The organism is Salipiger sp. ABN3_019, assembly GCF_056158605.1.
Map to the genome: position 1 here is coordinate 339,781 of NZ_JBSWTP010000004.1, position 56,028 is coordinate 395,808.

The 56,028-nt window shown below is 65.1% G+C and carries 54 protein-coding genes (2 of these 54 cut by a window edge); 37 read left to right on the plus strand and 17 right to left on the minus strand.

Annotated elements, in window-relative coordinates:
* The 16 genes from ACXAD2_RS05450 to ACXAD2_RS05525 all read left to right on the plus strand — a co-directional run.
* Window positions 1-511 carry the end of an SLC13 family permease gene (locus ACXAD2_RS05450; RefSeq protein WP_475167877.1) on the plus strand. 1,313 nt of this gene lie to the left of the window's left edge, so 511 of the gene's 1,824 nt are visible here — the last part of the coding sequence; its start codon lies off the left edge, out of view; the stop codon is at window positions 509-511.
* A 97-nt stretch (window positions 512-608) separates the two neighbouring features.
* Window positions 609-2,006: a dihydrolipoyl dehydrogenase gene (locus tag ACXAD2_RS05455; protein WP_475167879.1), complete on the plus strand. Its 1,398-nt coding sequence runs from the start codon at window positions 609-611 to the stop codon at window positions 2,004-2,006.
* A gap of 94 nt (window positions 2,007-2,100) precedes the next feature.
* Window positions 2,101-3,285 carry a LysR family transcriptional regulator gene (locus ACXAD2_RS05460; RefSeq protein ID WP_066111458.1) on the plus strand — a complete coding sequence of 395 codons (1,185 nt, stop codon included), beginning with the start codon at window positions 2,101-2,103 and terminating at the stop codon, window positions 3,283-3,285.
* A gap of 114 nt (window positions 3,286-3,399) precedes the next feature.
* Window positions 3,400-4,368, plus strand: coding sequence for a TRAP transporter substrate-binding protein (locus tag ACXAD2_RS05465; protein ID WP_475167880.1), 969 nt, complete (start codon window positions 3,400-3,402; stop codon window positions 4,366-4,368).
* Between the two features lie 5 nt (window positions 4,369-4,373).
* Window positions 4,374-4,877: a TRAP transporter small permease gene (locus ACXAD2_RS05470; RefSeq protein WP_475167883.1), complete on the plus strand. Its 504-nt coding sequence runs from the start codon at window positions 4,374-4,376 to the stop codon at window positions 4,875-4,877.
* Window positions 4,874-6,181, plus strand: coding sequence for a TRAP transporter large permease (locus ACXAD2_RS05475; RefSeq protein WP_224900924.1), 1,308 nt, complete (start codon window positions 4,874-4,876; stop codon window positions 6,179-6,181). Before ACXAD2_RS05470 ends, ACXAD2_RS05475 begins: the two co-directional genes overlap by 4 nt.
* Before the next feature lie 494 nt (window positions 6,182-6,675).
* Entirely contained in the window at window positions 6,676-7,767 is a 1,092-nt protein-coding gene (locus tag ACXAD2_RS05480; RefSeq protein ID WP_475167887.1) for an NAD-dependent epimerase/dehydratase family protein, read from the plus strand.
* A 186-nt stretch (window positions 7,768-7,953) separates the two neighbouring features.
* Window positions 7,954-8,301 (plus strand): hypothetical protein, encoded by a 348-nt coding sequence (locus ACXAD2_RS05485; protein WP_475167888.1) that lies wholly within the window; start codon window positions 7,954-7,956, stop codon window positions 8,299-8,301.
* A 99-nt stretch (window positions 8,302-8,400) separates the two neighbouring features.
* A complete protein-coding gene (locus tag ACXAD2_RS05490; protein WP_475167891.1) occupies window positions 8,401-9,750 on the plus strand; it encodes a PepSY-associated TM helix domain-containing protein in 1,350 nt (449 codons plus the stop codon).
* Window positions 9,751-9,839: 89 nt separating this feature from the next.
* Entirely contained in the window at window positions 9,840-10,730 is an 891-nt protein-coding gene (locus ACXAD2_RS05495) for a LysR family transcriptional regulator (protein WP_066111475.1), read from the plus strand.
* A gap of 168 nt (window positions 10,731-10,898) precedes the next feature.
* Window positions 10,899-12,452, plus strand: coding sequence for an ABC transporter substrate-binding protein (locus ACXAD2_RS05500; protein ID WP_475167893.1), 1,554 nt, complete (start codon window positions 10,899-10,901; stop codon window positions 12,450-12,452).
* A complete protein-coding gene (locus ACXAD2_RS05505; RefSeq protein WP_475167895.1) occupies window positions 12,452-13,411 on the plus strand; it encodes an ABC transporter permease in 960 nt (319 codons plus the stop codon). Before ACXAD2_RS05500 ends, ACXAD2_RS05505 begins: the two co-directional genes overlap by 1 nt.
* Window position 13,412: 1 nt before the next feature.
* Entirely contained in the window at window positions 13,413-14,237 is an 825-nt protein-coding gene (locus ACXAD2_RS05510; protein ID WP_475167896.1) for an ABC transporter permease, read from the plus strand.
* Window positions 14,234-15,835: an ABC transporter ATP-binding protein gene (locus ACXAD2_RS05515; RefSeq protein ID WP_475167898.1), complete on the plus strand. Its 1,602-nt coding sequence runs from the start codon at window positions 14,234-14,236 to the stop codon at window positions 15,833-15,835. The genes ACXAD2_RS05510 and ACXAD2_RS05515 overlap by 4 nt, the downstream gene beginning before the upstream one ends.
* Before the next feature lie 42 nt (window positions 15,836-15,877).
* Window positions 15,878-17,872: a CocE/NonD family hydrolase gene (locus tag ACXAD2_RS05520; RefSeq protein WP_475167900.1), complete on the plus strand. Its 1,995-nt coding sequence runs from the start codon at window positions 15,878-15,880 to the stop codon at window positions 17,870-17,872.
* A gap of 223 nt (window positions 17,873-18,095) precedes the next feature.
* On the plus strand, window positions 18,096-21,488 hold the full coding sequence (locus ACXAD2_RS05525) for a calcium-binding protein (RefSeq protein WP_475167901.1): 3,393 nt from the start codon (window positions 18,096-18,098) through the stop codon (window positions 21,486-21,488).
* Between the two features lie 57 nt (window positions 21,489-21,545).
* On the opposite strand, the gene ACXAD2_RS05530 is transcribed toward ACXAD2_RS05525, so the two are convergent.
* The 7 genes from ACXAD2_RS05530 to motA form a co-directional block, all read right to left on the minus strand.
* Complete coding sequence (locus ACXAD2_RS05530; protein ID WP_475167903.1) at window positions 21,546-22,730, minus strand: carbohydrate porin; 1,185 nt, start codon at window positions 22,728-22,730, stop codon at window positions 21,546-21,548.
* A gap of 237 nt (window positions 22,731-22,967) precedes the next feature.
* A complete protein-coding gene (locus ACXAD2_RS05535; RefSeq protein ID WP_475167906.1) occupies window positions 22,968-24,440 on the minus strand; it encodes an FAD/NAD(P)-dependent oxidoreductase in 1,473 nt (490 codons plus the stop codon).
* Entirely contained in the window at window positions 24,437-24,769 is a 333-nt protein-coding gene (locus ACXAD2_RS05540) for a (2Fe-2S)-binding protein (RefSeq protein ID WP_475167909.1), read from the minus strand. Before ACXAD2_RS05540 ends, ACXAD2_RS05535 begins: the two co-directional genes overlap by 4 nt.
* Window positions 24,756-25,865 carry an NAD(P)/FAD-dependent oxidoreductase gene (locus ACXAD2_RS05545; protein WP_475167910.1) on the minus strand — a complete coding sequence of 370 codons (1,110 nt, stop codon included), beginning with the start codon at window positions 25,863-25,865 and terminating at the stop codon, window positions 24,756-24,758. Before ACXAD2_RS05545 ends, ACXAD2_RS05540 begins: the two co-directional genes overlap by 14 nt.
* Window positions 25,866-25,932: 67 nt before the next feature.
* Window positions 25,933-26,361, minus strand: a complete 429-nt coding sequence (locus tag ACXAD2_RS05550; protein ID WP_475167913.1) for a flagellar FliJ family protein — start codon at window positions 26,359-26,361, stop codon at window positions 25,933-25,935.
* Complete coding sequence (locus ACXAD2_RS05555; protein ID WP_475167916.1) at window positions 26,351-26,620, minus strand: hypothetical protein; 270 nt, start codon at window positions 26,618-26,620, stop codon at window positions 26,351-26,353. The genes ACXAD2_RS05550 and ACXAD2_RS05555 overlap by 11 nt, the downstream gene beginning before the upstream one ends.
* A complete protein-coding gene (gene motA / locus ACXAD2_RS05560; RefSeq protein ID WP_066111107.1) occupies window positions 26,617-27,483 on the minus strand; it encodes a flagellar motor stator protein MotA in 867 nt (288 codons plus the stop codon). Before motA ends, ACXAD2_RS05555 begins: the two co-directional genes overlap by 4 nt.
* A gap of 134 nt (window positions 27,484-27,617) precedes the next feature.
* Here motA and ACXAD2_RS05565 point away from each other — a divergent pair, with 134 nt between their 5' ends.
* Genes ACXAD2_RS05565 through ACXAD2_RS05575 form a run of 3 tightly spaced genes read left to right on the plus strand, consistent with a single transcriptional unit; the run spans window position 27,618 to window position 31,890 of the window.
* A complete protein-coding gene (locus ACXAD2_RS05565; protein ID WP_475167919.1) occupies window positions 27,618-28,688 on the plus strand; it encodes a hypothetical protein in 1,071 nt (356 codons plus the stop codon).
* The gene (locus ACXAD2_RS05570; protein WP_475167921.1) at window positions 28,685-30,037 is read left to right on the plus strand and encodes an FkbM family methyltransferase; all 1,353 of its coding nucleotides are present in this window, start codon (window positions 28,685-28,687) and stop codon (window positions 30,035-30,037) included. Before ACXAD2_RS05565 ends, ACXAD2_RS05570 begins: the two co-directional genes overlap by 4 nt.
* A complete protein-coding gene (locus tag ACXAD2_RS05575) occupies window positions 30,034-31,890 on the plus strand; it encodes a hypothetical protein (protein WP_475167923.1) in 1,857 nt (618 codons plus the stop codon). The genes ACXAD2_RS05570 and ACXAD2_RS05575 overlap by 4 nt, the downstream gene beginning before the upstream one ends.
* Here the strand turns inward: ACXAD2_RS05575 and ACXAD2_RS05580 are convergent.
* Window positions 31,887-32,552 (minus strand): response regulator transcription factor, encoded by a 666-nt coding sequence (locus ACXAD2_RS05580; RefSeq protein WP_475167926.1) that lies wholly within the window; start codon window positions 32,550-32,552, stop codon window positions 31,887-31,889. The two genes, ACXAD2_RS05575 and ACXAD2_RS05580, sit on opposite strands and share 4 nt — an antisense overlap.
* A gap of 129 nt (window positions 32,553-32,681) precedes the next feature.
* Here ACXAD2_RS05580 and ACXAD2_RS05585 point away from each other — a divergent pair, with 129 nt between their 5' ends.
* The 7 genes from ACXAD2_RS05585 (at window position 32,682) to ACXAD2_RS05615 (ending at window position 38,518) form a co-directional block, all read left to right on the plus strand.
* Entirely contained in the window at window positions 32,682-32,951 is a 270-nt protein-coding gene (locus ACXAD2_RS05585) for a MucR family transcriptional regulator (protein ID WP_475167929.1), read from the plus strand.
* A gap of 173 nt (window positions 32,952-33,124) precedes the next feature.
* Entirely contained in the window at window positions 33,125-33,547 is a 423-nt protein-coding gene (locus ACXAD2_RS05590; protein ID WP_475167932.1) for a Ros/MucR family transcriptional regulator, read from the plus strand.
* A gap of 9 nt (window positions 33,548-33,556) precedes the next feature.
* Complete coding sequence (locus tag ACXAD2_RS05595; protein ID WP_475167935.1) at window positions 33,557-34,552, plus strand: flagellar motor protein MotB; 996 nt, start codon at window positions 33,557-33,559, stop codon at window positions 34,550-34,552.
* A gap of 378 nt (window positions 34,553-34,930) precedes the next feature.
* Complete coding sequence (locus tag ACXAD2_RS05600; protein ID WP_475167938.1) at window positions 34,931-35,656, plus strand: hypothetical protein; 726 nt, start codon at window positions 34,931-34,933, stop codon at window positions 35,654-35,656.
* 76 nt (window positions 35,657-35,732) lie between these two features.
* The gene (locus ACXAD2_RS05605; RefSeq protein WP_475167941.1) at window positions 35,733-36,482 is read left to right on the plus strand and encodes a sigma-70 family RNA polymerase sigma factor; all 750 of its coding nucleotides are present in this window, start codon (window positions 35,733-35,735) and stop codon (window positions 36,480-36,482) included.
* Window positions 36,479-37,828: a flagellar hook-length control protein FliK gene (locus ACXAD2_RS05610; RefSeq protein ID WP_475167943.1), complete on the plus strand. Its 1,350-nt coding sequence runs from the start codon at window positions 36,479-36,481 to the stop codon at window positions 37,826-37,828. The genes ACXAD2_RS05605 and ACXAD2_RS05610 overlap by 4 nt, the downstream gene beginning before the upstream one ends.
* Window positions 37,829-37,843: 15 nt before the next feature.
* Entirely contained in the window at window positions 37,844-38,518 is a 675-nt protein-coding gene (locus ACXAD2_RS05615; RefSeq protein ID WP_475167945.1) for a flagellar hook assembly protein FlgD, read from the plus strand.
* Between the two features lie 21 nt (window positions 38,519-38,539).
* Here ACXAD2_RS05615 and ACXAD2_RS05620 read toward each other — a convergent pair whose 3' ends face one another.
* The 5 genes from ACXAD2_RS05620 to flgF all read right to left on the minus strand — a co-directional run bounded on the left by ACXAD2_RS05620 (window position 38,540) and on the right by flgF (window position 42,260).
* On the minus strand, window positions 38,540-39,181 hold the full coding sequence (locus ACXAD2_RS05620; RefSeq protein ID WP_066111127.1) for a hypothetical protein: 642 nt from the start codon (window positions 39,179-39,181) through the stop codon (window positions 38,540-38,542).
* A gap of 97 nt (window positions 39,182-39,278) precedes the next feature.
* The gene (locus ACXAD2_RS05625; RefSeq protein WP_475167947.1) at window positions 39,279-40,043 is read right to left on the minus strand and encodes a flagellar basal body L-ring protein FlgH; all 765 of its coding nucleotides are present in this window, start codon (window positions 40,041-40,043) and stop codon (window positions 39,279-39,281) included.
* Window positions 40,040-40,711: a flagellar basal body P-ring formation chaperone FlgA gene (gene flgA / locus ACXAD2_RS05630; protein WP_475167950.1), complete on the minus strand. Its 672-nt coding sequence runs from the start codon at window positions 40,709-40,711 to the stop codon at window positions 40,040-40,042. The genes ACXAD2_RS05625 and flgA overlap by 4 nt, the downstream gene beginning before the upstream one ends.
* A gap of 3 nt (window positions 40,712-40,714) precedes the next feature.
* Window positions 40,715-41,500: a flagellar basal-body rod protein FlgG gene (gene flgG, locus ACXAD2_RS05635; RefSeq protein WP_066111133.1), complete on the minus strand. Its 786-nt coding sequence runs from the start codon at window positions 41,498-41,500 to the stop codon at window positions 40,715-40,717.
* Between the two features lie 13 nt (window positions 41,501-41,513).
* Window positions 41,514-42,260, minus strand: coding sequence for a flagellar basal-body rod protein FlgF (flgF, locus tag ACXAD2_RS05640; RefSeq protein ID WP_475167955.1), 747 nt, complete (start codon window positions 42,258-42,260; stop codon window positions 41,514-41,516).
* 144 nt (window positions 42,261-42,404) lie between these two features.
* On the opposite strand from flgF, the gene ACXAD2_RS05645 reads away from it, so the two are divergent.
* From ACXAD2_RS05645 to ACXAD2_RS05660, 4 genes are all read left to right on the plus strand, one after another.
* The gene (locus ACXAD2_RS05645) at window positions 42,405-44,210 is read left to right on the plus strand and encodes a hypothetical protein (protein WP_475167958.1); all 1,806 of its coding nucleotides are present in this window, start codon (window positions 42,405-42,407) and stop codon (window positions 44,208-44,210) included.
* 144 nt (window positions 44,211-44,354) lie between these two features.
* Window positions 44,355-45,656: a flagellar hook protein FlgE gene (locus tag ACXAD2_RS05650; RefSeq protein ID WP_475167960.1), complete on the plus strand. Its 1,302-nt coding sequence runs from the start codon at window positions 44,355-44,357 to the stop codon at window positions 45,654-45,656.
* Window positions 45,657-45,679: 23 nt separating this feature from the next.
* Entirely contained in the window at window positions 45,680-47,092 is a 1,413-nt protein-coding gene (gene flgK, locus ACXAD2_RS05655; RefSeq protein ID WP_475167963.1) for a flagellar hook-associated protein FlgK, read from the plus strand.
* A gap of 14 nt (window positions 47,093-47,106) precedes the next feature.
* Window positions 47,107-48,168, plus strand: coding sequence for a flagellin (locus ACXAD2_RS05660; RefSeq protein ID WP_475167964.1), 1,062 nt, complete (start codon window positions 47,107-47,109; stop codon window positions 48,166-48,168).
* On the opposite strand, the gene ACXAD2_RS05665 is transcribed toward ACXAD2_RS05660, so the two are convergent.
* Window positions 48,133-48,897, minus strand: coding sequence for a response regulator transcription factor (locus tag ACXAD2_RS05665; RefSeq protein WP_475167968.1), 765 nt, complete (start codon window positions 48,895-48,897; stop codon window positions 48,133-48,135). The two genes, ACXAD2_RS05660 and ACXAD2_RS05665, sit on opposite strands and share 36 nt — an antisense overlap.
* A 199-nt stretch (window positions 48,898-49,096) precedes the next feature.
* On the opposite strand from ACXAD2_RS05665, the gene ACXAD2_RS05670 reads away from it, so the two are divergent.
* The 7 genes from ACXAD2_RS05670 to ACXAD2_RS05700 all read left to right on the plus strand — a co-directional run bounded on the left by ACXAD2_RS05670 (window position 49,097) and on the right by ACXAD2_RS05700 (window position 53,802).
* Complete coding sequence (locus tag ACXAD2_RS05670) at window positions 49,097-50,209, plus strand: flagellar basal body P-ring protein FlgI (RefSeq protein WP_475167970.1); 1,113 nt, start codon at window positions 49,097-49,099, stop codon at window positions 50,207-50,209.
* Between the two features lie 12 nt (window positions 50,210-50,221).
* Window positions 50,222-50,542, plus strand: a complete 321-nt coding sequence (locus tag ACXAD2_RS05675; RefSeq protein WP_235952984.1) for a rod-binding protein — start codon at window positions 50,222-50,224, stop codon at window positions 50,540-50,542.
* Window positions 50,539-50,949 (plus strand): hypothetical protein, encoded by a 411-nt coding sequence (locus tag ACXAD2_RS05680; protein WP_475167972.1) that lies wholly within the window; start codon window positions 50,539-50,541, stop codon window positions 50,947-50,949. The genes ACXAD2_RS05675 and ACXAD2_RS05680 overlap by 4 nt, the downstream gene beginning before the upstream one ends.
* Window positions 50,950-51,061: 112 nt before the next feature.
* Entirely contained in the window at window positions 51,062-52,003 is a 942-nt protein-coding gene (locus ACXAD2_RS05685; protein ID WP_475167974.1) for a flagellin N-terminal helical domain-containing protein, read from the plus strand.
* Window positions 52,004-52,143: 140 nt separating this feature from the next.
* Entirely contained in the window at window positions 52,144-52,581 is a 438-nt protein-coding gene (locus ACXAD2_RS05690; protein ID WP_475167976.1) for a flagellar biosynthesis regulator FlaF, read from the plus strand.
* A gap of 22 nt (window positions 52,582-52,603) precedes the next feature.
* A complete protein-coding gene (locus ACXAD2_RS05695; RefSeq protein ID WP_475167977.1) occupies window positions 52,604-52,984 on the plus strand; it encodes a flagellar biosynthesis repressor FlbT in 381 nt (126 codons plus the stop codon).
* A complete protein-coding gene (locus ACXAD2_RS05700; RefSeq protein ID WP_475167979.1) occupies window positions 52,981-53,802 on the plus strand; it encodes a DUF1217 domain-containing protein in 822 nt (273 codons plus the stop codon). The genes ACXAD2_RS05695 and ACXAD2_RS05700 overlap by 4 nt, the downstream gene beginning before the upstream one ends.
* A 54-nt stretch (window positions 53,803-53,856) precedes the next feature.
* Here the strand turns inward: ACXAD2_RS05700 and ACXAD2_RS05705 are convergent, their stop codons facing one another.
* The 3 genes in view from ACXAD2_RS05705 to ACXAD2_RS05715 are tightly spaced (at most 21 nt apart) and all read right to left on the minus strand, a layout consistent with a single transcriptional unit that may run on beyond the window.
* Window positions 53,857-54,906 (minus strand): flagellar motor switch protein FliG, encoded by a 1,050-nt coding sequence (locus tag ACXAD2_RS05705; RefSeq protein ID WP_475167981.1) that lies wholly within the window; start codon window positions 54,904-54,906, stop codon window positions 53,857-53,859.
* Window positions 54,907-54,927: 21 nt separating this feature from the next.
* Window positions 54,928-55,779 carry a flagellar type III secretion system pore protein FliP gene (fliP, locus tag ACXAD2_RS05710; RefSeq protein ID WP_475167983.1) on the minus strand — a complete coding sequence of 284 codons (852 nt, stop codon included), beginning with the start codon at window positions 55,777-55,779 and terminating at the stop codon, window positions 54,928-54,930.
* Window positions 55,776-56,028, minus strand: partial view of a FliM/FliN family flagellar motor switch protein gene (locus ACXAD2_RS05715; RefSeq protein WP_066111163.1) — the 3' portion only. The gene runs 80 nt beyond the window's last position; 253 of the gene's 333 nt are visible here — the last part of the coding sequence; the start codon falls outside the window, past its right edge — the gene reads right to left on this strand; the stop codon is at window positions 55,776-55,778. The genes fliP and ACXAD2_RS05715 overlap by 4 nt, the downstream gene beginning before the upstream one ends.

The following is a 56,028-nucleotide window of genomic DNA, read 5'->3' on the forward strand; positions in this document are numbered from 1 at the left end:
GGCCGCGCTTCTGGGCTGTCTTGCCATGGGGGCCTTTCGCATCATCGGCATGGATGGCGCCTACCGCGCGATCAACTGGCAGACGCTGGTGCTGATCGCCGGCATGATGCCCTTTGCCACCGCGCTCGAACGGGCAGGGGGCGTCGATCTGGCGGCGCAGGCGGTGCTCGGGCTGATGGGCGAGATGCCGCCGCGCGCGATCCTCTCGGCGCTATTTCTTGCGACCACGCTGCTCAGCCTCTTCATCTCGAACACCGCGACGGCGGTGCTGATGGGGCCGGTGGCCATGGCGGTGGCCGACGGGCTTGGCGCCTCGCCCTATCCTTTCGCCATGTGCGTCGCGCTTGCTGCGTCGACCGCCTTCATGACGCCGGTTTCGTCGCCGGTGAACCTTCTGGTGATGGTGCCCGGTGGCTATAAGTTCACCGACTTCCTGCGCATCGGCGCGCCCTTCACGCTGGTCACCATGGCGGTCTGCATCACGCTTCTGCCCATTCTGTTGCCGCTCTGACCGGGGGCGCGGGAACAAGCACCGCGCTTCCCCGTTGATCCAGAGTTTCCCAAACGGCAGCCTCCTCTCGCCCCGAGATGTGGCGGAAAGGATCCCCATGCCCGAAACCCTGACCTGCGATGTTGCCGTGATCGGCGCTGGCACCGCTGGCATCGCCGCCGAGCGCAATGCCCGCCAGCATGGTGCCAAGACGCTGCTGATCGACCCCGAGTTTTCCGGCACGCTCTGCGCCAATACCGGCTGCATGCCCTCGAAACTGCTTATCGCGGCGGGGCGCAGCGCACAGCGGGCGCGGGGATCGGGGCTCTTTGGCATCCGCACCGGCAAGGTGAGCGTCGACGGGCCTGCCGTGCTGTCGCGGCTGCGCGACGAGCGCGACCGTTTCGCCGCGGCCACACGGCAGAGCTTTGACGATCTGCCCGCAGGCACCTGCATGCGCGGGCGGGCGCGTTTCACCGGTGAAAGCGCGCTGGTGCTGGACGATGGCACGCGGATCGAGGCGAAGGCGGTGATCATCGCCACCGGCGCGCAGCCCATGGTGCCGCCGCCGTTTCGCGACCTCGGCGACCGGCTGCTGACCAATGAGACGATCTTTGAGCTGCCGGATCTGCCGCGCAGCCTTGCGGTCATCGGCGCGGGGGTGATCGGTGTCGAACTGGCGCAGGCGATGGCGCGGCTGGGGGTGCGGGTGACGATCTTTGACCTTGGCGACCGGCTGGCCGGGGCGCGCAGCGATGCGGTGCACGCCGCATTGAAATCCGCGCTTGAGGCAGAGCTGGATCTGCAACTGGGCGTCGAGCCGACCCCGGAGGTGACCGAGAGCGGCGTGACCATTCGCTGGGACGGCGGCGTGGAGAGTTTCGACAAGGTGCTGGTGGCCTCGGGCCGGCCGCCGTCGCTGGAGGGGCTCGACCTTGAAGCGACGGGGCTGGACCTTGACGACAAAGGGATGCCGGAGGTGGATCCCGCAACGCTGCAATGCGGGAAGGCTCCGATCTTCATGGCCGGTGATGCCAATGCGGAGCGGCCCGTGCTGCACGAAGCCTCCGCCGAAGGGGCCATCGCGGGGCGCAATGCGGCGGCCTATCCGGCGGTGGTCCGCTCCGAGCGCAGCTTACCTTTCACGATCACATTCACCGACCCGCCGCTGGTTAGTCTCGGCGCGGGGCCAGAGGAGGCAGCGGCCATCGGCACCGCCAGCTATGCCGATCAGGGGCGGGCACGGGTCGAGGGCGAGAACCATGGTGTGGCGCAGATCTATGCCGCCGAACCCGATGGTCGTCTGCTTGGGGCCGATCTGTGCTGTCCGGGCGCGGATCACATGGGGCATATGCTGGCGCTGGCGGTGCAACAAAAGCTGACGGTCGGCGATCTGCTGGCGCTGCCGGTCTATCACCCGACGCTCGAGGAGGGGCTGCGCGGGGCGCTGCGTGAGATTTGCGAGGCGCTTTCCCTGCCCGGCGGCAGCGATCGCGGCGGTCCCTCGGGCGGCTGACCGGCATGGACCCCGCCGCCGCCGCGGCGCTATAACCGGCGGGGCAGGTGGCAGGGCAGGGGTGCGTGATGGACAGAGCAAGAGGCGCGGTACGATGATTTCGCGCAACCTGCGGCACCTGAGGGTTTTTCTGGCGGTGGCCGAAGAGGCCCAGATCACCGCCGCCGCCGAACGGTTCAATGTCTCGCAACCGGCGGTCACCCAGATGCTGGGCAAGCTCGAGACACAGGCGGGCGGGGCGCTTTTCGACAGGACCAGCCGCGGCTTCATTCTCAACGAGCGGGGCACCGCGCTGGCCGCGCGACTGTGCCGGGCGTTCCGCCAGCTTGATGCGGCGCTTGGTGCGATCTCGCCTCGGCTGCCCGCATTGGCCACCAGCGGTCAGTTGCAGGGCATGATCGCGGTGCATGATACCGGCAGTTTCACCCTCGCGGCCAAGGCGCTCGATCTGGCGCAGCCCACCGTGCACCGCGCCGTCAGCCAGCTTGAAGAGGAAGCGGGCGAGCGGCTGTTCGAGCGCACGCCGCAGGGGCTGGTCCCGAGCCGCACCTGCAGCGCGCTTGTGCCGCGCGCCCGGCTTGCGCTGAGCGAGCTGGATCAGGCGGACATGGACCTCGGCGAGATTGACGGGCGCGAGACCGGGCGGATCGCGATCGGTACGCTGCCGCTTTCACGCTCGGTGCTGTTGCCGCGCGCGCTTGCAGCTTTCCGGCAGGCGCGCCCCAACATGCGGGTCTCGGTGATCGACGGCACTTATGAGATGCTGCTGGCGGCGCTGCGCCGGGGCGATGTGGATCTGATGCTTGGCGCGTTGCGCAGCACCCAGCCCGCGCCCGACGTGGTGCAGGAACCGCTGTTTCATGACCGTTTCGCCATTGTCGCCCGGCCCGGGCATCCGCTGGCCGGTCGCGGGCCGCTGCACCCCTCCGAACTGGCCCGCTTCCCTTGGGTCGTGCCCGGCCCGGGCACTCAGCTAAGGCACCAGTTCGAAGCGATTTTTGCGGCGCACGACCTGCCGCTTCCGGCCAGCCTCATCGAGGCGGGTTTCATTTTGCTTATACGCGAATATCTCGATCTGAGCGACGCGCTGGCGTTTACCTCGGGGCGGCAGGCAGCGCCGGAGCTGAGCCGCCGCAACCTCGTGCAGCTGCGGGTCACGGAAAATCTGCCGCTGCGGCAGATCGGGCTGACCATGCGCGTGGGCTGGCTGGCGTCGCGCCCGCAGCAGCTGATGCTCGATTGCCTGCGGGCCGCGGCAAAGGGCCTTCCCGACCTATAGCAAGAAATTATGCAAAAATGCATCGAATGTATTGGTGCCTCCGGAAAGATGCCTGCACAACCTGTGCCGCACACGGCCTGTCACGCAGGCAGGCGTGATCTTGGGAGGATTACCATGCGTTCTGTTATTCTTGCCGCGGCCCTTGGCCTTGCCTCCACCACTGCGGCCTTTGCAGAAGATTTCAAATTCGCCAGCTTCTTCGCCCCGACCCACCCCTATGTGGAAGGCGCCTTCGAGCCCTTCGCCAAGGCGGTCGAAGAAAAGTCGGGCGGCGATCTGTCGGTGACCATCTACAACGGCGGCGAACTGGGCCCGGGCCCGGCCGAGCAATACAGCCGCGTGCTGGACGGGGTTGCCGAGCTTGCCGTGTCGCTGCCGGGCTACACCGCCTCGACCTTCCCGCTGACGCTCACCGCTGAACTACCGGGCGTGCTGGACACCGAGACCGGCACCGCCGACATCTGGAACAACATCGAGCTGTTCCAGCCTGAGTACCGCCGCGCCATTCTGGTCAGCCTGTGGTCCTCGGCGCCGAACCAGCTTTACACCCGCGACAAAGCCGTGCGCAGCCCGGCCGACATCGAGGGTCTGAAGATCCGCGTGCCCTCGCGCAACACCGGCCTGCTGGTCGAGGCATGGGGCGCGACGCCGGTCTCGATGCCGGTCAGCGAGATCTACAACGCCATGCAGACCGGGGTGATCGACGGCGCGATGATCGACACCACCGCGACCCGTGCGTTCCGTCTGGGCGAAGTGGCGACCTATCTGACCATCGGCATGGACACCACCAACTCGCCGTTCTTCATCCTCGCCAATCGCGATGCCTTTGGCAGCCTCAGCGATGACCAGCAGGCCGCGCTGCTCGAAGCGGGCAAGGAAGCGTCGGTCAAGGCAAACGAGGTGCAGCTGGCGGTCGCCGCTGGCGGTGTCGAAGCCTTCGCCGAGATGGACGGTCACGAGGTGATCGAGCTCAGCGCCGAGGAAGCCGCCGCCTTCAACGAGCTGGCCGCCCCCGTGGTGGAAAGCGTCGTCGCCGAGACCGGCGGCAGCGCACAAGCCATCGTCGACGCGCTGTCGAAGTAAGCGCCATGACGCGCTCTGAAACCCGGGTCCTGTCGGTCATCTCCGACAGGGCCACCTCGATCCTCGCGGTGATCGGCGGGCTGGCCCTGCTGCTGCTGGTGGTCCTGATCTTTGCCGGTGTGGTGCTGCGCTATGTTTTTGGCCAGCCGATCCTCGGCTCCAACGAGATCATCCAGCTGACCGCCGTGGCGCTGGTGATGTCCGCGCTGCCCTATTGCACCCATCTCAACGGCCATGTGACCGTCGACGTCTTTGATCGGGTGCTGGGCCGCTTTGGCCGCATGGCCGGGGACGTTCTGGCGCGGCTGCTGTCGGGCTATGTGCTGGGCGTGCTGTGCCACCGTGCTGTCTATAAGGCGCTGGATGCCGCCGAGTTCGGCGACACCACCAATATGCTGGGCCTGCCGCTCTGGCCCTTCTACGGAATTCTCGCCCTCGGCTGTGCCTTCTGCGTGCTGGTCTTTGCGCTGCAGATCCTGAATGTGATCATCTACAGAGAGGAACAATGACGGATGTTTCCGCAGGCCTTGTCGGTATCGCCTGCCTCTTCCTGCTGATGATCCTGCGCACGCCGGTGGCCTTCGCCATGCTGCTGGTGGGCTTTTTCGGCTACTGGGCGCTGTCGGGATTCCGCAGCGCCAGCGCCATGCTGCTGACCGAAAGCTATTCGGCGATCTCGTCCTACTCGCTGATCGTCGTGCCGATGTTCGTGCTGCTGGGCAATATCGCCTCGGCGGCGGGCTATTCGCGCGGGCTTTATGATGCCGCCTATGCTTGGGTTGGCCGCTTCAAGGGCGGGCTGGCCTCGGCCTCGGTGATCGGCTGCGCGGCCTTCTCGGCGGTCTCGGGCTCTTCGGTGGCCACGGCGGTCACGCTGGGCAAAGTGGCGCTGCCGCAGATGAAGCGCCTTGGCTACAGCGACGGTCTGGCGACCGGATCGGTTGCCGCGGGCGGCACGCTGGGCTTTCTGATCCCGCCGTCGACCGGCTTCGTGCTCTACGCGATCCTCACCGAGGAAAGCATCGGGCGGCTGTTCATGGCAGGGATTCTGCCGGGCATCCTGCTGAGCGTGCTGTTCATCGGGGTGATCTGGCTGCAGGCCACGCTGAACCCCGCGATCGGTCCGAAGGGCGAAAAGCTGACCTGGGCCGAGCGCATCCGCATCTCGTCCGAGGCATGGCCGCTCTTCGGGGTGATCATCGTGTCGATCGGCGGCATCTACCTTGGGGTCTTCACCCCGGTCGAGGCCTCGGGCATCGGCGCGGGTCTGGTGATCCTGTTGGCGCTGGTGCAGCGCAAGCTCGACTGGACGGGGTTCAAAGCCGCGGTGCTCGACACGCTCAAGACCTCCGCCATGCTCTATATGGTGGTGATCGGGGCCAACGTCCTGAACCCGTTCCTTGCCATCACCCATATTCCGGCAACGCTCGGCGCGCAGCTGGAAACGCTGGGTCTGGGTGCCTATGGCACGCTGATCGTGATCCTGCTGGCCTATGTGGTGCTGGGCATGTTCATGGACGGGCTGTCGATGCTGGTCATCACGATCCCGATCGTCTTTCCGGTGATCACCGGCTTCGGCTTTGATCCGATCTGGTTCGGCGTGGTCGCGGTGATCGTCATCGAGATGGGGATGATCACCCCGCCGGTGGGCATGAACGTCTTTGTGGTGCGCGGCGTGGCCGGGCCTTCGGTGCCGCTGACCACCGTGTTCAGCGGTGTGACGCCCTTCCTGCTGGCTATGGTGGTGGGGCTGGTGCTGATCATTGCAATTCCGCAGATCGCCACCTTCATCCCGGACACGATGTTTAACTAAAGCCGAAAATGGCTTTTGCACGAGGGACCGTGCGAGGGGGCCCCGCCGAGCGATCGGCGGGGCTTTGCCTGTCTGAGCGCGGAAGCGCAGCACGAGCCCGTGCAATCGGCAAAGCCTCTGGGTTTGAAGGCCGAATCATGCAAGGATCACCTGTCGGCCAGCGAATTTCTGCTTCTTCGGGCTTTTGTGCTCGGGTCATGTGGGCAGGTTTCAAGGCTGATCGGAGCGTGAAACGGTCTGGCTGAGGGGCCGAAACATACGGATGCTGACAAGCTTCCCGACGTTTCGCCCAACAATGGGGCAGCCACCTTGAACGGGCCGCTGGTTGGGTGCGCGAGTCATAGCCATCTGACTGAACATCGTGTAAAGGATTCAGGTGGGTTAATACCTATTAACTTGGATACTAAAGACTTTACGTAATTTCCTTTAAGGGCCCGATTTTTCAGGGGTCTGCCAGAGGTGTTTTTAATATGCGAATTGGAACGGAGAATCCGATGAATATTGTTATCCTGGGATGCGGGGGCTTTATTGGCAGCCATCTGCTTGATCGACTGCTCACCACCACCGATCACAAGATCATTGGGTGGGATCCGTCGAGCGAGAAGATCCACAAGCATCTGGATCACCCGAACTTCACGCTCCACCAGAAGTACGTTGACGACGCGGACACGCAGAAAGACCTGCGCGACGCGGTCGCAGGCAGCGACGTCGTGATCAACCTCGCGGCGATTTGCAACCCGTCAGAGTACAACACCAACCCGATCAGCGTGATCAAGTCGAACCTCTTCGACGTCTACCCGATCGTCGAGCTTTGCGTCGAATACAAGCGCTGGCTCATCAGCTTCTCGACCAGCGAATGCTATGGCCGCACGTTGTCGAGCTATGTCGGCGATACCGAATACGCCAACCCCGATCTCTACGAGCTGAAGGAAGACGAAACGCCGCTTATTATGGGGCCGATCGTCAACCAGCGTTGGACCTACGCCTGCGCCAAGCAGATGGTCGAGCGCCTCGTCTACGCCCACCACAAGGAAGACGGCCTGCCGTTCACCGTGGTGCGTCCGCTGAACTTCTTCGGCCCGCGCATGGACTATATTCCGCAGCGCGACGGCGACGGTGTGCCGCGGGTTCTGGCCTGCTTCATGGGCGCGCTGCTCAATGGCGATCCGATGAAGCTGGTGGACGGTGGCAAGGCGCGCCGCACCATCGTGTCGATCTACGAGGCCGTGGATGCGATCTGCCGCATGCTCGACAACCCCGAGAAGGCCAATGGCCACGCGTTCAACATCGGCAACCGCAACAACGAGGTCACCATGGCCGAGCTGGCGGATATGATGCGCAAGACCTACGCCAAGATCACCGGTGATCCCTCCTACGAGAACTACCCGATCATTGAGGTCAGCTCGGAAGAGTTCTACGGCGAAGGCTATGAAGATTGCGACCGCCGGATGCCCGACATCTCGAAGGCCAAGGAACTGCTCGGCTGGGAGCCGAAGATCGCGCTCGAGGATGTGCTGCTCGACACGATGACCTACTTCCACGAGCAATACGCCGGCACCATGGCGCGTGCGCATGTAGCCGAATAAAAGCCTCCCCTCGCCAATTCGATTGCCGCGCCCCCTCCCGGGCGCGGCAATTTTCGTTTTGGCCCCTTTGTGCACTGCCAGACCGAACCGCAGTCCGCCGCGCCGTTGCGTCACAGGGCGCGCAACGAGGCGGTACGTGACAAGCTGTCGCTTCCCAAGCTGGCAGTCCCGTGCGACATCACGCGGGTGCGGAGCCTTCTGACATATCCCCTTGCGCTGATCCTCGCCGGACTTCTGGCCCTGACCAGCGCGACCTCGGCAGCCATGATGGCGCCCGACCGCGGCTCTGCCGCGCTCGAAGTGCTTGAGCTGACGGTTGGCATGCTGCACCGCGATGGCTGCGGCTCGGGCGGAGCGCACGAGCATCACTGCCCTTTCTGTCACGGCCTGCCCAACCCGCCCGCGCTCAGCCCCCACGATTGCAGCCAGATGCTGGTGCCGCATGAAAGCTGGCGGCAGGGCGCGGATCTGCTGCGTGAGGCGCAGGCCCGCAATATCAACCATTCCCCAAGAGCGCCGCCCGTCGCCCTCTGACGGCACCCGGCCGTCACGTTCGACACCGGTCCGCGCGGAGAGCCCGCCGGATCGCTCTTGCAAAGGCCCCGCTACCGGCGGGCCAATCGGAATGGATTCATGACAGAACAAACACACCGCGCGGCCTCTGCCGCGCTCTACCGCGCCGTCTGGCGCTGGCATTTCATCGCGGGGCTGGTGATCCTGCCCTTCGTCCTCATCCTCGCGCTCACCGGCGGCATCTATCTCTTCAAGGATGAGATCAACGACGCCGCCTATCAAAACCTGCGCTTCGTGCAGGAGGGCAGCGCGCCGCTCGCCCCCTCGCAGATCACCGCAGCGGCGCTTGCCGCCCATCCCGGCGAGATGAAAGCCTACACGCCCGCCATGGCCGCGGACCGCAGCGCTGAGGTCGACATCCTCGGCGAGGACGGGCTGAAGGATACCGTCTATGTCGATCCCTACACCGGCGACGTTCTCGGCACGCTTTGGGATGGCGGCGCGGCGGGCAGCCCGGCGATGTATGTGGTGCGCAAGCTGCATTCGCTGGAATATGTGGGCTGGTTCGGCAACCGGCTGATCGAGGCCGCGGCGGGCTGGATGGTGCTGCTGGTGGGCACCGGGATCTTTCTGTGGCTGCCGCGCGGACGCAAGCTTGGCACGGTCAGTATCAAGGCCAAGCGCGGCCGCCCGTGGTGGCGCGATCTGCACGCGGTCACGGGGATCTACACCGGCGTCTTCATCGTCTTTCTGGCGATGACCGGGCTGCCGTGGTCCTCGGTCTGGGGCGGCAAGTTCTACGATTATGCCTATGCCTTGGGGATGGGCATGCCGGATGGCTATTGGTCCGGCAAACCGGTCTCGACGGTGCCGGTCGCTGACGCTGTCGACCGCGCGCCTTGGATCATGGAAAAACAGCCCCTGCCGCTGTCGGCTGAGAGCGCGGGCGTGCCGCAGGCGCTTGATTCAGTGGTGGCCAAGGTCGAGGATCTGGGCATCGTGCCGGGCTATTCGGTCTCGATGCCCGGCGGGCCGGAAGGCGTGTTCACCGCCTCGGTCTATCCCGACGACATCACCTATGAGCGGGTGATCCACCTCGATCAATACAGCGGCGAGGTGCTCTATGACGCCGGGCTTGAAGACCTCGGCACGCTGGGCCGCTGGGCCGAATGGGGCATCAGCGTGCACATGGGGCAAGAATGGGGGCTGGTGAACCAGATCGTGCTCCTGCTGGCCTGCCTCGCGATGGTCGGGCTCTGCGCGTCGGGTGCGGCGATGTGGTGGAAGCGTCGCCCTTCGGGTGCGCTCGGCGTGCCGCAGGTGCCCGCCGACTGGCGCATTCCGCGCGCGCTGCTGCTGATAGCGGTGGCGGCGGGCATCTTCTTCCCGCTGGTTGGCCTGTCGATGCTGGTGCTGGCGGCGGTCGAGATCGCGGTGCATCTGATCGGGCGCCGTCGGCAACTCGCCTGATCCCGCGCGGATCCTTGTGCTGGCCCCGTCTGACGCGGGGCCAGTGCATCCCCCTTCGCAGCCCGGCAGTGGCGCACTATAAGCGGCGCATGGATATTGGTCGTCTCCCGCCGCTGCGCAGCCTGCTCGCCTTTCAGACCGTGGCGCGCTGCGGCAGCTTCACCCGCGCCGCCGAGCTTTTGGCGCTCACCCAAAGCGGCATTAGTCGGCAGATCGCGCAGCTTGAGGATCACGTCGGCGCGGCGCTCTTCGAACGCCAGCCCTCGGGGGTGGTGCTGACGCGCATCGGCGAGGAATACGCCAAGGAGGTGGGGCGCGCGCTCGACGCGCTGCAATCGCTTGAGGCCGGGCAGCTGACCCGGCGCGGGCAGGATCAGGTGACCATCGCCTGTTCGCGCGCCGTCGCCGACCTGTGGATGCTGCCGCGTCTGACCCGGCTGCGCGACGCCTTTCCGGGGCTGGAACTGAAGCTGATCGTCAACGACTTCTTTCAGCAGCTGCGCCACGACGAGTATGACCTCGCGATCTACTACCGCCCGAACCGCCCGGCCGATCATGTGGTCGATGTGCTGGGACCCGAAGAGATGATGCCGGTGATGGCGCCGGGCGCGACGCCGCTGACCGAGGCCGAGGCGCCGCTGCTGCTGACCGTCGAAGAGACCCACAAGGAGTGGACGGACTGGGGCAATTGGCTCGCCGCGATGGACGTGCAACTGCCCGAGGCGGCGACGCGCTGGAAGCTCGGCGATTACCACCTCTCGGTCGAGGCGGCGCGGCGCGGCGTGGGCATCGCCATGGGCTGGACGTGGTTCATCGTCGATTATCTCGACAGCGGCGAGTTGGTGCCCGCCGACGCGCGGCCCTTCCGCGGCCACGGCCAGTATTACCTCATGCGCCCCACCACCCGGCACCAACGGCAGGTCGCGCGGCAGGTTGGTGATTGGTTGGTCGAAAGCAATCGCCGCTGGCGCGGGGCTTAACACGCACCCTTGCGCAAGCTGCTGATATAGCGCCGGAAAAACCGAGCCCTGAGAGGCGCTCAGAGGGGTATGACAAAAAATCATTTGTGCCTCTAAGCAATCCCCCGGATGTTCTGCGCCAAGCCGGCCAAGAGCCGCGTATAACGAAAAATCCACAGGAGAGACGACATGACGATCGTTCATGACATGTCCGGTATCAGCCGCCGCGGACTTCTTGCCGGGGCCGCAGGCATGGGCCTCGTGGGCCTCAGCGGCCTGCCGCTGCGCGCGCAGGATGCGCCGCGCAAGGGTGGCACGCTGAAGCTCGGGATCAGCGGCGGCTCGACCACCGATGATTTTGACATCCGCAAGCTGGCGGACTGGGTGCCGGTGAACCAAGCCTATATGGTCATGAACGGTCTGGTCGAGATCGACAGCGACAACATCGCCCAGCCCGAGCTGTTTTCGGCATGGGACGCGGAAGAGGGCGCCGCCGCATGGGTGTTCGACATCCGGCAGGGCGTGACCTTCCACAACGGCAAGAGCCTCACCGCCGATGACGTGATCTACTCGCTCAACCTGCACCGCGGCGAAAGCTCCTCGGCGGCGCGCTCGATCCTCGCGCCGATCACCGAGATCGAGAAGCTGTCGGATCATCAGATCCGCATCACGCTGGAGAGCGGCAACGCCGATCTGCCCTACCTGCTGTCGGACTATCACCTGCTGGTGGTGCCCGAAGGTTTCGACGACTGGTCCAACCCCGTCGGCACCGGCCCCTTCATCCCCGAGCGTGTCGAGCCCGGCGTGCGTGGCCGCTTTGTCCGCAACGAGAGCTACTGGAAGCCCGGCTGCGCCAATGTAGATGCCGTCGAAGTGGTGGTGATCAACGATGTGACCGCCCGCACCAACGCGCTGATGTCGGGGCAGGTGCATGCGATCAACGCGGTGGACTTCAAGACCGTCACCCTGCTGGGCCGCAACCCCAAGGTCGAGATCGTCCGTTCCGCCGGTGGCCAGCATTTCACCTTCCTGATGGATTGCACCAAGGCGCCCTTCACCGACGTGAACGCGCGCCTCGCGATCAAATACGCCGTCGACCGCGAGCAGCTGCTGAAGACCGCGCTCGCCGGGTTCGGTCAGCTGGGCAACGACCATCCGATCCCGCAGACCGACCGCTTCTACAACTCCGAGCTGGAACAGCGCGCCTATGATCCCGAGAAGGCGAGCTTCCACGCCAAGAAGGCGGGTTTCGATCCGCTCGCGGTGACCCTCTCGGCCTCCGACGCGGCCTTCTCCGGCGCCGTGGATGCTGCGGCGGTCTTCCGCAGCGCGGCCACCGGCGCGGGCGTTGATGTGACCATCAAGCGCGAACCGGCGGATGGCTACTGGAGCGACGTGTGGATGCAGGTGCCCTTCTGCATGTCCTACTGGGGTGGACGCCCCACCGCCGACCAGATGCTGTCGATCGCCTATAAGTCCTCCTCCTCCTACAACGACACGCGCTGGAGCAACGAGCGTTTCGACGCGCTGCTCAAAGAAGCCCGCGCGCTGCTCGACGAGGAGAAGCGCCGCGAGATCTACTGGGAGTGTCAGGCGCTGATCCATGAGGACGGCGGCGCGATGATCCCGATGTTCGGCGATTACCTCGATGCGGTATCGACGGACGTGAAGGGCGTGAAGCCCCATGCGATGTTCAACCTGATGGGCGCGCGCATGGCCGAAAAGGTCTGGCTGGACGCCTGATGGGTTCGCTGATCGCAAAACGTGCCGGCCTCGGGCTGCTGACGCTCTGGCTGGTCTCGGTTCTGGTGTTTGCCGGAACCGAGATCTTGCCGGGCGACGTGGCCGGGGCCATCCTCGGACAAAGCGCCACGCCCGAGTCCCTCGCCGCGCTGCGCAGCGAGTTGGGCCTCGATGTGCCCGCGCTTCAGCGCTACTTTGACTGGCTGGGTGGCATCCTCACCGGCGACATGGGCCGCTCTATGGCCTCGGGCCAGCCGGTCGCGGATCTGCTGTGGCCACGCTTTTGGAACACCATGGCGCTGGCAGCCTATGCCGGGGTCATCGCGGCGCCGCTGGCCGTGGGCCTTGGCATCCTCGCCGCCGCCAAGCGTGGCACGATCTTTGACCGCGCCGCCAATATCGCTGCGCTCGCCTTCGTGTCGCTGCCGGAATACTTCCTCGGCCTGCTGCTGGTGCTCTGGCTGTCGGTAAAGACCGGCTGGCTGCCGAGTCTTGCCGACACTTACGAGGGCATGGGGCTTGCCGCTTGGTTCAACGCCACCACCCTGCCGATGCTGGTGCTGGTCATGGTGACCATGGCGCAGATCCTGCGCATGACCCGGACAACGGTTCTGGGCGTTATGGACCAGCCCTATATCGAGACCGCCTTCCTCAAGGGCCTGAAGAATGGCCGCGTGGTCATGCGCCACGCCGCGCCCAACGCCGCCGCACCGATCGTCAATGTGGTGTCGTTCAACATCGCCTATCTGATCACCGGCGTCGTGCTGGTCGAGGCGGTGTTCAACTACAACGGGCTGGGCCGCTTTATGGTGGATGCCGTCTCGAAACGCGATCTGCCGATGGTGCAGGCCGCCGCGATGATCTTTGGCGCCGCTTATGTGATCCTCAACATGATCGCCGACATTGCCGCCATCGCGCTCAACCCCCGCCTGCGCCACCCGCGCGGAAAGGAGGCGTAAGATGAGCCGTCTTTCCAATATCCCGCTGACCGGCTGGATCGGCATGGCGCTGATTGCCGTCAACGCGGTCCTGTTCCTCTTCGGGCCGATGCTCGCGCCCTTCGGACAGGAAGAGATCGTCGGCATGCCCTTCGACATGCCGCAGCCGGGCCATCCGCTGGGCTTTGATCAGAACGGCCGCGACATGCTCTCGCGCCTCCTCTACGGCGCGCAAATGTCCATCGGCATCTCGCTGGCCGCCGTGTGCCTATCGTTCGCCATCGGCGTGCCGCTCGGCATTCTTGCGGCGATCCGGGGCGGCTGGCTTGATCTGGTGCTGTCGCGCGTCGTCGACACCGTTATGTCGATCCCGGTGCTGATCTCGGCGCTGGTGGTGCTGCAGGCGCTCGGCTCGTCGCTGCCGGTGCTGATCGTCACCATCGCCTGTCTCGACAGCACCCGCGTCTTCCGCCTTGCGCGTCTGGTGGCGCAGGGGATCAACGTGATGGAATACGCCGAGGTCGCCCGCCTGCGTGGTGAGGGCCTTGGCTGGATGATCCGCCGCGAGATCCTGCCCAACGCCCTGCCGCCCCTGGTGGCGGAGTTCGGCATGCGCTTTTGCTTCACCTTCCTCTTCGTCGCGGGGCTCTCGTACCTCGGGCTCGGCGTGCAACCGCCCTTTGCCGACTGGGGCGGGATGGTGCGCGACAACCAGCAGGGCATCCTCTACGGGCTCTACGCGCCGCTCTTCCCCGCCGCCGCCATCGCGCTGGTGACCATCGGCGTGAACCTCACCGTCGACTGGCTGCTGTCGGGCCACACCACCGTGCAGGGAGACAACCGATGAGCGATATCCTTCGTATCCGCGACCTGCGCGTCGCCACCGCCGAGGGCGTGGAGCTGCTGCATGGCGTGTCGCTCGACCTCGAACAGGGCGAGATCCTCGGCCTGATCGGCGAAAGCGGCGCGGGCAAGTCGACCATCGGCCTTGCGTCGATGGGGTATGGGCGCGGCGGCTGCCGGATCACCGGCGGCAGCATCGAGCTGGCGGGCCACGATCTGGCGTCGTCAACAAGGTCCGAGCGCGAGGCCGTGCGCGGCGCGCGCATCGCCTATGTGGCGCAGAGCGCGGCGGCGGCCTTCAACCCTGCGCACCGGCTGGAACGGCAGATCATGGAAGGCCCGCTGCGGCACGGTCTGATGACTGCCGGCGAGGCCCGCGCTTGGATGATCGAGCTGTTCACCGCGCTCGGCCTGCCCGAGCCCGAAACCTTCGGGCGCCGCTATCCGCATCAGGTCTCCGGCGGGCAGCTCCAGCGGGCGATGGTCGCCATGGCCATGTCCTGCAAGCCCGACATCCTCGTGCTCGACGAGCCTACCACGGCGCTCGACGTGACCACGCAGATCGAGGTGCTGCTGCTGCTGCGCGAGACGATCCGCAAATACGGCACTTCGGCGCTCTACATCACCCATGATCTCGCGGTGATCGCGCAGGTCGCCGACCGGCTCATGGTGCTGCGCCACGGCGCCAAGGTTGAGACCGGCACCACCGAGCAGATCCTGAGCGCCCCGCGCGAGGAGTACACGCAGCGGCTGGTCTCGGAACGGCAGGCGAGCCTCAACGCCGAGGCGGGGGCGCATCACCGCACTGGCGAAGAGATCCTGCGGGTGGATCATGTCTCTGCCGCCTACGGCAAGACGGCGGTGCTGCACGACGTCGATCTGTCGGTGAAGCGCGGCGAAACCGTCGCCATCGTCGGCGAGTCCGGTTCGGGCAAATCCACGCTGGCGCGGCTGGTCTCTGGCTTGCTGACGCCTTCGGCGGGGCAGGTGCAGTTCGACGGAGAGGCGCTGCCGACAAGCTACCGCAAGCGCGCGCCCGACCTCTTGCGCCGCATCCAGCTGATCTATCAGCTGCCCGACGTGGCGCTGAACCCGCGCCAGACCGTAGCCGAGGCCATCGGCCGCCCGCTGCAGACCTTCCGCGGGCTGAAGGGCAGGGCGCAACGGGACGAGGTGGCGCGGCTTTTGGATCTGATCGGTCTGCCCGCCGAGATGGCCGGGCGTCTGCCCGGTGCCCTGTCCGGTGGGCAGAAACAGCGCGTCTGCATTGCCCGCGCGCTTGCCGCAGAGCCCGATCTGATGATCTGCGACGAGGTCACCTCGGCGCTCGATCCGCTGGTCGCCGAGGACATCCTGCGCCTGCTGCGCAAGCTGCAGGACGAGCTTGGCATGACCTACCTCTTCATCACCCACGATCTGTCGGTGGTGCGCCGCCTCGCCGACCGCACGGTGGTGATGCAGAAGGGCCGGATCGTCGAAGAGGCGGACACCGCCACGCTGTTTGACGCGCCGCGCGATCCCTACACCCGCAAGCTGCTGGACTCGGTGCCGCAGCTCGACCGCGGGTGGCTCGACAAGGTGCTGGCCGCCCGCGCGTCCTGACCCGAACACACATCTGAATACACACGATAAACGGAAGTCATCATGGCCACCGAATTCATCGAACACGTCTGGATCCCCATGGCCGACGGCACGCGCCTCAGCGCCCGGCTGTTCCTGCCCGAGGGCGCCCGCAGCCACGCGGTTCCGGCGGTTCTGGAATACATCCCCTACCGAAAGCGCGACGGCACCCGTGGCCGCGACGAGGCGATGCACGGCTATTTCGCCGAGAACGGCTATGCCGCCGTGCGCGTCGATATCCGCGGCACCGGCGAGTTTGAGGGCCATATGGCCGACGAATACCTCGAGCTGGAACAGGACGATGCTTGCGAGGTCATCGCCTGGATCGCCGCGCAGGATTGGTGCGACGGCAACGTCGGGATGATGGGCAAAAGCTGGTCGGGCTTCAACTCGCTGCAGGTTGCGGCGCGGCGGCCCCCGGCGCTGAAGGCGATCATCACCTGCTATTCCACCGACGACCGCTTCAAGGACGACATTCACTTCATGAATGGCTGCCTGCTGAACGACAACTTCTGGTGGGGCTCGATCATGATGGGCTATCAGGCCCGCCCGCTCGATCCCGAGGTGGTTGGCGAAAGCTGGCGCGAGGACTGGCAGAAGCGGCTGGAAACGCTGCCTTTCTTCCCCGCCATGTGGGCCGAGCACCAAAGCTATGACGCCTATTGGAAGCACGGCTCGGTGCAGGAGGATTACGCGGCGATCGAGTGCCCGGTGATGGTCGTCGGCGCCTGGGCCGACAGCTACACCAACTCGGTGCCGCGCCTGCTCGAGAACCTTTCGGTGCCCACCCGCGGCATCATCGGGCCGTGGGGGCATGTATATCCGCAAGACGGCGTGCCCGGCCCGGCGATCGGCTTCCTGCAGGAGGCGGTGCGCTGGTGGGACCAATGGCTCAAGGGCGAGGACAACGGCGTGATGGAGGAGCCCAAGCTGCGCGCCTACATAAACGATCCCATCGCGCCCGACACCTCGCGCCCCGATCAGCCGGGCCGCTGGGTGGGCTCTGACTGGCCCCTCGCCGAGCCGATGCGCGCGATGCATCTGACACCCGGCGGCGCGCTCACCGATGCGCCGGAAGAGGGCGGGTTGCTGCCGATCCGCTCGCCGCAGAGCCACGGGATTGCCTCGGGCGAATGGATGGGCGTCGGTTGCGCGGGTGAGATGCCCGCCGACCAGCGTATCGAGGATGGCGGCGCGTTGGTCTTCGAAACCGAGGTGCTGCAGGACGATCTGGAAATCCTCGGGGTGCCCGAACTGGACCTGCACCTCGCCTCCGACAAACCGGTGGCGCAGGTGGTGGTGCGGCTTGGCGACGTCGCGCCCGATGGCAAGGTCACCCGCGTCAGCTATCAGGTGCTGAACCTCACCCACCGCAACGGACATGAGGCGCCCGAAGCACTGGTGCCGGGCCAATTCGAGACGGTGAAGGTCAAGCTCTCGACCTGCGGCCACCGCTTTGCCGCGGGCCACAAGCTGCGCATCTCGGTAGGCACCGCCTATTGGCCGATCATCTGGCCCGCGCCCGAGGCCGCAACGCTGACCATCGATACCGCACGCAGCCTGCTGCATCTGCCGCAGCGCGCGGGCGGCGATGCGCATCCCGGTTTCGAGCCTCCGGCGCATGGTCCCGCCTGTCCGATCACCATGATCCGGCCCGCCAAGCTCGAGCGCCACGTGACCACCGACTATCTCACCGGCGAGGTCACCTATGTGACCAATGGCGAAGGCGGGCTCTTCGGCGAGGGCGTGCTGCGCTTCGATGAGATCGGCACGGTGCTCTCGCACAGCCTGCGCCGCGAGTTGACCATCCATCCCGATGATCCCACCTCGGCGCGCTACAAGCTGCATCAGGACTATGAGATGGGGCGCGACGGCTGGATGACCCGCTCGTTGCTTGATGGCGAGATGACCTGCGACGCCGAGACCTTTTTCCTCAAGGCCACCATGGTCGTGACGCTGAACGGCGAAGAGGTCTTTGCCAAGACATGGGACGAGGCGATCCCGCGCGGGCTGATCTGAGCGCGGGCAGCAGACAGACAAGGCAAGCGCCGGCCCTTCGCGGGTCGGCGTTTTGCGTTTGCGGCCCACGGATACAGAAACGCGAAACGAAGTGTTTCCAAAAAATTAGAGAATATGGCGAAATTGCGGTCTAAGCTCTGGGGGATTTTCTTGCCGGAGGCAGCAGGCCGCTGTTCCGGGTCTTTGTCCTGCCGGGTTCGGCGGCCTTTGTATGGTAAGTCATATGCCCACGCTGTATCTGTTCTCCCTCCTTCTCGGCGCGCTGGCATGGAGCGTCGCGAGCCCCTCTTCCAGCGATGACGACACACCCGAGCCCGAGGACAGCGAGGAAGACATTTCCCTGCTCCTTGGTACCGTGGGCGACGACGCGCTGGAGGGCGGCGCTGGGGATGACACCCTTGATGGCAGGAGTGGCAACGACAGTCTCGACGGCGGGGCTGGCGATGATCTGCTGATCGGCGGCGAGGGCAACGATCAGATCGTCGGCACGCAGGGCTCGGACACTGCGCAGGGCGGCGCGGGCACCGACATCCTGCTGTTCCTCGACGATGCGCTCGGCGCGCCGGATGTGCTTGACGGGGGTGCCGGGATCGACGTGCTTTGGGGCGACGACGGCGACGTGATGACCGGCGGCGCCAACGCCGATCTCTTCATCGTGCCGGTGGGGCAGGAGGGGGCGGCGCCGGTCACCATCACCGATCTCGACTTCACCCGCTTCACCGAGCAGGACGTGCCCGACCGCGTGGTCTTCGTCACGCCCGAGGGCGAGATCATCCCGCGCGCCTCTTTCTTCGACGGCACGCTTGCGGCGGGCATCGGCGACATGCCCGACGGCAGCGGCGCGGGGATTTTCATGAATGGCGATGTGGTCGCGGTGATCGAGGGCTACACTGCCGAGGAGCTGTTCTACGAGACCGTCTGGATCGGCAACTTCGCCCCGGCGCTCACCGGGTTTTACGACGGCGACGACGCGCTCACCGGCTCCACTGCGCGCGACGAGCTGTTCGGCGGCGACGGTGCGGATACGCTGGAAGGTCTCGGCGGCGGCGACTACCTTGACGGTCAGGCGGGCGATGATTTCGTCAGCGGTGTCGATGCCGATGGGGCGGAAACGCTGGGCGACACGCTGGTCGGCAACGCGGGCGACGACACGCTGCGCGGCGATGCGGGCGATCACCTTGCAGGGGCTGCGGGCAATGACGCCTATGAACTGGTGGTGCCGCAGGGCGATGAGGACTTCACGCCGCTCACGCTGCACACCTATGATCTGCAAGGCAACGATGGAGGGCCGGAATTGATCACGCTGATCCTGCCGGATGGCAGCGCGCTTTCTGCGGGCGAGGCCTATCAGAACCTGACCGTCGCCTCGGCGGAGGATGGCAGCGGCGCGGCGCTGGTCTATGACGGCACGGTGCTGGCGGTGATCGACGGGGTGGATGCGGACAGCCTTGGCGATCCGCGTGGCTGGCTGGGCAATCTCGCGCAGGTGACGCCGCTGGCCGCGGCGCCGCCCGCTTTCGAGGGCACGCATATTTCCGTCACCGCCGCCACCGGTACGGGCGAGACGCTGGATGGCGCCTTCTTCGGCGGCAACCTCGTGTTCAGCGTCAACACCGAGAGCGGCCTGCCCTTGGACAATTTCGGCGCGGCGGCGGATGCGCTCGACATCACCCATCTGCGTTTCCCGGCGGGGCAGGGCGACAGCGGCGATCTCGAAGAGGATGGCGACGGCTTCCTCAACATCCTGCAAATGGAGCGCTCAGACGGCACATGGGCGCTGCGGCAGGAAGTCACCGACATGCTCGACTGGGCACGCGAGAATGGCGCGCAGGTGACGCTGGTGCTACCCACCAAGAACTACAGCGTGGCTGAGTTCGAGGCGCTGGAAGATGACATTGCCCGCTTTGCGCAGACCGTCGTGACGGACTACGGCGATGTGGTCGAAGCCTTCGAGATCGGCAATGAATACTGGAGCATGGGTGAGACCGCCTATGGCTCGAAGGCCGATGTCGCCGCCGTCGCACTGGCGCGCGGCATGGAGGATGCGGGCTTTGGCGAAGAGGATCAGGCCGCCATTATCGTGCAGATGGCCTCGCCCTTCTCAGGCTCGGAATACCATGTCTCGGTCGATGACCGGCCCTATCTGCAGCGCGTGCAAGACGCCAACCGCACGATCATCGACCAGCTTGGCACCGAGGCGCGCGAGGCGATCGACGGGGTGGTCGAGCATTACTACTACGACAAGACGGTCATCGAATTCGAGGGCACCAGCGGCGAGATGAACTTCATCAACCGCGACTATGCCGTCTGGGACGAGGCCTTCGACAAGGACCTCGACCTCTACATCACCGAATGGAACGTGCGCACCTCCGACACCACCGAAACCGGGCTGCGCTCCGCCTCTGTGCTGGTCGAGATGACTTCGACCATGAACGAGCTGGGGGTGGACGCCGCGCATGTCTGGCCGGTGCAGCACAACACGCCGACCGATCTGGCCGGCAAGCAGCATGAGGATGTGATCACCGATGCCGAGGGGCGGGTGCTCAACACCATCAACGGCGCGACCTTCGATCTGATGAGTTCCAGTCTGCCGGGGCTCGAACTGCTGGACACGGATCTGTCGATCGAGGACGGCAGCTTCACCTTCCACGCCTGGCAGTCCGAGGACAGCACGGTCGTTTACGTCGCCTCGCGGGCCACCGACACCATCGAACTGGAGCTTGACCTTGGGGCGCTGGTGCCGGGCTATACCTCCGCCTCGGCGGTGAAGATCGGTGCGGATTTCTCGGCCAACTCCAGCGACGGCGTGCATTACGTGCCGGGCGAGGGCTTTCAGGAAGCCGACAGCCTCCTCGTCAACGGCCAGCGCTACTACATCAACGAAAACGACGTGCGCGCCGAACTGACCGATATCGCGGTGAACAGCACCACGGTGCGGGTGACGCTCGACCCGTTCGAGGTGATCGAAATCAGCTTCGACACCTCCGGGGTGGATGTGACCGGGCCCGAGACCGGCGACAGTGAGGGCGAGCAGATCACCGGCACCACCCGGGCCGACACGCTGGAGGGGGGCACCGAGGACGACACGCTTTCGGGGCTTGCGGGCGATGACCGGCTTACCGGCGGCAAGGGAGACGACAGCGCCAATGGCGGCGACGGCGACGACCGGCTGCTTGGCTGGGGCGGCGACGATTATCTCAAGGGCGGGGATGGCGCCGATCTGATCTCGGGCAACCAAGGCAGCGACACGCTGGTGGGCAGTGAAGGCGACGACACGCTCACCGGCAATGAGGACGACGACGAGCTGAACGGCATGGTGGGCAACGACAGCCTCTCGGGCGGGGCCGGGGCGGATACGCTCACCGGTTGGGCCGGGCGCGATATCTTCGTGCTCGAAGAGGGCGATCTGACGGGCGGTGACGTGATCACCGACTTCACCCCCGGCAAGGACGTGATCGAAGTGGACCTGCCGGGCATCAACGCGCTGTCGGATATCGCCTTCAGCGCCAGCGACGCAGGGATCACCGTCCGCTTCGGCAGCCAAGGCAGCCTGCTTCTGCAGGGCGACCTGCGCATCGCCGACGTGAACGCCGCGCGCAATTTCACCTTCGTCTGAGGCGCAGCGAAAAAGGCTGTCCCCGCGGGGACAGCCTTTTTTGCGGGGTGCGCAGGATCAGAACGTGGCGCGCAGGCGGAAGCCGATCTGGGTGTAATCGTCAAAGCTCTCGAAGCTTGGCTGCACGCGCATGATGTTGCCACCCAAGCGCCAGTTCTCGTTCAGCGCCGCCTCATAGAATGCCTCGACCGCCCATTCGTCCTGCAGCTTTACGCCATAGGCATCCAGCGCCTCGCCCAGCTTGTCGGACCAGTCGTAGCGCGACCATGCGAGGCCCCAGCGGTCGCTCTCGCGCCCGGCGAAGGGGGCGTTGCCGCCGACGCCGACAAGATAGAGCGCATCAAGCGGGTTGGGGTTGCCGTCACCAAAGCCGACCTGACCGAACACCCCCCAGCCATGCATCGGGTTTTGAGGGTTGCTCCAGAGGTACTGCTGGAAGCTGATCCCGGCGTAGCTCACGCCCTGCTTGCTGCCGGCGAAACTGTCGTCATCGGGCGACAGCAGCAGCAATTCATAGTCCGTGCCCTTCTTGGTCGAATGCACGAGGTTGAGGTTGTAGAACCCCGGCTGGCCATTGAGCGCCGTCGCAAAGGTCACCGTGCCGTTGTAGACCGCGCCATCGTCGAACAGGTTGTCCCAGAAATCCTCGCCCTGCGCGTTGTTCGGATCATAGACGAAGAACGAGAAGATCATCGGATCGGTCTTCACCGCCAGCATACCGCCGAACACATAGGGCGGCAGCACGAAGTTGCCGGGCGCCGCAAGGCCGGTGTACTGGAAGCCGCCCTGTCCCTGCCCGCCGATAAGCGGCGTCTGCTCGGCCAGATCAATGACGTTGAACTTGCCGAAGGTCAGGCTGGTGCTGGGCGAGAACTGCTGCGTCACGGTCAGCGACAGGGTGGTGTTCTCATCGGCGCTGGCGCGCGGCAGCGCCGCGAAAACGTTGGTCGGCCAGATCACCCCGCCCTCGCCGAAGCCGACGAAATCGTCGCCGTCGTTATATTCAAGATGGGCGCTGACCGAGCCGCCGTCCCAGATCTCGCCGTAGGACATCTTGATGTCGGCGCGCCAGCTGTAGCGCCCGTCGTCATCGGCGTCGCCCTCGATGGCCGCATCCGCATAGGTGGTCAGGCCAAAGCTAAACTGCGGCCCGCTCTGCTGCGCGGTGGCGGCGAGCGGTAGGGCGGTGGCGGCGAGGCTGGTGGCAATCAGGCAGAAGGGAAGGGACGGGCGCAGGGGCATGGAAATATCCTCGTGCTTGAGGTGACTCTGACTTTGAAAAGCGTCGGCCCGGGATGGATTTCGCGCGCTGCCGAGGCGGAACTCGCAAGAAACATGATCTCGAAATATATGATTTCGCTGAGTTAATTCGCGGCGCGAAATCACTGTTAAAAGGATTTCACAGTCGCGTGAAAAAAGCAATTCTGTATCCACCCCAGCGCGAACGAGGGACAGAGATGTGGCCTTATTGCCCTTACGTCACCCTTGGTCTTTGTGGCCCGTAAGGCCGGGCAGAGGGGTCTGCGGCAGCGGGTGATCTCCCAGTGCGGCCTGCTGTGCGGCGGGGGCGGCAGGAAGCTGCGCCAGTTCGCCAAGGCGCAGTGGGCGAACGGGCGTGCGAAGCCGCAGATGGCCCAGTTCGGACGGCGCGCGTCCGGTCTCATCGGCCATGATCTCGGTCACGCTGGTGGCGCACATGCGGCCCTGACAGGGGCCCATGCCGCAGCGCAGGTAGGTCTTGATCTGGTTTGGCCCGGGTGCGCCGAGCCGCGCCGCCTCGCGGATGGCTTCGGCGCTGATCTCCTCGCAGCGGCAAACCAGCGTGTCGCCGCGCGGGGCGAGCAGAGCGGGCGGCGGTGCGAACCAGCGGTCGATGAAGGCGCGCCCAAGATCGGCCTGGCGCCATGCGCGCAGCGCTTCGGCGTGGTGGGACGGATCGACCGGGGCACCCAAATGCGCCAGCGCCGCCAGTGCGGCGCGCCGCCCGGAGGGCAGGGCGCGGTCTGCACCGCCAATCGTCGCGCCATCCCCGGCAAGAAAGAGGCCCGGCAGTGCGGTGCTGCCATCCTCGCGAGCATCGGGTTCGAAGCAGCGCAGCACCGGGTTCCAGCGGGTCGGAACGCCCGCAGCGGCGGCGAGATGCAGCGAGGGGATGACGCCCGCATGCAGCAGCACCATCTCTGCGCCGATCTCCTGCCAGCGCCCGCGCCGCTTCCAGCGCAGCGCTTCGGCGCGGGTCTCACCGCGCACCTCAAGCGCCTCGGCGCCTGAAATCACCCTAACGTTGCGGCGCACCCGTGCCATCAGCCCGGCGCCCTTGCGGAACCCGTCGGAGCGCAAAAAGCCCGGCAGATGGCGCAGCGCGGCGCGGCGGGTTTCGGACGGTGTCTCGATCAGCGCGGCAGGGCGCAGGCCGGCGCGCAGGAACTGGTCGGCGAGCAGGTAGAGCAGCGGGCCGATCCCAGCCAGAACCACCCGCCCCTCGGGCAGCAGACCGCCGCTTTTGAGCGCGATCTGCGCGGCGCCAGCGCCCATCACGCCGGGCAGGGTCCAGCCGGGCACGGGCAGCGGGCGCTCCTGCGCGCCGGTGGCGAGGATCACCGCGCGGGCCGTCAGAAGATGCGCGGCCCCATCAAGGGTGAGGCCGATCCGGGCGCCGCCCGTGGCCTCCGGCATGACACCCCAGACCGAAACACCCGGCACATGCTGCGCGCCGCTTTTGGCGAAGGCCTCGGCCAGCGCTGCGCCCTTGGCATAGTCCGGCCCGAGCAGCGTTTTGCGCGCCTCCGGGGCCGCGCCGATCCCGCGCCAAATCTGGCCGCCCGCCGCCGGGGCCTCATCGAGCAGCAGCACCTTCACGCCTGCCGCCCGCGCCTCAAGCGCGGCGGCCATGCCAGCGGGCCCGGCCCCGATGATCACCAGTTCGGCGGTGTCCGGCAGCGTGCGGCTCATTGCGGCGCCTCCGGGTGAATGCCGGGGAGAATGCTGGGGAAGATTTCGGGCGCGCCGGATTGGCGGGTGATGCGCATGCCGGGCGCGACGGTGACCATGCAGGCCTGCCGGTTGGCAACGCCGTCGATGGTCACGAGGCATTCGAAGCACACGCCCATCAGGCAATAGGGCGCGCGCGGTGCTCCGCTGACCACGCTGCCGCGGAAGTGCTGAACTCCGCCCGCCAGCATCGCGAGGGCCACCGTCTCGCCGCGGCGGGCGGCAAGGGGTTCGCCGTCGAGCAGGATCTCGATGGTGTCTTCGGGGGGCAGGGGATCACGCCGGAACATGGAACCTCGCGGAGGAAAATGCCGAAGGGCCGATCTGCTGCGCTCCCTCGGCGATCTTTGGCGCGACGTGCAGGGCGTGCAGCGCGGCGAGGGTGACGCCGCTGTGACAAAGCACCAGATAGGCGCCGGGGTGGTGGGCCGAGTGGTCGTAGATTGGCGCGCCATCCAGTGGTTTCACCCGAAAGCCGGTCCAGCTGCGGACAACGCCAAGCTGCGCCAGAGGCGGGTAGACGCGGATGGCGCGGGCGCCGAGCAGCGCCGCGATCTCTGGGTTGCCGGAGATCTCTGCGGTGTCGCCCTCGTCGCTGTCGCCGATCAAAACGCTGCCCTCGTCGGTCTGGCGGATGATCGCGCTGAGAAACGGCAGCCGGCCCGAGACGCGCTCGGTCACCACGATCTGCCCGCGACTGTGCCTGAGCGGCGCGCGCAGGCCGACCATCGGGGCCAGCGCCTCGGTGCCGGTGCCTGCGGCCAGTACGACGCGCGGCGTGGTGATCTCGCCCCATGCGCCAGTGAGGCGGAAGCCGCTGGGGCGCGGCTCGATCCGCTCGACGATGCGCTGCGCCTGATAGGTGACGCCCGCAGCGGCCCCGGCGCGATGCAGTGCGTGGAACAGCCGCAGCGCGTTCACATGGCCATCGGCGGAGCCATGGGCCCCGCCAACAACATCCGGGCCGATGCCGGGGATCTCGCGCAGCAGCTCGGCGCGCGACAGGCTGCGCCATGGGGCGGCTTCGCCGCCGGTCTCTTCGGTGATGCGGGTCATGTCGGCGGTGATCTCGTCCAGTTCGTGAGACGAGAGCGCAAAGCTGTAGCCGCCGGGCTGGTCGAGCGCCACGTCAAGACCGCTGCGCGCCGCGAGATCGCGCGCGAAGGCGGTCCAGATCTTGGCCGCCTCATACGACCAGCGCGCATAGGCCGGATTGCCCAAACCCTTGCCCGAGACCCAGACGAGGCCGAAATTGGCGCGCGAGGCGCGGGCGGAAAGATCCGCGCCATCCAGCACCAGCACGCGCTGCCCCGCGGCGGCCAGCCCGAGCGCCAGCGCGCTGCCGACGAGACCGCCGCCGATCACCGTGATGTCGTGCTGCTGCATGGGGTCCTCTTGCGGGATGGCTTTGCCAATGCTTTTCCCGCCCAGGGTCGGGCTTGTCCAGCCGAGATCAGCGCCGCCAGCGCAGCAGCGACAACTCGTCCTGGGCTTCGGCCTCGCGCTTTTCGGCGGCGCGGCGCTCTTCGGCGAGACGCTTGAGGCGCAGGATCTCATAGGTCTTTTGTTCGGCCAGCGCGGCGCGAAGCTTCTCTTCGGAGTGGGCCAGTTCCGGTGCGAGCCTTGCGGCGTCGCTGGAGATGCGGTCGACCTCGGCGCGGATGGAGCGGATGAACCGCCCGAGATAGGGCGCGCCTTCGAGCCCGTCGATGCGCGACTCGCCTGACAGCCGGTCGAGCAGCGCGGTCTTGTCGTTTTCGAGCTTGTCCATGCGGGCGCGGATCGCGCCGGTCTCGGCAGCCTGCTTTTCTGTCTCGAGCGTTTTGAGGCGTTCCATCACCTCGAGCGCGCGCAGGCGGCGGCGGACGGCCTCAGTGGCCATTGGCAGGAGCCGGCGCGTCCGGCGCATCGGGCACCGGGCGCTCGCCGCCAAGCTTGCGCCGCATGGCCGCGAGCAGATCTGCGGGGAAGCCGTTGCCGGAGGGGGGGATCTCGGTAAACGTGCCGCCGCGCGCCGCCGACATGAAGCCGGGGTCTTCCTCTTCCGCCTTGTCCTTCGGAGCGCCCGCAGCAAAGGCGCCGCCCGCGAGCAGCGCCAGAAGCAGAGGCCCAAGGAGGGCGAAGGCGGCGCTGCGCGTCATGCGGCGGGCAATTCCTTCTGCGCGGCCTCGACCTCGTAGAAATCAGGCTGCATGCGGGTGGGGATGTTGCCGCGACCGATCTCGACGCAGATGCTGGGCGGATGATCGGCGACCATGGCGACAAAGATGTCGCGGATGATGTGGTAGAAGGCGGCGTCTTCGTCTTCGATCTGCGTCAGACGGCCCGAGATCGGCTGCACCATGCAATAGGCGAGGAACACGCCGAGGAAGGTGCCCACCAGCGCGCCGCCGATCATCGCGCCGAGGATTTCGGGCGGCTGGTCGATCGAGGACATGGTCTTGATCACCCCCAGAACCGCCGCAACGATGCCGATCGCCGGAAGACCGTCGGCCACCTGCTGGATCGCATGGGCGGGAGCCATGGCCTCGTGGTGGTGCTTCTTGATCTTGCGGTTGATCACATCCTCAGTCTGGTACTTGTCGTCGAACTGCATCGACAGCATGCGGAAGCTGTCGCGGATCAGTTCGATGGCAAAGTGATCCGCCGCGATGCGCGGGTAGCGCGCGAAGATGTCGCTTTCCTTGGGGGATTCGATGTGGCTGTCGAGCGCGAGGATGCCCTTGGCCTTATAGATGCGCGACAGTTCGAACATCAGGTTGAGAAGATCGGTGTAATCCTTGGTCTTCCACCGCGGGCCCTTCATCACCTTCACGATGCCCTTGCCCGAGCTTTTGATCACCGAGAAGCTGTTGGCGATGACGAAAGAGCCGATCGCCGCGCCGCCGATCATCATGCCTTCGAAGGGCAGGGCGTGCAGCACGATGTCCATCTTGCCGCCCGACAGGATGAACCCGCCGAACACGAGACCGAAAACGAGGGCGAGGCCGAGTATCAACGTCATGGATGGGATCTCTGCTTGGGCTCTTGTTGCCGGAAAACGCCGGTGCTCATGTCCAAGCATAAGTAAATTTGACTTTTGTTCAAGTATAATCAAGAATAGATCAGGAAGTCGAAGAACTGTTCGGGGCCTTGATCATGAAAGCCGAAAAACTCGCTTATTTCTTCGAGGCCTGCGAGCTGCGCACGGTTTTCGCCGAATGGCCCGAAGAGATTGGATTGGCGCTGTGCCTTGATGAGGCGGGCACCTGCGAGATGCTGTTGCACCATCACGACGAGGGGGCTGCGGTTCTGCGCAAGGCGGCGGCGGTGCTGGATGCGCCGAAGGGCGGCTTTGCGGTGGTGCCGCCGGTCGAAGGCTATCCGACGCGCCGGGTGCTGTTTTCGGACGAGCAGAAGCTGCTCAAGCTGGTGGCGGGCGAGGATGACCTTGCCGAGATGGCCGAAGACTATCTGATCAACTACCGCTTCGAGAAAGAGCGCAAGACGCGTCCCGCATCTGCCCCTGCGCCCGAGCCCGTCGCCGCCGCGCCGAAACCGGCAGAGCCCTTCCGCTGGCGCCCGAGGCTGCACTTTTCAGAGCCCGCGCCCAAGCCCCTGCGGCGCCGCAAGCCTCAGGCCAGCGAGATGCCCGAAGGCTATGCCTCCGCCGAGGTTGTGCGCGATGCCGATTGCCAGTTCGTCGAGGCGGAGATCAGCCTGGGCTACCGTGGCGTGCGGGTGACGCTGGCGCCGGAACTGGTGACGATCACCGCCCGCACCGTGCTGGTCGAAGAGGTCGGCTTTCGCGATGACTTCTCGCGCTTCGTCCTGCCGCGCAAGGCGGTGGCGGGCTGGAGCGCCGGTGAGCCGCTGGTGATCGACATCCCCGAGGTGCGCTTTCCCGCAGGGCTGCGCCAGCGCTTTGCCGCGTCGCCGCGTCTGGCAGAGGTCACGGTGACGGACCATGGGGTGTTCGTCGCCCCCGGTGCCATCGTGCCGCCGCCCGCGCCCGAGCCCGCAGCGGAAGAGATCGCGCCGCAGCCGCTTGTGGCGCCGCGCAAGGCCCGGTCGCGGCGCATCCTGTCGCCGGTGCGTGTGGCACTGGCCGTGCTCGTAGGGGCCGGGCTGATGACCGGCACCATGATGGACGCGGTGCAACTTCCGCTGGCCTTCGATGCGCCGATGTTCGATCTCGCCTTCGACACTGTGCCGGGAACCGAGAAATGAAATGCGCGGTGATCACGCCGGTCGGTCCGGGTCACGAAGCGCTGTTTGAGCAGGGCTGCGCGCCGTCTGTGGCGCAGGCCAAGGCCTTTGACATGGGGCCGTTCGCCGAGGTTCATCACTACATGATGGACGATACGGCGGGCCGCTATGGCCGCTCGGCCCGGCGCAACGAGGCGCTGCAGCGGGCGGTGGCGGAGGGCATCGACTGGGTGTTCTTTCTCGACGCGGACGACGTGCTCACCCCCAACGCTTTCGAGGCCTTTGGCCGGGTGATCGCCGCCGAGCCCGAGCTGGACGTGGTCTGGGGGCTGATCTGCACGCTGGAGCCTGACGGAGAGCCGCAGCTGCGCGAGGGTCAGCCCGCCACGCTGGACAGCCGCGCGGAGTATCTGGCGGTGGCGCCCTACAACGCGGTGCAGATCGGCGGGTTTTACCGCACCGGCCTTGCGGCGCGGATCGGTTTCGACACGGCGCTCGACACTGGCGAGGACTATAAGTTTTATTGCCGCCTCTGGGCCGAGGCGCGCTGCGCGAAACGGCCAGAGATCTTCTTTCTCAATAAGCGCGGCATGCATTCCACCGGGCCGCGGTCGGCCACCGGCGCGGACTGGAGCCGGGCGGTCGCGCTGCAATGGCGGGCGGAACTGGCGCAGGTTCCGGTCTGGGCCGAAGTGGAGGACCACTCGGGCAAGCCTGCGGCGCGCATGCGGCTGACCAACCCGGCGGATCTGATCCAGCACAGTCACGTTGAAGGGCGGTTTTTCGAGCATGACTCGCTGGCCAAGCTGCAGAAGCTGGTCAAGGCGCCTCGCCCGCGCATCGTCGAAGTGGGGGCCAATATCGGCAATCACGTGGTGTGGTACGCACGAAACCTCGATCCCGCCTGCATATATCCGGTGGAGCCGAACCCCGCGGCGCTGGAACTGCTTGATGAGAACATCGCGGCAAATGATCTCGAGGCCATGGTCGATCGCAGAGGCTTTGGGCTCGGCGCGGGCGCGGGCGTGGGGCGTTTTGAGGCGGTCACCGCCAATGCCGACAACCTTGGTGCGACGCGACTGGTGGCGACCGAAGATGGCGGCATCGAGACCTGTACGCTTGACGCGCTGCTTGGCGAGGACCGGGTTGATTTCATCAAGATCGATGCAGAAGGCATGGAGCTAGACGTGCTTGAGGGTGCGTCGGAGCTGATCGCCCGAGACCGCCCGGTTATTTGGGTCGAGATGCTGAAGGCGAACGTCATGGCCTTCGCCCAGGGCTGGTGCCGCCGCAATGGGTACCGCATTGCCGACAGTTGCTTTTACATCAACACCACCGATTACTTCGCGATCCCGAAGGAGAGCTCATGAGCACCCAAGTCCTCTCGCGCAAGGAAAAGCGGGCCATCGCGGCCCGCGGGGCCAAGCTCTATGGGGTGGGTGGCGATGCGGCGCTGGCGATCCATCAGGCCTATCAGTTGATCAAGGCGGACCAGCTGCCGGAAGCCTGCCAACTGGTCGTGCCGCTGACCCGTTCGATCCCCGACAACCCCCACCCTTGGGTCATCCTTGGCATGGCGGCGCTGAAGCGGCGTGAGGCGCAGACCTCGAAAGCGTTCTTCGCCAAGGCCGAGGAATTTGCGCCGAAGCTGATGGAAGTTCTGACGGGCTTGGCCAAGTCGCACTTCCTCTGCGGTGAGCCCGAGCCGACGCTGAAATACATGGCCGCGGCCTTTCAGGCCGGAAACCGCGAAGTTCCGATGATGAAGCTCTATCTGGGCTTGATGTCAAAGGCCGCCCGCGTGCCGAGAGCGGTGGAGGTGCTCGGGCCGATTGCCGAAAAGATCGACGATCCGGAACTGACGCTGGAGATCGGCACGCAGCTTGCCGAAACCGAGGACGGCAAGTCGGCGTCGGTGAAATGGCTCGAGCGCGGCTACGAGCTGTCCCCGGGCACCGATCAGGGCAAGATGGCGCGGCTGTCGGCGCTGTTCCACGCCGGGCGTATGGTCGAGGCCGAGGAGTGGGCGCGCGAGTTGCTGGCGGGCGAGTTCAGCGCGCGCGACGTGGTGATGGTGATCCTGCTGGGCGCGCTGCGCTTCCAGTCGCGCCATCATGAGCTGATCGAGCTGGCCGAGGGCTATGAGTTCACCGATCCGGCCTCTTATGCCCGTTCGCGTGCCTTCGCCGCCAACGCCTATCTGGATGCCGGCGACTACGCCGAGGCGCGCCACGCCTATCTTGAAGCGATGCATATGGTGGCCGAGCTTGAAGAGCCCGCCCGCGCCTATGGCACCTTCTGTTTCTCGTTGGGCGACTACGAAGAAGGTGTGCCGAACTACTTCCGCCGCCATACGCCGAACTACCGTGCGACGGTGCCCTCCGAAAACTCGGAGAAAGAAAACCTCATGGCGCAGGACCGGATCCTGCTCATTGGCGAGCAGGGCATCGGCGACCAATTGGCGCTTCTGGCGCTGACCCGCGTGCTGGCGGTGAAAGAGGGTTGCGAGGTTATCTTTGCAGCGGACCCGCGGCAGGTCGATCTGCTGGACGGCAACGCGCTTGGGCTGAAGGTCGTTGCGAAAGACGAGCTTGGGGTGACCATCGAAACCCCGGCAAAGGGGCAGGCCGTTGCGCTTGGCGATCTGGTGCGCTTCATTCCCGACCACCCGGCCGCGGCGCGTCGCGGCAGCTATCTTCGGCCCGACCCGCGCAAGGTGCGCGAAATCCGTCAGCGCTATGCCGCGCTTGCGGGCGATCGTCCGATCTTTGGCATGGCTTGGGCTGCGCGCAGCCTGATCGGCTACCTGCGCTCGGTGCCGCTGGAAGAGATGGTGCAGCTGCTGCCCGAAGGCGCCTTTGTGGTGAACCTGCAATATGGGCGCACCGACGAAGAGATCGCCGCCGCGCGTGCGGTGCGGCCGGATCTGGAGTTCTACACCGATCCCGACATTGATCAGATGAGCGATCTGGCGAGCTTCGCGGCGCAATGTGCGGCGGTCGAGCGGGTGGTTACCATCGACAACACCACCGCCCATGTCTGCGGCGCCCTGGGTCATCCCGAGACGCATGTGCTGGTGCCCACCGGCTCGGAGTGTATGTGGTACTGGGGCCGCGAGGCGGAGATCGATCCTTGGTACGGCGTGCTGACGCTGCATCGTCAGCAGCGCGCGGGCGATTGGAGCGCCCCGTTCGAAGCGCTGCGCAAGGTCTGCGCCGCCTAAAGCGGCGCGTCACCCTCCAGAACATAGCCCTGCGCCCGGATTGTCCGCACGCGCAGGGCGTCACCGTAATGCTCGGCCAGCTTCTTGCGGATATGCGCGATATGCACGTCGAAGCGCCGGTCGCCATAGCTCCACTCGGTGCCCTCGACCTCGGCGGCGAGCGCCGGGCGGCTGATGATCTCTCCACGCCGGGCGTTCAGACAGCCGAGAATGCGCTCTTCGAGCGGCGTCAGTCCAAGCTGCACCAGCCGCGCGGCGCGCTGCCCGGCGTGAGAGACGCGCTGCAGCCGGACCGAGAGCCTCGCCTGCAATTCCGAAGGATCGTGATCGGCGCGGAGCGCGTCATCGGCGCCGGCGGCAAAGATTTCGGCGGCACCGCGGGGCCGGTTGCCATGATCAATCGCAAGGATCACCGCATCGGGTGCGTGCCTGCGGACGCCAGCGATCAGCGCCAGCATGTCGTTGTCGCGCGCGCCATGGGCGGAGAGCCCGACAATCATCGCGGTCAGCGGCACGCCGGGCGCAATCAGATCGCGGGCTTCGGCGGGTCGGGCGCGGCGCAGCACCCGCCGCGCCCCGTTCAGCGCAAGCAGGTCGGCCCATGCGTTCCGGCGCGCGGTATCGCGCTCGACCACCGCAGCAAATGACGCACGCGGGGTCATGCGTCACCTCCCTGCCAGAATTCTGTCAAAAAAATTCCCATGAACCGACGTCAACTCTATTTGTTCAACCTAGATTAACCTTAGTTTCCTATTTGCCTCATCAGGAGATGTGCAAGAAGAGACAAGGGCATGGGTAAAGCGTTGCATGGGTTTCTGTCGCGAGTCTTTCGTTGGCGGCGGGTCGAGGAGGCACCGCTTTCCGAGGAGTCATATTCGATGCTGGTCTGCCGCGAAACAGGAATGCAAAAACCTTTGCTGCGCCGACACTTGCAGGAAGTATTGGGCATGACCCCAGAGCAATACCGCAAGAAATGGCGCCTGCCCGAAGATTCTCCCCTTGCCTCGAAGGCCTATATTGACCGGCGGGAAGCCGCTCGAAACATGGAGTGTGAAGGTTAAATTCCCCGAGAGACAAGAATCTCTGTAAGGTAAAAGTGCAGTCCCCGTCGCCGGGCACGTCTGGTCAAGAACAGACTACATGAAGAACAGACCTCAAAGTACAGACAAGGGCGGACAGAAGACCGTCTGGTTCCGGCGATGCGAACGCAGAAGACGATTGGCAGGATGGTAGAATGAACGGACATGACAACTCTCAGGATATGGTCGCCCGTATCGTGGCGGCATACGCTTCGCGCCCCGATGTGAGCCCGGATGAAATCGTAAGCCTTTACCGGCGCTTGACCGGTGAAGTTCATGAAGCACCGGTCGAAACCACGGCGCCAAGGGCCGAAGGCGGCCTGCGTCCGGCTCTGCCGGTCGATCAGGCGGTGACCGAAGACAAGGTCTATTGCCTGTGCTGCGGCCGCGGCTTCAAGATGCTCAAGCGCCACCTCGGTGCCGAGCATGGCATGACCGAAGCGCAATATCGCGCAGCCTTTGGTCTGGCCGAGGACTTTCCGCTGGTGGCTCCGAGCTACTCGCGCAAGAAGGCCGCTCACGCCAAAGAGGCAGGCCTCGGAAAATACGACCGCGCCGTAATGGCCGGGCAGGAGTAACACGGCACCATGGCAGGCAGGAACGAGCAAGCGATCATCATCAAGAAGGTCGAGGAGAGCGGCGGTCACGGCCATCACGGCGGCGCATGGAAAGTGGCTTATGCCGACTTCATGACCGCGATGATGGCGTTTTTCCTGCTGCTCTGGATCCTCGCAGCCTCTGATGAGGAAAAGCTGCGCGGGCTTGCCGACTATTTCACGCCCAGTCTGTCCGAGGCTGGAGGCCGGGGCGAGGGCCTGCTCGACGGTATGGTGCTGGCCGAGGATGGCGTGATGAGCGGCACCGACGGGCCGCATACGCCGGTGCAACTGCCCAGCTTTGGCCAAGAGAACCCGCTGGCGGTGTTCGACAGCCGGTTGCGCGACGTGGACTCGCAAGTGGTGGTCGAGTTTGACAGCCGCCCCGAGGGCGAGCAGGACAGCCAGACGATCAACACCGGCGAAAACGGCGTCGCCGATGGCGTGGCCGCAGCGCAGGCCGCCGCAGATGCCGCCGAAGTAGAGCGCGCCGAGCAGGACTGGCAGGAAACTCAGGACCGGCTCGAGGAAACCATCACCGATCGCGTCGCCGAAGACCCGCAGCTTCAGGCGCTGCAGGACAACCTGCTGTTCGAGCGCAGCGCCGATGGGCTCGAAATCCAGATCGTCGACAAGAACAGCAGTTCGATGTTCGCCACCGGCAGTTCGCGGATCGAGGCGCGCACGCGCGATCTGCTGCGGATCGTGGCCGAGGCCATCGTTGATCTGCCCAATGAGATCACCATTTCGGGGCACACCAACTCGGTGCCCTACACCCGCGCGGGCACCTATTCGAACTGGGAGCTTTCCGCCGACCGCGCCAATGCCACCCGCCGTGTGCTGGTCGACACCGGCGTGAATCCCGCGCGGATTAGCCGGATCTCGGGCCTTGCGGACACTGCCCCGCTGGATGGCGAGCACCCGGACGCCCCGGAGAATCGCCGCATCAGCGTCACATTGCAGTATCCCGCCGCGGCGCAGCCTTAATCCTCTGGGCGAGCACCCCAAGACGGCGCAAATTTTCACCATATCTAGTGTTCGATTTGCAGCACTACGCCGCATATCCACACGTAATTTCCGATATGTTAAGGAAAATCCGAGGGTGTGGAAAGCGCTAACATCGGCGAAATCCCCTTTCCATTTGATCAAGAATCGCGCAATTACAGCGCCTTAACGCAGCCTGCCCACCATCCGCATATAGAGTCTGGGAACGTCAAGAGACCTATATCTAGCGGTCTGGTTAACATTTGGTGGGTATGCGGAGATCCTCTCAAAACATACTGTGAACTCGGGGAAAAACTCACTGGGGCACGGGTAACGATCATGCGTAGTGGCGATGTACTTACACTTATCTGGCGGGACGGCGTGTCTCTGCCAGCCAAGAGCTATGGTGCGCGCTTTCAGGCGGCCTTCACCGCGATCCTGCCGGTTCGCGTGGCGGTTCTGCAGGCGGGTGGCGCATGCACGCGCCCGCTGGTGATGGCGGATGAGCTTGAGCTTGCGCCCGCGCTTCCGCTGGGGGACGTGCTGGTCGAAGAGCTGCCGATCGAGCTGCCCTATGGCACGATGATTGTGATGCTGCCCGAAGGATCTCGGTCCTTTTCGGAGCAGTTGGGTGAGGCTGTGGGCGAGGCGCTGCTGCTGGCGCAAAGCCTTGGTGGCGTGCCCATGGAGCATGAGACCGACGCGCTGTATCTGATGGCGCATGCGGCGGCGCGCCGTGCCGCCGCGCTGCGGCTGGAAGGGCATCGCGTGGATGCGCAGCGCTTCAGCATTGGTCTGGGCCGCTGCTTGGGGCGTCATTGGCTGGCGGACCGTCGCTCGCTGCTGCCCGATCCCGCGCTGTTCGCGCGTCCGGATTTCCTCTGGCAGCGTCAACTGTCCGTCTATCTCGCCGATTTGGACCCGGGCTTTTCGGCGCCGGATCCGTTCGATGTTCCGGCAGATCTGCTGCAGGTGTCCGACACGCCGCTGCCTCTGGCCGACTGGGCCGGACGCACCGAGACCATGCTCCGCGCGGTGATGGGAGCCCCCGAGCGCGAAGATGTGCCGTTGCAGAGCAGCCTCGCGACCCGGTTTAACCTTCAATAAATCATTATATTCTTCCGCCGGTTGAAGAACTGTGGTTACTTATTCTTGCAGGCAAGAATGAGTTGGGCGTTTCTTCATGATGTCCATGACGTACCAGACAGCGATGCGCGAGCCGTTCCTCGATGTAGAGCAGGAACGCAGCGCAATCTGCAGCTGGCAGGATAGCGGAGACCGGAAGGCTCTGGAGGTGCTGCTGCGCTCTCATGCGCGGCAGGCGTGGTCTCAGGCCGCGCGGTTCACCGACAACCCGGTGCATCTGGAGGATCTTGCCGCGGAAGGGATGCTGGGGCTGATCAAGGCCGCCGACTGCTTTGACCGCAAGCAGGAGGTGCGTTTCTCGACCTATGCGGCTTGGTGGGTGATGAATGGCATCTCGAGCGCTCTGTCGCGGATCAAGGCGGTGATCGATATCCCGGCACGCACCTTTCTCGATGCGCATTCCGGTCGTTTGCCGGAAGAAGAGCGCGCGCTCATCCGGCTTGCGACGCAGGGTATGGTGGCGCTCGATGGCGGCGACGATGACGAAGACCAGCGCCCGCGCGACATCCTCGTCTCGGCCGAACTGGGGCCGGAAGACCTTGTCTCGCAGCAAAGCGAGCGGGCGATGCTGACCCGGCTTCTGGCGGACGCGCTGGCCCCAATGACCCCGGAAGAGGCCGAGGTGATCCGCCGCCGCCGTCTGCAACCCGATCCTGAACCTTTCGGCAGCATTGCGCGCGATCTCGGCGTGTCGCAGGACCGGCTGCGGCAGGTGGAAAAGCGCGCGATGCTGAGGCTGCGCCGCAATCTTATTGACCGGGGTTTTTCACGGAACGTTTTGTCATGATCAATTTGCTCAGTGCCATCGGCGCGGCGACGCCCACCGATGCGGCGACCACGGCTCAGGAGGCTGAGGCCGAAACGCCTTTTGCCGGACTGCTTGCGCTGCTCGGCGGTGAGGCGGCGACGGAAGGGGAGGAGGCGCAGGAGGGCACGCTGTTCGATCTTCTGGCTGAGACCGAGGCGGCGCTGTCCGATCCCGATCTGAGCGACGCCGAGATCGCCGATATCCTTGCCCCACTTCTTGCCCGGCTTGGGGCGGAACTCTCGGCGAACCCGGCGCTGATGTCGCGGGTCGAGGCCATGGTGGCCGACCTTGGCGATGCGCAGGCCGAGACCCTCGAGGCAAGCGCCGAAACCGAAGAGGCCGAGACGCCGTGGCGGCAGCTCGCGGCGGGCGTGTCGGACCTGCAGGATCTGCTCGACGGCTCCGAAGAGATCGAGGGCGACGGCGCGGAGCTTGCCGCGCTGCTGAGCCACGTTCTGGATGTGGCGGCGGAGATGACGCAGGAGGTTGCGCGGCCTTTCAGCCCGGTTCTTGTGGCGCTCGACCAACTGGTCGCGGCACCGCTGCGCGGCGCAGGGATGGTGCAGGGCACCGATGCGCCGCAGGCGGCGGCGGATCTGACCGACCTGGCCGCGGAGCAGTTGCAGGAGACGCAGGCAGACACAAATGCCGAGACCGGGGAGCAGGGGGCAGAGACCGGCACCGAGGACGCCCCGGAGTTTGGCACGGACGCGCAACGTGCGGCGCAGACCTCCGCCGCCGCTTTCACGCCCGCCGCTCTGAGCGGTGGGGACGCGCAGCTACAGGTGGCGCAAAGCACGACACTGCAGGGGCAGGCCACGCCTTTGGCCCCGGTGTCGGCCATGCCGATCGCCGCGAGCGCCATGGCGGCCTCGCAGCTTGCCGGAAACGCACCGCAAATGGCGGCGCCGCAAGGGCAGGAAATCATGGGCCAGATCCGCGCCAACCTGCGCGACGATGGACAGATCAAGGTCGAGCTGAAACCCGAAGGGCTGGGCAAGGTGGAGATCTCGCTCGGGCCGGATGAGGCGGGCAAGATGCAGGTGGTTGTGCGGGCCGATCAGGCGGCGGTGCTGTCGGCGCTGCGCGCGGACCGCGACGGGCTGGTCGCCATGCTGCGCGATGCCGGGCACGCGGTGGAGGATGGCGCGCTCAGCTTCTCCGACCTTGGCAGCGATACCGGCGCGCAGGGCGGAGCCAGCGACGGCTCCGGCAGCGGCTTTATCACTTACGGGACCGAGGGTGACGAGGCTTCGGGCCTTGCCGAAGCGGCGCAGACAGAAACCCTCCGCCTGCCCGAGGGCAGCGTGGACATCAGGATTTGACGGGGACGGTTCACTATGGCGATTGATCCATTCGGCACGACCACCACAAGCACCACGACCACCTCGGCAAGCTCCTCGATGAGCCAGCTTTCCGAGGACTACGAGAGCTTTATCACGCTGCTGACCGCGCAGATCGAGAACCAGAACCCGCTCGAGCCGATGGACAGCACGACGTTCATCTCGCAGCTGGCGCAGCTCAGTCAGGTCGAACAGTCGGTGGCGACCAACTCGAACCTCGAAGGCATCGCCTCGCAGCTGGCCTCAATGGGTGCGATCACCGGGCTTTCGCTGATCGGGCGCTCGGTCGTTGCCGCAACCGATGAGGTGACGCTGGAGAGCGATGGCGCTTCGGCGGATTTGTCTTACGCGCTGGCATCGGACGCCGCGAGCGTGACGATGACGATCAGCGCCGAGGATGGCACGGTGCTGCGGACCTACACTGGGCTCGAGACCTCATCCGCCGAGCGCCAGACCGTCACTTGGGATGGGATGGATTACGAAGGTCTGCCGCTGCCCGCGGGCACCTATACGGTGAGTGTCGAGGCGCTGGACACCGATGGCAACACCATCGCTTCGCAGACTTACGCGCCGGCGAAAGTCGCCAGCATGACCTATGAAGACGGCCTCGCCACGCTCCATCTGGAGAATGGCGACACCGTTCTTGCGGGGGCTGTCGAAGAAATCCTCTGATGTGGCGCGCGGCCCGGACCGTCAGGTCCGGGGCACGTCGGCCTTCACCAAAGACAGGAAGAGGACTTCGGAGACATCGTCGCCGAAGTCCTTTTTCAGATCTGCGGACAGGGCTTTCGACAACTCGCCGGTGTCGATGTTCACGCCCTTCATCGTCGGGCCGTCTGCAGCGCGGTGCATCGAGGTCAGGATCGCGTCGCGCAGTCGCGAGGCGTTCTCGGCCACGTTGAAGGTGACGGCGGTCTGGCTGTCACGCATGGCGACGCCGACTTCCGAGACCACATAGGTGATGCTCTCGGCGCGATAGACCGGCACGCTGATCTTGCCCAGCGTCACGACGCTGGAATCGCCCAGACGATCCTCGGTCAGCACGCCCGGCGGCGTTTCGGCCTCGGCCTTGATCTCGGTTTCCCGATGCGCGCCATTGTCGGCGTGCTCATTGTGCTGCGGCGTTCCGATCGCGCCGCCATCCTCGGGCGAGGTGGCGTGAGCGGGGGCCTCGGTCGCCAGATCGTCGAGGATCTGCTCGGCCTCGGAAGGGCCGGCTTCTGCCGTCTGCTCTTCCTGCGGATGCGCAGCGGGGGCCAGAGCTTGTCCGGCACCATAGCCCACGGCCCCAAAAATAAGGGGCAGCGCGGCCAGGGCGATGTATGATTTCTTCATAACGAAGTCCCGCAGTTTCTACTGTCAGGGTCCGGTATGGCCGACGATTCGGGCGAGAGTTTTCTCAAATAGCGGCGTTAATCCGGCCACTTCGCACTCAATACGGCAGGATTACGTCCATGACGTCTTCGCCATAGCCGCGCGTCTGCTGACGGCTGACCGAGCCCCGGCCACCATAAGAGATGCGCGCTTCGGCGATCTTGTCGTAGGGGATGGCGTTGGTGCGGTCGATGTCCTGCGGGCGGATGATGCCGGTCACGCGCAGTTCGCGCAGCTCTTCGTTGACCTTCACCTCTTGCCGGCCCGCGACGACGAAATTGCCGTTCGGCAGTTCCTGCACCACCAGCGCGGCCATGCGCAGGTTGATGGTCTCTTCGCGGTCGATCGAGCCAGAGCCAGAGGCGCCGGTGGTCGAGGTGATGTCCACGATATTGTCCCCGGAGGGCAGATCGTCGGGGCCGACGCCGGGCAGGATTTTGTCGATCTGCGTGCCGTATCCAAAGAAGCTGGGGAAGCCCAGCGTCGAGCCACCCGTGCGGGTCCGGTCCAACTCGTTGCTCAGCGAGGCCTCGTCCTCGATTTCGACGAGGATGGTGAGGATGTCGCCGATCTGCGTGGCGCGCTGATCGCCGAAGAAGCCGGACGAGCCGCGCTCCCAAAGCGAGGCACCCTCGGCACGGTAGGGGATGCGGTCGGGCTTGGGCGGCGGCATCGGGATGTTGACGCTGCGCGCCTCAGCCAGCGTCTGCGGATCCAGTCCGACCCGGCTCACTTCGGGGTCACGGTCGAAAGCGGGGCTGCCGCAGCCAGCCAGAAGGCCAAGCGCGGAAACGGCCATCAGGCCATGGCGAAGCGGGGTCATCGGATCACCTCCACGAGCCCCTCTTGGCGCGCAACGGCGACGAGAGGGGTGTTGCTGACGAGATTGACGATGCGCACATCCTGCCCGCGATGGGCATCGGTGAGCGCGCGGCCGGGGGCTGTGACCACCAAACGACCGTCATCATAGAGAATATTCACCTTGTCGCCGCGGCCGATCACCAGCGGCTGCATCACCGATTGGGTCATCACCGGGCGGCCCTGCGCCAGCATCCGGCGCACCTGCATCCCGGCCAGCCCGTCGGGGTTGGTCACGGTGAAGGCACCGACACGGCTCAGCGGCATGTCGACGATCTTGATGTCGGCCTCGGTGATCAGCTCACCCGGCATCAGGCGGCGGATCGGCACCGGCAGGCTTTGGGTGGCGACGACAAAGCCCTGCAGCCGCTGGGTGACACCTTCATCGGTGACCGCATTGGCGAGGAACTGGCCGCTGTCCCGATCCATCCAGAAGGCCGAGATCATCTCGGCGTCTTCGATCTGCGCGCCCTTGAAGCGCACCCGCAGGTCCGCCGCCGCGGGCAGCGCTTCGGCCCAGCTCATCCGGGCCTGCTCTTCGATGAGCACCGCAGGGTCTTCGGCCTGCGCGGCGAGCGGTGCCAGCACGAGCGCGACCAGAAGCGAGGCGAGGTGCAGAACGGGGCGGGCCATGGCTTACCTGATCTGGTTGGCCGCAGACATCATCTGATCGGCGGTCTCGATGGCCTTGGAGTTCATCTCATAGGCGCGCTGCGCCTGAATGAGATCGGTGATCTGCCGGATGATGTCGACGTTCGAGCTTTCCAGATAGCCCTGACGCAGGATGCCGACGCCCTCATCGCCCGGCACCGCAGGGATCGGATCGCCCGAGGCGACGGTGGCTTCCAGCAGGTTGTTGCCCAGCGGGCGCATGCCTGCGTCGTTGACGAAGGTCGTCAGTGTCAGCTGCCCAACCTCGACCGGAATGGTGTCATCGCCGACATAGGCGCTGACGATGCCGGTCTCACTCACCTCGATTGAGACGGTATCATCGGGCAACACGATCCCGGGGTCGATCTCGAACCCCTGTTCGTTGACGATCTGCCCCTCGGCGGATAGGCGGAACGAGCCGTCGCGGGTATAGGCCTGCGCGCCGTCGGGCATGTTCACGGTGAAATAGCCGCGCCCGTCGATCGCCATGTCGAGTTGGTTCTCGGTCTGCGCCAGCCCGCCTTGGGTGTTCAGACGAACCGTGCCCGCGGTGCGCACACCAAGACCGATGTCGAGCCCGGTGGGGCGGGTGTTGCCCTCTTCGGCGGTCACCGCGCCTTCGCGCGCGACGTTCTCGTAGATCAGGTCGGTGAAGCTGGCGCGCGACGCCTTGAAGCCCGTGGTGTTGGCGTTGGCGATATTGTTGGAGATGACGTCGACGTTGGTCTGCTGCGCCATCATGCCGGTTGCGGCGATCCCGAGTGCCTTCATGGTCGTCCCTTCCTCAGCTGTTCCGGATCCGGGTCAGCATTTCCTTTTTCAACTCGTCATCCTGCTGCACCAAATTCAGCGATTGCTGATAGGCCTGCTGGATCTCGATCAGCCGGGTCACCTCGGTCACCGCCTGAACATTGCTCATCTCGACCGCGCCTTGGATCACCTGCGTGTTGGTCTCATCGGCGAGCAGCTGGGCATTGCCATCCTGCGGCACGAACATGCCACCACCAGAGCGGCCAAGGCTCTGGCGATCGGGCAGGGTGAAGACGCCGACCTGCCCAAGCACCGCGCCCTCGGCGTCCGAGATCACCCCGTCGTCCGAGATGCTGACGGTCGAGGCCTGATCGGGGGGCAGCACCATCGGAGCGCCGCCCGCATCGAGGATCTGCGCGCCGCTGGCGGTGATCACCCGCCCCTGCGCATCCAGTATAAGGGCGCCGTCACGCCCGAAGGCCGTGTCGCCCTGCGGCGTTTCATAAGCGAACCAGCCCTCACCGCTGAGCGCGAGGTCGAGCGTGTTGCCGGTGGGCATCACAGCGCCCGAGCTGTTGTCCACGTAGGATCCGCGGTCGAGCACGTAGTTCGTGCCTTCTCCGGCCAGCGCCGCGTCGTCTTTCTGCAGATAGGTTTCGAACAGCACACGCTCGGCTTTGAAGCCGGTGGAATTGGCATTGGCGATGTTGTTCGACGTCACGTCCATCTGCCGCTCGAGCGCGGTCAGCCGGGAAAGCGCGACATAAATCGAATTATCCATGCAAATTGCCTATTAATGTTTGCGTGACCATTCTTTTCTTGCTGATGATGCGGCGTTTGCTAAGATAACGCAAGCATAATGATGACCAGACAGGCGTAAGTGGTGAGCTATTCTTGTGCATTCGTGGGGAAACATGCGGCCGTGATGGCCCTGCTTCTTTGCGCCTGCCCGGTGCTCGCCGAGCGGGGCGGGCCCGAGCAGGTCGCGCAGTTCACCCATGCGCTGCTTGCCGAGCCGCGGGTGATCGACCCTCCGGCGCTCTATCTCGGTCGGCGCGCCGAGCAGCCTTTCCTCGAAGAGCGCGCGCGTCTGATGGATGCGGTGATCGCCGCCGGGGACAGTCAGCCGGAGCAGGCCCGCGCCTTGACCGATCTGGCGGAGTTTTTCTTTGCCCATGCGATGTCGCCCGAAGGGCTGTCGGTGCTGCAGGCGGTGGAAGGCGAGGGCGTGCCGCCCGCGCATGAGCTTCGGGCGCGGTCTTTCGAATTGGCGCTGGGGCTGATCGACCCGCGCGACAGGCCGCTCACCGAGCGCGCCGCCACATTGCTCGATCCGGCGCATTCCGGCTGGCCCGATCAGCCGCTGTTCCTTGCCATCTCGCACATTCGCGATGCGGCCTGCGCCGAAGCCGCCCCGCTGCTGCCCGACGCGGTCACGCGGCTGTCGCGTTTCCCGAAGCCCGTGCAGGCGCGCGTTCTGCCGGGCTTTCTGGATTGCGCCATCGAGACCGGGCAATGGCGGCTGGCGCGGGACATCGCCGCCGCTTTCGAGGGCTATCCGGAACTCAAGGGCGGCACCGCCTATCACTTCTTGCTCGGCAAAGTCGCCGAGTTCGCCGACCAGCCGCTTGCCGCTTTCGACAGCTACGCGCAGGCCATCGAGGGGCAGGATATCTGGGCGCATCGCGCGCGCCGCGCGCTGATCACATTGGGGCTGACCAACGACGCGCTGGCCACCACCGAGGCCATTCGTCTGCTGAAGCTCGAAACCGAGATGTGGCGCGGCGATGCGTCGGAGGGCGACACGCTTGATCAGCTCGCCTCGCTGCAGGTGATCGCCGGGCGGGCCACCGACGCCATCGAGAGCTATGGCCTCATCGTCACGCGCCGCCCCGGCAGCGCGCAGGCCACCGCCGCGCAACAAAAGGCGCGGGCGCTGATCGAAGAGCTTTACCGCAAAGGCGCAGAGGGAGAGATCCCGCTCGGTCGCTTCATGGCCGATCACGCGCGCATCGCACGTTACTTCCGTTTCACTCAGAATTTCGCGCTGGCCTCCGAGCAGTTTGCGGACACGTTCCGCAAGGCTGGCGCAACCAAGATAGCCGCCGAAGAATATGCCACCACTCACGACTACCTTACGGCGGCGCAGGACCTGGGCATCACCACCGCAGACGAGGGGCAATTGTCGCGCCTCAAGGTGAAAGAAGCCGAGACCCTGCTGGCGGGCGGCCAGTTCGAGGCCCTCGGGACGCTGCTTTTGCAGCCGATCACCTTGACGGATCCGGATTTGAAGACGCGCTTCGATCTGGTTTCGGCCCGCTATTTCGATGAAACCGGCCAGACCGCCGAACTGCTGGACAGCAGCGGCGGGGCCGGTGAGACGACGCAGATCCTGCGGCTTCAGGCGCTGGCGCATTTCGAGCGCAAGGATTGGCCCGCGGCGGCGGCGGCCTATGAGACGCTGCATGTGCGCGAGGGCAAGGAGATGCCACTGCCCGACGCCATCCGCCTTTTGCTGTCAGAGCACCGCAGCGGGGCCGCGGATCGTGCGGCGGCGCTCGCCAGCGAGTTTCCCAGCCTGACCGAACTGCCCGGCTGGGCCGAGATCGCGCGCGGGCTGACCACCGATGCACCGGCGCTGCTGCCTCTGCGCGAAGACACGGCGCGGGCGCGGATCGACAAGGCGCAGGAGACGCTGGACGTTCTTCCGGACGTCAACAAACTGAACTGACCGCGCCCAGGCAAGGTCAGGCATGATTCAGCGACCTCTCGCTGAATTAACACAAGTAAAGATGATTTTAACCATGGTGAAACCCGCGCCTCCTAAGTGATTGGAGAAGATAGGTTCACCTTCGACCAATGGGGCGAGACGGACATGAGTATTTCCAACGCGATGGCGGCCGGCGTCAGCGGCCTGACGGCAAACTCGAACGCAGTCGAGCGCATCTCGAACAATATCGCGAACGCCGACACCATCGGCTATCGCCGCAGCTTCGCGCAGATGATCACCTCTGGCTCCACCTCGGCCACCGGCGGCACATCCACCGGTGTGGCGACGACGATCACCCATTCCAACAGCACCGAGGGCAGCTACACCGAAACCTCGGTCAGCTCGAACCTCACGGTCAACGGCAGTGGCTTCTTTGTGGTGAACTCGAACATCGAAACCGGCTATACCACAGGCAATGTGTTCACCCGCGACGGCAGCTTCGCACCGGATGAGGATGGCAACCTCGTGAACGGGCAGGGGCTCTATCTGATGGGTTTCGCCTATGACGAGACCGGCAGTTTGGGCACTGTGGACCGCTCGACCTTCTCCGATCTCGAGCCGGTGAACATCGCAAGCCAAGCCATCAACGGCACCGCCACCACCGAGGTGTCGATCAGCGGCACGCTGCCCTCGCAGGAAACCGGCGTCGATGAGCCGGGCGATGCCTTTACCACCTCGGTCGAGTTCTACAACTCGCTGGGTGAGGCCGACCGTCTGACGCTGTCCTTCCAGCCCACCGATGTGGACGACACTTGGGAGGTCACCATTTCGGGCACCGATGGCGACTATGGCACCGTCACCATGAGCTTTAACAACAGCGGCGCGAACGCCGGCTCTCCGTCCGGCTATGCCAACGCCACCTCGTTGGCCACGGCGCCCGCCGCTTTTGCCTTCGACGCGGCCACCGGCGAGATGTCCCTGACCATTAACAATGGCGACACGCCGCAGCAGCTGACGCTGTCGCTGGGCGCGCCGAACGAGTTCGACGGGCTGACCCAGTTCGCGGGCGACTACACGCCGATGACGGTGGAAGCCGATGGCGCGGAAAGCGGCGTGCTGACCAGCGTCGAGTTCGACGAGAACGGCGATGTCTGGGGCCTGTTCGACAACGGCAACCGCAAGGTTCTCTACTCGGTGCCGCTGGCGACCTTCGCCAATGCCGACGGTCTGGCCACTTCGAACAACTCGACCTTCCAGGTGTCGAACGACTCCGGCGCCTTCTACCTCAGCGCCGCGGGCACCGGCGAGACCGGCACGCTGACCTCTGGCGGGGTCGAAGGATCGAACGTCGACATCGCGCAGGAGCTGACCAGCCTGATCCAGCGCCAGCGCGCCTATTCGTCGAACGCCAAGATCATCACCACCGCCGACGAGATGCTGAACGAAACGGTCAACCTCAAACGCTGACGCACGGCAGATAGGATCGCATCATGAGCCTTACCGGGGCCCTCAACGCGGCGCGCAGCGGGATGAGCACCACCTCCCGCTGGGCGCAAACGACCTCGAGCAACATTTCCAACGCCAACAACGCCGCCTATTCCCGGCGCACGACGGTGATGGAAAGCAGCGCGACGGGCGGTGTCACGGTCAGCGAGATCACCCGCGCCGTCAGCAGCTCGCTCGACAGCCAGTATCGCGACGAGGTCTCGCGCACGGGCACGCAGGATGCGATCGCCACCGGCCTCTCGCTCTACACCTCGGAGCTGGGGGATACGGAATCCGACAGCACCCTGCTGACCCGGCTCACCGACCTGCAAAGCTCGCTGTCGCTGGCTGCGGCCACGCCTTCGGACAGCGGGTTGCAGCGCGCTGCGGTGACCGACGCACAGGAGCTGGCGGATCAGCTCAACAGCGCTTCGGAAAAGCTCGGCGAGGCCAGCGACACAGCGCTCGACGCGATCAACACCGACGTCGCGGGCATCAACTCGGCGCTGGCCGATCTGGCCGAGATGAACGCGCAGATCGCCAGCGGCAAGCTGAGCGACAGCCAAGAGCTGGCGCTTGGCGACGAGATGACCGCCAAGCTCGACAGTCTGGCCGAGCAGATGGACTTCACCCTGCGCACCGACTCCAAGGGGCGGGTCGAGATCTTCACCACCGGCGGCACCGCGCTGCTGCAGGGCGAGGTCGCGACCGAGATCAGCTTTGACGCCAGCACTGGCGTGCTCAGCGCGGGCGACGTCGAGATCACGCCGGGCGTCAGCGGCGCACGCGGGATCTCCGAAGGGTCTCTGGCCGGGCAAATCTCGCTCTATAATGACATTATCCCCGAGATGAGCGCGCAGCTCGACGAGGTTGCGCGCGCTCTGATGAGTGTGATGGAAGAGGCCGACGCCTCACTCGGTGCCGGAGATGCAGGCCTGTTCACCGATGCTGGCGATGCCCTTGGCGATCCGGTCGAAGCCGGACTGGCTGGCCGTATCGCGGTCAACAGCGCTGTGCTTCCCGAAGAGGGCGGGGCGCTGTGGCGGCTGCGCGACGGCATGGCCGCAACCACCGAGGGCGAGGCCAATGACGCCACGCAGCTCAATGCCTTCATCTCGGCGCTCGACAGCACGACCAGCTTCGACTCCTCGGTCGGGCTCGATGACAGCGCCACGCTCGCGGGCTACATGTCGTCGCTGATCGCCGGCCAGAACAGCACCCGCGCCAACGCCGAAACGCAGGCCGAATCCTATGCTGCGGGCGCCCTGACGGTGCAGGAAACGCGCCTTGGTTTCATGGGCGTCAACGTCGATGACGAGTTGCAGCAGCTGGTCACCATCGAACAGGCCTATGCGGCGAACGCTCAGGTCATGAGCACGGTGCTGAGCATGCTCGACACCCTGATCGAATCCTTCTGATCCCGGAGCCCGCCATGATCTATCTCAGCACCGGTCCTTCGACGCTCTACTCCAGCCTGCTGCGCCGCAATCAGGCCGCCGAGCTCAACAACGATTTAGCGCGCGCCGAGCAGGAGCTTTCCACCGGCTACAAGTCGGACATCTACAAGTCGCTCGGGGTCAGCGCCGCAGAGGCGCTCAACCTCAATTCGCAGATCGACAAGGATGAGGCGCAAACCTCGGTGAACACCGTGATGATCTCGCGTCTGGACATGACCAGCCAGTCGCTGAACTCGATGCGCGAGACGGTGCAAGAGGTGCTCGATCTTGCCGTGAGCAGCGTCGACAGCCAGTCGGGCACCGCCACCGGGCTGCAGACCGCAGCCAAGGGCGCGCTGGTCTCGCTGATCGCGCAGGCCTCGCAGACCTACGCCGGGCAGCCGCTCTTTTCGGGCACATCGGGCACCGCAGCGGCGCTGCAGGAATGGAGCGCCGCGCAGGACGACACTGGTCTTTCGCCGGAAGCGGTGTTCGAAGGCATTCTCTCGGGCGGCCTGACGTCGGTCGCGGATGTCGATGCGGCGCTGGCCCAGTTCGACGCGATCTTCTCCGACAGCGCCGCCGATGCGGACACCAATTTCCAGTCGCTGATCTACAATGGCTCGGTCGGTAACGACCAGGCAAGCACCTCGATCGGCGATGGCATCAGCATCACTTACGGCGTTCAGGCCAATGACGACGCCTTCCGCGAGGTGATCAAGGGATTGGCGATGCTGGCCACGATGGATCCCGCCGACATTGAGGATGATGCGGCCTATGGCGCGTGGATGACCGAGGCGGTCAGCACGCTTGGCTCGGGCGTCAGCGGCCTGCTGGAGAGCGAAACCATGGTTTCGTCCTCCTCGGCCCGGATCGAAGCGCAGAACGAGCGCATCGCCGACCGCGCGACCCTATATAAGAGCCGCCTTCTGGAGCTTGATGGTGTGGATGCCTATGAGGCGGCGAGCAATGTGACGATGCTGCAGACCCAGCTTGAGGCCAGCTACACCGTCACCGCGCGCCTATCCCAGCTGAGCTTTCTGAATTACATGCCCTGATGCGGCGAGGCTGAGGCGGGGGCCCTCGACCTCCCGCACGCTCTCGGCACCCGGAGCCAGCTTGTAGCCGCGGCCGCGGATCGTGCGGATATGCGGATCGCCCGAGGGCGACATCTCTTCGATCTTCTTGCGGATCCGGCAGATGTAGACATCGATCACCTTGTCGAAAGGCTGATCCTCGGACATGCCATAGACCGCATCATAGATCACCGCCTTCGAAACGACGCGCGGCGCTGCAAGCGCGATCTGTTGGAAGATCGCCAGTTCGCGCTGCGACAGGCGCATCGGGGTGCCCGCCACATCCGGGTCGCGGCCATCAAAATGCGCAGTGATGTCACCGATCTGTACCGAGCCCGCAGCATGGCCATGAAAGCGACGGGTGATCGCATTGACCCGCGAGCGCAGCTCGGGGCCGGTCAGCGGCCCAACGATATCGTCATCCGCGCCCGCATCCAGCGCTTCCATCGCCGCCTCGGGGTCGCGCTGGTCGCGCAGCACGAGGATGGGATTGCGGCAGCCGGATTTGCGCAGCCGGTAGATGTGCTCGACGGTGCGCGGCTGCTCTGACAGCAGAACCGGCCGGTCGGCGTAACCGTCGGTGCTGAGCAGGTCGAGTTCTCGCTCGAAGAAATCGTCACTCACGGCCACCGTCTGCCAATGCGCGGCATCAAGCTCGGACAGCAGCCCGCGGAAGGAATTCGAACGTGGCTCGTAAAGATAGATATGCACACTGCTCTCCCGGTGGGCGGCGGTCACTTATTATCCATGATCGGATGCACAGATCATGCTAAGAAATTCTCGGCTGGTCAAGCAATACACAAGGATAGCATGATTAGTTTAGAAAATAGCGTTGAAGAATTAGCTGTTCCGATGTTTAATTCTTGATATACCGGTCTTCGCAGCCCGCTTCACAGCCGCAGGGAGTTCCATGCGTATCGCAGCCTGTCTTGGCGCCGCCCTCATGGCGCTCTTTGCCGCGCTTCCCGCGGCGTCCGATGTCCGCATCAAGGATATCGCGACCTTCGAGGGCGTGCGGGAAAACCAATTGGTCGGTTACGGGCTCGTGGTCGGCCTCAACGGCACGGGCGACAGCCTGCGCAACAGCCCGTTCACCGAAAAGAGCATCGAGGCGATGCTGGAGCGTTTGGGCGTTGGCAATATGTCGGACGATCAGATCAAGACCAGCAACACCGCCGCCGTCATGGTCACCGCGATGTTGCCGCCCTTCGCCCGCCTTGGCTCGCCGATCGACGTGGTGGTCTCGTCCCTGGGCGACGCCTCCTCGCTGCGCGGCGGCACGCTGATCGTCACCCCGCTCACCGGCGCGGATGGCGAGGTCTACGCGGTGGCGCAAGGGCCGATCGCAGTCGCTGGCTACGCGGCGCAGGGCATGGCCGCCTCTGTTGTCGAAGGCGTGCCGACGGTCGCACGGATCGAGAATGGCGCGACGGTGGAAAACGAGATCGAATTCTCGCTGGCGACGCTGGATTCGGTGCGCCTCGCGCTGCGCAATCCCGATTTCACCACCGCCACGCGCATGGCCGATGCGATCAACAAGCGCATGGGCAGCAACACCGCCACGGCGCTGGATCCCGGAACGGTCGAGGTGGCGCTGCATGGCGCGGGCAAGGGCGACGTCGCGGGGATCCTGTCGGACGTCGAGAACATCCGCGTCGATCCCGATGCCATCGCCAAAGTGGTGATCGACGCGCGCTCGGGCACCATCGTCATCGGCGAGGACGTGCGGATCGACCGTGTCGCGGTCAGTCAGGGCGGGCTGACGGTGATGGTGCGCGAAGACCCGGAGGTCAGCCAGCCCGACCCGATCACTATCGGCGGCACCACCGTCGTCGTGCCCCGCACAACCGTGGGCGTTGATGAACAGGAAGCGCATTTCACCATTCTCGAAGGCGCCGACGTCAGCCTTCAGCGGCTCGTTGACGCGCTCAATGCCATTGGCCTCACCGCCACGCAGACGATCTCGATCCTGCAGGCGATCAAGGCCGCGGGCGCGCTGCATGCCGATCTGGAAATCATCTAGGGGAGGGACCCAATGGACGTGAAGACATCCATGGCCGCATTGCAGGTCACCGGCGCGCAGATCGCGCAGCCCGGCGCCATCGCGCCGGACGCTCCGGCCAGCGCCGCCAAGGAATTCGAGGCGATGTTCCTCACCGAGATGGTCGATGAAATGCTCAAAGAGGTCGATCTGGGCGACTTCGGCGGCGGCAAGGCCGAAGAGCAATGGCGCTATTTTCTCGCCGAAGCCTTTGGCAAGGAACTGGCCGAACAGGGCGGTGCTGGCATTGCGCGCAACCTTGAGCAGGCGATGGCCGCCTATGACGCAACCGCCCGCCGTGGAGGCACCACATGACCGAGATGACCCCCGCCCGCGCCACCGCGCTCGTTGACCGGCTGGCTCGGCTGCTGCGCGACGAGATCGCCGCCATCGGCAAGGGTGAACTAGCCCGGGTCGAGGAACTCTTTCCGCGCAAGCAGGAGCTTCTGGCAGAGATCGAAACCGTCTTCGCCGATCCCGAGGCGCTTCTGGAAGGCGAAGATGCGGCCTCGGTCAAGCTGCGCGCGCGCCTTTCGGATCTGCGCAAACTGATTCACAGCGACCTGTCGCTGCTGCAGCGCATGACCGAAGCGACCGGCGCCGTGGCCCGCGAGATCGATCGGATCCGCGAACGCCAAAGTCTGCGCGGTGTTTATGGCAGGGATGGCTCGAAAAAGCCACAATGCGTTACCCAGACGCAACGCTACGACCACTCGGTGTAGCGTTAACTTTGCTTTAACTCCTTGCTCCAATCTCACGTGATACGGTGACCGCACGGCAGGACCGTTTTCGCCAGAAAGGCGAAGAACAACGATAGAAATCGGAGCAGATACAATGTCTTCCATCAATACCAACACAAGCGCGATGAACGCGCTGTCGACGCTGCGCAGCATCAACAAGGACCTCGAGTTGACCCAAAGCCGCATCTCGACCGGCCTCAAGGTCGAGTCGGGCAAAGACAACGCTGCCTACTTTTCGATCTCCGAGACCATGGAGGGCGACAGCTCGTCCTACTCGTCGATCAACGAAGGTCTGACCCTGACCAAGAACTCGATCGCAACCGCGCGCCTTGGCGCCGAAACGATCCAGGATCTGGCGCAGGACTTCCTCGACAAGATCTCCTTCGCGCAGGGCGCCGAAGGCGGCCAGACCGAGATCGAGAACGATCTCAACGAGCTGGTCAAGCAGATGGAAACCACGCTCAGCCAGTCGACCTTCAACGGCGACGACATGCTGGCCGCTGGCGACTATGGCACAGCCAACATCTCCGGTGCTGGCGTCGTGTCCACGACCGGTGTTCTGACCTTGGGCACCAACAGCAACTCGGCAGCAGGCGCTACGCGTGATGTCGTCACCGGCATCAGCCGTGCCGGCGGCACTTTCGGCACCACGTCGATCGAGGTGTCCGAGCATGACCTCGCAGTCCTCGTTGATGGCTTCAAGCAGCTGGCCACCGGCTTCGCAGCAGCCGCCGACAACTCGGCAAGTGGCGCGGCCTTCCTTGCTGGCGCTCTGTCCTCGGCAGAAAGCGTGCTGGGTCTGACCACCGATATCGCAACCAAGCTTGGCCAGTCCGAGCAGTCGATCGAGAACCAGCAGGAATTCCTGACGGCGGTTGTCGACAACATCGACAGCGGCATCGGCGCGATGATCGACGCGGACATGGAAGAGGAAGCGGCACGGCTTCAGGCTCTGCAGGTTCAGCAACAGCTGGCCACGCAGTCGCTGTCGATCGCCAACTCCTCGCCGCAGAATATTCTGTCGCTGTTCCAGTAATTTCTCTGGAAGTGACACAACTTCTGATGGCATAATGAGGGGGCGCCACAGGCGCCCCCTTTCCGTCGGAGCATCGGACAAACCGGGCCCGGCTTACAGGTCACCCCGCAGATCGTCGGGGGAGCAAAGGCAGGAACGGAATGAGCATCTCCGCATACAAACGCACGATCCGCGAAAGCGAGTCGCCGCGCCAGATCGAGGCCCGCGTTTTTGCGCGCATCACCGGCGCCATGGAACTGCACCGCGACAGTTGGTCCAGCGCAAATGACCGATCCGCGCGTCACGCCATCCTCGCCGATGGCCTGCGCGAGGCGGTCGTCCAGAACCGCAAACTCTGGGGTCAGTTGCGCGACGATCTGTCCAGCAACCGCAACGCGCTGCCCGAGGCGCTGCGCGCGAACCTTCTGTCGATCTCGCTCTGGGCCGACCGCACCTGCGGCGCGGTGATCGGAGGTGGCGAGGGGCTCGCAGCACTGATAGACGTGAACCACAGTATTCTTGCCGGGCTCTCTGCCGCGCGTCCGGCCGTGTCAGGGGTGGATCAAGATGGCGCTCAACCTTACGCTAAAACCGTATGAACGGATTGTCGTAAACGGCTGCATGATGCGGAACGGCGGGCGCAAGAGCACGCTGACCATCGAAAACCGCGCCGACATTATCCGCGAGACCGACCTTCTGAAACCGGAGGCCGCCGCCACCCCGGTGCGCGCCGCCTATTTCCTCATCCAGAGCGCGCTGATCTATCCCGAACGCCGCGACAAGCTGGCCAGTGCCGCGCAGCAGCAGCTGGCCAAACTGGCCACGGCCTTTGGCACCGAGCTGCGCAGCCATGTGTTCGAAGCCGCCAACAACGTCAGCCAGAGCGAATACTTCGCCGCCCTGCGCCAGCTCCGCCCCCTGATCAAACGCGAAGACGAAGTGCTCGGCCCGCCGCCCGGCGAAGACGCTTCGGTCGGTGATCAAACGAGGATCTCCACATGATTTCGGTTTACGGCCTGTCCACCAGCCTTGCCCTCCGCATCATCGACAAGACGGAAGACAAGGAAAAGGAGATGATCGAGAGCGAGGCGGAACATCAGCGCGCGATCGAATACTTCATGGAAAACATCGAGAACGTCGAAACCGTCGACGATCTGATGGACGATTACAAACTCTATAGCTTCGTCATGAAAGCCTATGACCTCGAGGATCAGATCTTCGGCAAGGCAATGATGGAGAAGGTTCTCAAGAGCAACATCGAAGAGGATGACGCGCTGGTGAACCGGCTTAGCGACGACCGCTTCGAGACCTTCTACAACGCCATGGGCTTCAGCGAAGACGGCATGGCGAACCTCAACACCGTCGACGACGACTGGAAGGCGACCATCGTCGCGGCCTATGTGGACACCACCTATGTGAACTCGAAGGCAGAGGACAATGAGGCGCTTGGCACGCTGCTGGAGTTCCGCCGCAAGGCGGCAGAGGTGACCAGCGCCTATGAGATCCTTGCCGATGAGGATATGGCCGAATTTGTGCGCACAGCGCTTGGCCTGCCCGACGAGATCGCCAGCGGTGACATCGACAAACAGGCGGCGCTGATCGCGCGGCGCATCGACATCGACCGGCTGGGCGATGAGGATTACGTGGAAAGCCTCGTGCAGAAATACGTGGCGATCAGCGATGCCAACGCCGACCTGAGCTCGACCAACGCAGCGGTTCAGCTGATGAGCAGCACCATAAGCAACAGCTCGGGCAGCTTCGTGCCGGTGACCATCGACATCGAAAGCATCCAAGGGTTCAGCGGTTACAAACTGCGCTGACGCAAACCCGGGCCCAGCGGTGGGCCCAGGTCTGCCCCTTAGGACTGATCCGGATCAGTAAACCTCGTCTTCGTCGTCGCCGAGCGGCAGGCGGATTTGATCCTCGTCCGCCAGTTGGCGCGCATAGTCGAGCATCAGGGTCTGCGCCGCGTTCACGTCGCGGCGGCGCACCGGGCCCATGCCCTCCATCTCTTCGACCAGCATATCCCGCGAGCGCCCCGGCAGGGCGTTGAGGAAGGCGTCGCGCGCATCCTGACTGGCCCCGCGCAGCGCGGTGGGCAGCGTGTTGCCGGGCACGCCGCGCATGATCCGCGCAAGGTCCATCGGTTCGAGCTTCACGAGGTCTTCGAAGGTGAACATCTTGGCCTTGATGGCCATGAACGCATCGGGGATCGTGGCCTCCAGCGCGGGCGCCATTGCATCGAAGGCCCCCCGGTCGAGCTTGTTGAACAGATCGGCCATCCGCTGGTGCTGCTCGGTCGCGGTGGGCTGCGCACCGGCGTTGATGATGTCGCTCTGCAGCAACTCCTCGATCTGCCGCATCATGTGGTGCGGCACCGCCTCCATGCGGATCATCCGCTCGACCACGGAGTTCATCTTTTCCGGCCCAAGGAGCGGCAGCACCTTGGCGGTCACATCCGTGCGCACATTGGTCAGGATCGCCGCCACGGTCTGTTCGTGCTCGCCCTTGAGGTAGTTGGCGATGACATTCTCGGACAGCCCGCTGAAGCGCGCCCAGAGATCCCGCTCCTTGAGCGGGCCACGGATGTCCTTGAGGATGCCCTCGACCTGATCGCCGGGCAGCAGCGAGCGAAGCAGGTTCTCGGCCACCGCGAAGGAGCCGACGACCCCGCCGCCGTTGGTCATCCCCTCGACGAAATCGCTCAGCACCTGCTCGACCGTCTCGGAAGAGATCGAGCCAAGGCCCGACATGGCACGGGTCACGCGCTGGATCTCGTCGTCGTCGAGCTGCTGCATCAGGGCAGAGCCGCGTTTTTCGCCCAGACAAAGGAACAGGATCGCGGCCTTCTGCGGGCCCGACAGCTTGCGCCGCGTCGGGGCAGGGTCGGAGGTGGTGGTGCGTTGAACGTTCGCAGCAGCCATCAGGAGGCTCCAATCATAGGTTTATCCCCCACCAGCGAGGGGCAAATAACTTTCCATCAAACTTCCGGCCAGCATGTACCAGCCGTCGATCAGCACGAAGAAGATCACCTTGAACGGCAGCGAGATCAGCACCGGCGGCAGCATCATCATGCCCGCGCTCATCAGCACAGAGGCGACGATCAGGTCAATCACCAGAAACGGCAGGTAGATCAGAAAGCCGATCGAGAAGGCACGCCGCAGTTCAGAGATCATGAAAGAGGGCACAAGTTCGCGCCAGCCGACCGCTTCGGGGGTTGCGGGCACCGGACCTGGCTCCACCGCTGCGCCACCCGCGTCGCTGCGCGCGGCGTAGTCATGAAACAGCGCCAGATCCTTCTCGCGCGTGTTGACGTACATGAAGGTCTTGAAGGGCGCGCCGATCCGCTCCAGCGCCTGCTCTTCGGTGATCGAGTTTTCCATCAGCGGCCGCACGCCGCCGTCCCACGCGTCCTCGAACACCGGCTGCATGACAAAGAAGGTCATGAACAGCGCCATGGCGGTCAGCACCATGTTGGGCGGCGTCTGGTTGAGACCGAGTGCCGAGCGCAGCATGGAAAAGACGATCACGAAGCGGGTGAAGCTGGTCATGATCACCAGAAGGCCCGGCGCCAGCGACAGCACGGTCATCGCCGCGATCAGCTGGATGATCCGTCCCGACAGCGTTGCCCGCTCGTCCGAGCCCGCCGGGGCGGAACTCAGCGCATCCCCGATCGCGCCCAGAAGGTCCGAGCCAGCCGATTGCGCGTGCACAGAGCCCGCAGCCGCAAGAAACAGCCCCGCCGCCAGAAGCAGGCAGGTCAGCACCGTTCCAAGCTGGCCGCATCGCTGGGTCATTCTTCGGACACGTAATCCTTGACGATCTCGATCAGCGAGACCCCAAGCCGGTCGTCCGGCAGCCGCACCAGATCACCGCGCGCCACGAGGCGCTCGTTGATCATCACCTCGACCGGCTGACCGATGCTCTTGTCGAGCTCGATGATCGAGCCACGGCTGAGCTTGAGCAGCTGCGCGATCGGCATCCGGGTCTGGCCGAGCACGATCTGCACATTCAGCCCGACGTTGAGCATCGCGTCGATGCCCTGA

Excerpts from the sequence above, each read along its gene's own strand:
- ACXAD2_RS05455 (WP_475167879.1), top strand. The coding sequence starts at position 609 with ATGCCCGAAACCCTGACCTGCGATGTTGCCGTGATCGGCGCTGGCACC.
- ACXAD2_RS05460 (WP_066111458.1), top strand. The coding sequence starts at position 2,101 with ATGATTTCGCGCAACCTGCGGCACCTGAGGGTTTTTCTGGCGGTGGCC.
- ACXAD2_RS05465 (WP_475167880.1), top strand. The coding sequence starts at position 3,400 with ATGCGTTCTGTTATTCTTGCCGCGGCCCTTGGCCTTGCCTCCACCACT.
- ACXAD2_RS05470 (WP_475167883.1), top strand. The coding sequence starts at position 4,374 with ATGACGCGCTCTGAAACCCGGGTCCTGTCGGTCATCTCCGACAGGGCC.
- ACXAD2_RS05475 (WP_224900924.1), top strand. The coding sequence starts at position 4,874 with ATGACGGATGTTTCCGCAGGCCTTGTCGGTATCGCCTGCCTCTTCCTG.
- ACXAD2_RS05480 (WP_475167887.1), top strand. The coding sequence starts at position 6,676 with ATGAATATTGTTATCCTGGGATGCGGGGGCTTTATTGGCAGCCATCTG.
- ACXAD2_RS05490 (WP_475167891.1), top strand. The coding sequence starts at position 8,401 with ATGACAGAACAAACACACCGCGCGGCCTCTGCCGCGCTCTACCGCGCC.
- ACXAD2_RS05495 (WP_066111475.1), top strand. The coding sequence starts at position 9,840 with ATGGATATTGGTCGTCTCCCGCCGCTGCGCAGCCTGCTCGCCTTTCAG.
- ACXAD2_RS05500 (WP_475167893.1), top strand. The coding sequence starts at position 10,899 with ATGACGATCGTTCATGACATGTCCGGTATCAGCCGCCGCGGACTTCTT.
- ACXAD2_RS05505 (WP_475167895.1), top strand. The coding sequence starts at position 12,452 with ATGGGTTCGCTGATCGCAAAACGTGCCGGCCTCGGGCTGCTGACGCTC.
- ACXAD2_RS05510 (WP_475167896.1), top strand. The coding sequence starts at position 13,413 with ATGAGCCGTCTTTCCAATATCCCGCTGACCGGCTGGATCGGCATGGCG.
- ACXAD2_RS05515 (WP_475167898.1), top strand. The coding sequence starts at position 14,234 with ATGAGCGATATCCTTCGTATCCGCGACCTGCGCGTCGCCACCGCCGAG.
- ACXAD2_RS05520 (WP_475167900.1), top strand. The coding sequence starts at position 15,878 with ATGGCCACCGAATTCATCGAACACGTCTGGATCCCCATGGCCGACGGC.
- ACXAD2_RS05525 (WP_475167901.1), top strand. The coding sequence starts at position 18,096 with ATGCCCACGCTGTATCTGTTCTCCCTCCTTCTCGGCGCGCTGGCATGG.
- ACXAD2_RS05530 (WP_475167903.1), bottom strand. The coding sequence starts at position 22,730 with ATGCCCCTGCGCCCGTCCCTTCCCTTCTGCCTGATTGCCACCAGCCTC.
- ACXAD2_RS05535 (WP_475167906.1), bottom strand. The coding sequence starts at position 24,440 with ATGAGCCGCACGCTGCCGGACACCGCCGAACTGGTGATCATCGGGGCC.
- ACXAD2_RS05540 (WP_475167909.1), bottom strand. The coding sequence starts at position 24,769 with ATGTTCCGGCGTGATCCCCTGCCCCCCGAAGACACCATCGAGATCCTG.
- ACXAD2_RS05545 (WP_475167910.1), bottom strand. The coding sequence starts at position 25,865 with ATGCAGCAGCACGACATCACGGTGATCGGCGGCGGTCTCGTCGGCAGC.
- ACXAD2_RS05550 (WP_475167913.1), bottom strand. The coding sequence starts at position 26,361 with ATGGCCACTGAGGCCGTCCGCCGCCGCCTGCGCGCGCTCGAGGTGATG.
- ACXAD2_RS05555 (WP_475167916.1), bottom strand. The coding sequence starts at position 26,620 with ATGACGCGCAGCGCCGCCTTCGCCCTCCTTGGGCCTCTGCTTCTGGCG.
- motA (WP_066111107.1), bottom strand. The coding sequence starts at position 27,483 with ATGACGTTGATACTCGGCCTCGCCCTCGTTTTCGGTCTCGTGTTCGGC.
- ACXAD2_RS05565 (WP_475167919.1), top strand. The coding sequence starts at position 27,618 with ATGAAAGCCGAAAAACTCGCTTATTTCTTCGAGGCCTGCGAGCTGCGC.
- ACXAD2_RS05570 (WP_475167921.1), top strand. The coding sequence starts at position 28,685 with ATGAAATGCGCGGTGATCACGCCGGTCGGTCCGGGTCACGAAGCGCTG.
- ACXAD2_RS05575 (WP_475167923.1), top strand. The coding sequence starts at position 30,034 with ATGAGCACCCAAGTCCTCTCGCGCAAGGAAAAGCGGGCCATCGCGGCC.
- ACXAD2_RS05580 (WP_475167926.1), bottom strand. The coding sequence starts at position 32,552 with ATGACCCCGCGTGCGTCATTTGCTGCGGTGGTCGAGCGCGATACCGCG.
- ACXAD2_RS05585 (WP_475167929.1), top strand. The coding sequence starts at position 32,682 with ATGGGTAAAGCGTTGCATGGGTTTCTGTCGCGAGTCTTTCGTTGGCGG.
- ACXAD2_RS05590 (WP_475167932.1), top strand. The coding sequence starts at position 33,125 with ATGAACGGACATGACAACTCTCAGGATATGGTCGCCCGTATCGTGGCG.
- ACXAD2_RS05595 (WP_475167935.1), top strand. The coding sequence starts at position 33,557 with ATGGCAGGCAGGAACGAGCAAGCGATCATCATCAAGAAGGTCGAGGAG.
- ACXAD2_RS05605 (WP_475167941.1), top strand. The coding sequence starts at position 35,733 with ATGATGTCCATGACGTACCAGACAGCGATGCGCGAGCCGTTCCTCGAT.
- ACXAD2_RS05610 (WP_475167943.1), top strand. The coding sequence starts at position 36,479 with ATGATCAATTTGCTCAGTGCCATCGGCGCGGCGACGCCCACCGATGCG.
- ACXAD2_RS05615 (WP_475167945.1), top strand. The coding sequence starts at position 37,844 with ATGGCGATTGATCCATTCGGCACGACCACCACAAGCACCACGACCACC.
- ACXAD2_RS05620 (WP_066111127.1), bottom strand. The coding sequence starts at position 39,181 with ATGAAGAAATCATACATCGCCCTGGCCGCGCTGCCCCTTATTTTTGGG.
- ACXAD2_RS05625 (WP_475167947.1), bottom strand. The coding sequence starts at position 40,043 with ATGACCCCGCTTCGCCATGGCCTGATGGCCGTTTCCGCGCTTGGCCTT.
- flgA (WP_475167950.1), bottom strand. The coding sequence starts at position 40,711 with ATGGCCCGCCCCGTTCTGCACCTCGCCTCGCTTCTGGTCGCGCTCGTG.
- flgG (WP_066111133.1), bottom strand. The coding sequence starts at position 41,500 with ATGAAGGCACTCGGGATCGCCGCAACCGGCATGATGGCGCAGCAGACC.
- flgF (WP_475167955.1), bottom strand. The coding sequence starts at position 42,260 with ATGGATAATTCGATTTATGTCGCGCTTTCCCGGCTGACCGCGCTCGAG.
- ACXAD2_RS05645 (WP_475167958.1), top strand. The coding sequence starts at position 42,405 with ATGGCCCTGCTTCTTTGCGCCTGCCCGGTGCTCGCCGAGCGGGGCGGG.
- ACXAD2_RS05650 (WP_475167960.1), top strand. The coding sequence starts at position 44,355 with ATGAGTATTTCCAACGCGATGGCGGCCGGCGTCAGCGGCCTGACGGCA.
- flgK (WP_475167963.1), top strand. The coding sequence starts at position 45,680 with ATGAGCCTTACCGGGGCCCTCAACGCGGCGCGCAGCGGGATGAGCACC.
- ACXAD2_RS05660 (WP_475167964.1), top strand. The coding sequence starts at position 47,107 with ATGATCTATCTCAGCACCGGTCCTTCGACGCTCTACTCCAGCCTGCTG.
- ACXAD2_RS05670 (WP_475167970.1), top strand. The coding sequence starts at position 49,097 with ATGCGTATCGCAGCCTGTCTTGGCGCCGCCCTCATGGCGCTCTTTGCC.
- ACXAD2_RS05675 (WP_235952984.1), top strand. The coding sequence starts at position 50,222 with ATGGACGTGAAGACATCCATGGCCGCATTGCAGGTCACCGGCGCGCAG.
- ACXAD2_RS05680 (WP_475167972.1), top strand. The coding sequence starts at position 50,539 with ATGACCGAGATGACCCCCGCCCGCGCCACCGCGCTCGTTGACCGGCTG.
- ACXAD2_RS05685 (WP_475167974.1), top strand. The coding sequence starts at position 51,062 with ATGTCTTCCATCAATACCAACACAAGCGCGATGAACGCGCTGTCGACG.
- ACXAD2_RS05690 (WP_475167976.1), top strand. The coding sequence starts at position 52,144 with ATGAGCATCTCCGCATACAAACGCACGATCCGCGAAAGCGAGTCGCCG.
- ACXAD2_RS05695 (WP_475167977.1), top strand. The coding sequence starts at position 52,604 with ATGATGCGGAACGGCGGGCGCAAGAGCACGCTGACCATCGAAAACCGC.
- ACXAD2_RS05700 (WP_475167979.1), top strand. The coding sequence starts at position 52,981 with ATGATTTCGGTTTACGGCCTGTCCACCAGCCTTGCCCTCCGCATCATC.
- ACXAD2_RS05705 (WP_475167981.1), bottom strand. The coding sequence starts at position 54,906 with ATGGCTGCTGCGAACGTTCAACGCACCACCACCTCCGACCCTGCCCCG.
- fliP (WP_475167983.1), bottom strand. The coding sequence starts at position 55,779 with ATGACCCAGCGATGCGGCCAGCTTGGAACGGTGCTGACCTGCCTGCTT.